This window comes from Pseudomonas sp. AP19 (assembly GCF_001728855.1).
Taxonomy (GTDB): Bacteria; Pseudomonadota; Gammaproteobacteria; order Pseudomonadales; family Pseudomonadaceae; genus Aquipseudomonas; species Aquipseudomonas fluorescens.
Genome location: NZ_LXJP01000005.1, coordinates 115,343 through 172,227, shown reverse-complemented (window position 1 = coordinate 172,227; position 56,885 = coordinate 115,343). Strand labels below are relative to the sequence as shown.

Here is a 56,885-nt window from a genome sequence, read left to right as displayed (position 1 = left end):
GGCCTCGTTCGACATGTCGAACCCAGACTACCGCGTGCGTTGGGACAATACGGTCCGTTACAACCTGGGTATGCGGACCGACAGTCAAGACCACCGCATCATGAATACGCCGAACTACGACGAGTCGGACGGGAAGTTCGATAAAGGCGATATTGTTACAAATCGTCTCGATCTGTTCAGTGAATTCGACTTTTCCTACCTGAACGACTGGGGTGCACGACTCAGTGCTGCCGCCTGGTTTGACCAGGCGTACCACGACGATACGGTGAGCAGTAACATCCCGGGTTACGCCACCAGCTATCACAACAACAAGTACAGCAGTGAAGTCGATCGCTACATGAACGGGCCTTCGGGCGAGATTCTCGATGCGTTCGTCTGGCGCAACTTCAACATCGGCGACACGCCGGTCAACGTGAAAGTCGGTCGCCATACCAACTACTGGGGTGAAGGCCTGCTCTTTGGCGCGCACGCCGTGTCTTACTCTCAAGCTCCGAGCGATGGCGTTAAAGCCTCCACCAGCCCGGGTATCGAAACCAAGGAAGTGTTCCTGCCTGTCGGGCAAGTGTCGGCCAAGGCGCAAGTTACCGACCGACTCTCGGTAGCTGCTCAATACTTCTATGAGTGGGAGCCAACCCGTATCCCTTTTGGTGGCACCTATTTCGGCGGCGCCGACCCACTGTTCGAAGGTCCGGACCAGCTGCCGCTGGCCGCCAACGGCGCCACCCTGCAGCGTCAGGATTCGCGCTTCGGTCGTGACGGCAAGAACTGGGGTGTGATGGGCAAACTCAACGTCGAAGAAATCGAATCGACCTTCGGCGCCTACTACCGTCAGTTCGACGACTACCAGCCTTGGCTGGCTCCGCAGGTCAAAGCGGCATTGGGTTCCTATCGCGTGGTTTACCCACGTGGCGTGAAGCTCGCGGGCCTCAGCTTCGCCCGGGTCTTCAATACCGTGGCGGTGGGTTCCGAGCTGTCCTACCGCATGGGCGGCGCGTTGAACGCCACCGGTGTCAGCGCTCTGGATGATGAAGGTCCTCGCGGTGACACGATCCACTTTATTGCCAACGCCGTTTACGGCGTGCCACGTAACTTCATTTCGGATAACGCCACGCTGGTCGGTGAATTCGCCTACAGCCATTTGCAACGCGTGACGGAACATGAAGAACTGTACAAGGGCGTCGGTACGGCGGCCTGCACCAATGGCAGAACCCCGGGCATTCCAGATTCGGGCAGCGAGTCCGATGGCTGTTCGTCGAAGAACTACTACGCCGTTGCCGTGAACTACACGCCACAGTACATTTCGATCTTTCCGTCCTGGGACCTGGATGTTCCGTTGACCGTTAACTACGGTCTGCATGGCAACGCGCCCACGGCGGGTGGCGGGAACGAAGGCGCGCTGTCTTACTCGATCGGGCTGAAAGCTACCTACGCTCAACTCTATGAGTTCGGGCTGCGTTACGCCGACACCAAGGCACAACCCAAGAATCTGGCGAACGGCACCGTGGCCGGTAACGGCCCAGTGGGTGGTACCGACCGCGGGTGGCTGGCGTTTACCTTCAAGACCTCCTTCTGACAAATACAACAAGAATCGGAGAATGTGTTCATGAAACGACAACTTGCCCTATCCATTGCCCTGATGAGCATGGCCACCTACACCCTGGCAGCCGGTGACGCTTCGGAGCTGGGTAAAACGCTTACCCCGTTCGGGGCGATCAAGGCGGGGAACGCCGAGGGCACCATTCCGGCCTATGACGGCGGACTGACCAAGGCACCGGCCGGCTTCGTACCGGACAGCGGGTTCTGGGTCGACCCGTTCAAGGATGAAAAACCACTGTTTCGCATTGATGCGAAAAACGTCGACCAGTACGCGGACAAACTCAGTGAAGGGCAAAAGACCCTGATCAAGAAGTACCCGACCTATTACATCGACATTTACCCGAGCCACCGTACGACGGCCTATCCCCAGGCCGTACTCGATGCCACCGTGCGTAATGGCAGCAGCTGCCAGATCCAGAAAGACGGCCTGGCGGTCGATCCGTCCTGCCGTGGCGGCTTGCCGTTCCCGATCCCGAAGACCGGCAACGAAGTGATGTGGAACCAACAGGTGCGCTACAAGATAGGCACCGGCTACTCGACCACGTCTTCGTCCAATAGCTGGGTAGTCGACGCCAACGGCTCGATCACCAAGACCGCCGAACAGGCGACGTTCGAAGAAACTCCGTACTACCAGGTGACTCAAACGGATCGCGATCCGCTGATGTATGCACGGGTGTTCTCACGCAATGACTATCCGGCCCGGCGCTCCGGTGAAGTGGTGGTGCTCACTGACTTCCTCGATCCGTTGGCAAAGGCCCGTCGTTCGTTCAGTTATTCCCCAGGCCAGCGCCGGGTAAAACTGGCACCGGAATTTGCATTCGATACACCCGTGGCCAGCCAGGGCGGTGTGACGTTGTTCGACGAACTGCAAATGTTCTCCGGCAGCCAGGACCGCTTTGACTACAAGCTGGTTGGTCGCAAGGAAATGTACATCCCCTACAACGCTTACAAATTCTACTTTGGCGTCGGTAAGCAGGAAGATCAGTTCATGCCGCACCACGCCAACCCGGCGAACGAGCGTTGGGAGCTGCACCGGGTGTGGGTCGTGGAAGCGACGTTGAAGCCGGGCATGCGCCACGTCTACAGCAAACGCACTTACTACCTGGATGAAGATACTTTCGGCATCGGCCTGTATGACGCCTGGGACAAGAGCGGCGCGCTGTATCGCTCGATCTTCCTCAGCGGCGTCCAGCTCTACGACAAAAACATTCCCTACAACGTGAAAAACGTCGTGTATGACTTCAACAAAGGCATGTACGCGCTGCTCAACGATGGTTTGAAAGGCGGCTACAAGTTCATCGACAAACCACTCTCCGAGCGTGACATGAATCCTGAAGCCATTGTGGCTCGGGTCACCCAGCGCTGATGTGATTTCACCTGTCCTGCCTGCCGGTTTGCGCATCAAGCCGGGCAGGCAGAACAGGTGGGTTTGCCACGCGGGATGGTTAAGGAATAAAAATAATGACTAGCCCTTGCCCTGCTTCTTTTCTTCTTTCTACTTCGCGCCTGCTCCTGGCTGTCGCGTTGACGGTCGGCGCGAGCTCATTGCTGACGACGCCTGCCTACAGCGCCGTCGCGTTGTCGGCCGATTCGCTCGACGTGCCGGCGCAGCGGGTCGATGAACACCTGCCCGCACCTTTGCTGTCGGTCGCCACGGCAGGCAACACGATGATCGGCGTCGGCCTGCACGGGTTGATCCAGCGCTCCACCGATGAAGGCCGCACCTGGCAACAGGTCGCTAGCCCGGTGTCTAGCGATCTGGTGCAAGTACGGTTTCGCGGCGAGCGTGATGGCTGGATCGTCGGTCACGATGCGGTGGTCATGCACACCACCGATGGCGGTGACAGCTGGCAAGTGCAACTCGACGGGCGCCGCCTGTTGACCTTGCTTAACGCTTACTACGGCCCTCGCGCTGAACAAGGCGATGAAGTCGCCGCCCAGATGCTCAAGGAAGTAGCGATGGCCGCCAGTACCTCGGCGACGCCGGACGTATTGGCCGCACCCTTTCTCGATGTGATGTTCGATGAGCACGGCAACGGATTTGCAGTGGGTGCCTTCGGCATGTTGTTGCACAGCACGGATGACGGCCAGAACTGGCAGCCGTGGACCGAGCGCAGTGACAACGATCGGCGCATGCACCTGTATGGCCTGGCGGAACATGCGGGCATTTTTTACATCGGCGGTGAGCAGGGTCTGCTGCTGCGGCTGGATGGTCAGCAACAACGTTTCGTGAAAATCGATACGCCCTACACCGGCACTTACTTTGGCGTCCGCGCCTTCGACGGTCTGCTGCTGGCGTACGGACTGCGCGGCAACCTGTTTGCCAGCCGTGATGACGGCCAGCAATGGCAGCCTGTGGCAACCAATCTCAATAGCAGCCTGGTCAGCATTGTCGAGCAGGGTGATGCCTTGATCGTCGTGAGCCAGGGTGGGCAACTGGTCAGTGTTGACCGGCAGAGTTTGCAGGTCACCCCGCTGGCAGATGCGCGGGTAGGCGAGGTGTATGCAGCCAGTGCCACCAAACAGGCTGGGAGCCTGCTTGTCACGCGCTTCAGCGGCGCCAAGGTCATCGATATCGCCCAGGCCAACTAAAGCCCTCGGCACGATTCCCCTACGAGAAAGAAAAAATGGTCGAGCAAAAATTCAACAGCGGGATGCCAGTGATTGCCAACCTGGAGGACTTTGACAAAAACTCCGGTGGCTGGTTTGAACGGGTCATATTCCGTCATCGCATGGTGGTTGTCGTTGCCTGCTTGCTCGCCACCGTGGTGTTGGGCTTCTTTGCTACAAGGCTTCAGGTGAATGCCAGCTTCGAGAAAATGATTCCCAGCTCCAGCCCGTACATCAAGAATTACCTGGCCTATAAAAACCAGTTGCCAGGCCTGGGTAACAGCATTCGCGTCGTGGTGGAAAACAAATCCGGTGATATCTACGACGCCGACTATCTGCTGGCGCTGCAAAAGGTCAACGACACCCTGTACCTGATTCCGGGAATCGACCGTTCCTGGATGAAATCGCTGTGGATGCCCATCGTTCGCTGGAAAGAAGTGACGGAGGAGGGCATTGATGGCGGTGCGGTCATGCCATCGGATTACGACGGCAGCGACAAGTCGATCAAGGCCTTGCGCCGCAACATCATGCGCTCCGGGATCATTGGCAACCTGGTGGCTAACGACGGCCAGTCGAGCATGATCGTCGCGCCGCTGCTCGATACCAATCCGCAGACCGGACAACCCCTGGATTACGGTGATTTTTCCAAGCAACTGGAAGCGCAGATTCGCTCGCTGGAAAGTGACAAGGTTGGCATCCACATTGTCGGTTTCAGCAAGCTGGTGGGCGACCTGATCGACGGCCTGTATTCGGTCATGCTGTTCTTTGGCGCATCGGTGCTGATCGCCGGATTGTTCGTCTATTTCTATACCCGCTGCCTGCGCAGCACGTTGCTGCTGGTGAGCGTGGCGGTGGCGGGGGTGGTGTGGCTGCTGGGTTTGATGCAAATCCTCGGCTACGAGCTGGACCCTTACTCGATCCTGGTGCCGTTCCTGATTTTTGCCATCGGGATTTCCCATGGCACGCAAAAAATGAACGGCATTCTTCAGGACATTGGCCGTGGCACCCATAAATACATCGCTGCACGCTATACCTTCCGCCGTTTGTTTCTCACAGGCCTGACTGCGCTCCTGACCAATATCGTTGGTTTTGCCGTGCTGGTGATCATTGATATTCCGGTGATTCGCGACCTGGCCCTGACCACCAGCATCGGTGTCGCCGTGCTGATTTTCACCAAACTGCTGCTGATTCCGGTGGCGCTGTCGTACCTGGGCGTCAGTAAGAAAGCCGCGCGTATCGCCATCGCCAAAGATCAGGCCGGCGCAGAAAACCGGGGTTTTCTCGGGCGTCTGTGGAGCGGCCTGGATCGCTTCACGGAACGGCCGATGGCCACGGCGGTGATTGCCGTATCGCTGGTGGTGACGCTGATTGGCAGCGTGGTGATGATGCATCTCAAGGTGGGCGACCTCGATCCCGGTGCGCCGGAGTTGCGTGCGGATTCGCGCTATAACCGCGATAACGCCTACATCACTAGTCACTACGGACTTTCCAGTGACCAGTTCGTGGTCATCATGAAGACCAATGAAGACAGTTGCCGTCTATACCAGTCGTTGCAAAGCATGGACAAACTGGCCTGGCGGCTGCGCCAGACGCCCGGTGTACAGACGACCCAGTCGCTGGCCGAAACCGTGCGGATGATCAGCTCCGGCATGGCGGAAGGCAGCCCGAAATGGCTGAGCATAAGCCGTGACCAGGCGATCACCAACTCGGCGGTGGACGCGGCGATGATTTCTGCTCCGGGGATCACCAACCAGCAGTGCTCGGTCACTCCATTGATCGCCTATCTGGCCGATCACAAAGCCGACACCCTGAGCCGGGTATTGAAGGTCTCTGAAGAATTCGCCAAGGAAAACAACACGGTCGCTGGCGCTGAACAGCCTGTGGAGTTCCTCCTGGCTGCGGGTAACGCCGGGATCGAAGCTGCCACTAACATTGAGGTAGAGAAGGGCATCATCACCATGTACCTGGCCGTGTATGGCGCTACGGCCTTGCTCTGCCTGCTGACCTTCCGCAGTTGGCGCGCAACCCTGGTGGCGCTGATTCCTTTGCTGATGACCACGATCATCTGCAAGGCGCTGATGGTCTGGTTGGGGATCGGCCTGAAAGTAGCCACCTTGCCAGTGATCGCCGTGGGTGTCGGTGTCGGCGTGGACTACGCGCTGTATCTACTCAGTGTGCAACTGGCGGTGCAGGAACGTGGCGGTAGCCTGGCGGTTGCGTATCGCCGCTCGCTGGACTTCACCGGTCGTGTCGTTGCCCTCGTTGGCCTGACCATGGCCGCCGGGGTGATTACCTGGGCCTGGTCGCCGATCAAGTTCCAGGCGGACATGGGCATTCTGCTGACCTTCATGTTCCTGTGGAACATGCTCGGTGCGCTGGTGCTGATCCCGGCACTCTCGCATTACCTGCTCAACCCGAAAGGCAACTCCAAGGCCGGCGTGACCCTCGATCTGGAGGACGCGCGCGCGCAACAGGAACCGCGCAAACCCGCGGCCAGCGCACCTACACCCCTATTGACCGAGCTCGCCTTACCCCGGCGTGTCCGCTGACTAATAGCCGGGCACAGACCTGGCTGGCAACTGCAAGGAGAGAACAATGTTCGAGTTATTGATGAGTGCCGACATGATGGTTCCGGACCCGGACGGCATGACGGAAATGTTGGTCGACAAGCTCGGCATCTACAAACACGAACGCTGGCGCCAGGCGTTCGATAATCACCCGTACATTGCGCATTTCCTGCGGGTACACAAATCCCTCGCGGTGTCGCCTACGCGCATCGAACCGCAGTGGCACCTGGATCGGCCGAACCCCGGTGATCCGTTGTTCCATGACTTTCTGGAAAGCCTGAAAGATTTCCAGGGGCATCATCGGCCGATGATCACGCACTCCATCGTGCTGGCCCTGCACGGGGACAAGTTCGACGCGCTGGTAGACAAACTGATGCGTCGTCGCTTGCCGTTCCGCATGGCGCAGCGCACCCCGGAAATGCCGTTCGACCGTTTGTGGCTGGGTGCTACTCCCGAGCAACCGTATTACCAACCCACTGTGGATGGCGGTTTGTGCATTGAGATCATGCCCACCGAGCCTTTGCAGATGCCGCCGGAAACCTATCAGTTGCCACCGATGCAGCCGCGTGATCTCAAGCCCGGCGACATGGTCCGCGTCACCGCCCGTGGCTTCCTGGTACGCGACCTCGATGAAACCCTGCGTAAGGTCTCGACCAACCTCGACTGGGAACCGAGCGGGCCGGTCGAGAGCATCGGCAGCGAAGGTTACCGCCGTGCGCGTATGGGTTTCACCGTGCCGAACAGTGCCACCCTCGATGTGCTCGAGGCGACCTACTGGAACACCGACGCCGGCCACTACGTCAATAACTGGGGGCCGGGTCCGTACTACATCCGCATCGGTGTCAACGATCTGGCTGCCAAGGCCGAGGATCTGCGGTCACGCGGCACGCGGTTCCAGTGGATCGAATCCTCAGAGGCCGTCGGCGGCCGTGCGTTGATCAAGATCGACCCACAAGAACTCAATGGCCAGGTCTTCGAGTTCGAGGAGTGCCCTGTATGAGCACAGCGCAAAAACCGCAGTCTCCCGTGCTGATCAACGATGCGGTGCGCCTTGAGCGTGATGCCATGGTGGGTTGGGTGGTACTGACCCGGCCCCGGCAGATCAACGCCATCAACGACGATATTCGTCAGGGCGTGCCGCAAGCACTGGCGCTGTTGCAGCAAGACCCGGACATTCGCGTGATCGTGATTCGCGGGGAAGGTGAGCGAGGCTTTTGTGCGGGTGCTGATATCAAGGAGCGCCGTGGCCCGGAATCGAGCCTGCAAGTGCGGCAGCGCATGGAACAGGTGCGCTGGATCGAAGCGCTGGATGGCATCAGCAAACCGGTGATCGCTGCCATTCATGGTTATTGCATGGGCGGTGGGTTGGAACTGGTGCTGGCGTGTGACATCCGCTTCGCCGCGCCCGATGCCGTGTTCGCCCTGCCGGAAACCGGCCTGGGGCTGATTCCCGGCGGCGGTGGTACGCAACGGCTTTCCCGAGTGGTTGCACCGGGCCAGGCGTTGGACATGTTGCTCACTGGAGACCGGGTGGGCGCCGAACAAGCGCAGCGCATTGGCCTGGTCAGTCGCTTGGCCAGTGACAATGCCAGCCTGGTGGACGAAGTGCGAGCCTTTGCTCAGCGCATCGCCAGCAAACCACCCACCGCGTCGGCTTTTGTCAAACAAGCGGCTCGGGCGGCACTGGACATGGACCTCAAGCGTGGCCTGGATCTGGAGCTTGATCTGTTCGCCTTGCTGGCCCCGACCAAGGATGCCCGAGAGGCAGCCCAGGCGTTCAGCGAGCGGCGCGAACCGCGGTTTACCGGCGAGTAAAGCGCCACCCAAAACAATAAGGAATAGAACATGAGCACAGGAAAACTGGCAGGGCGAGTGGCCATTATTACCGGCTCCGGTGGCGGCCTGGGCGCTGAGTGCGCACGGGTGCTGGCGTCGCATGGTGCAAGTATTGCGGTGGTCGATATCAATTTCGAGGGGGCCACAGCCGTGGCCCAATCACTCCTCGCCGAGGGTCATCAAGCCTTGGCAATCGCCACTGACGTGTCCTCGGAAGACGCCGTGCGGGCGATGGTTGCTCAGGTTAAACAGCATTTTGGCCGTATCGACATTCTGCACAACAACGCGGCGATCCTGAACGCCGAGCAACGTCAGCTGGACCGCGATTTTGTCAACCTCGACATGCAGGCCTGGGACCGGGCCATCGCCGTCAACCTGCGCGGCGCAGTGCTGTGCACCAAACATGTGATTCCGGTCATGCTGGAGAGCGGCAAGGGCTCGATTATCTTCGCCACTTCGGGTCTGGGCATGCAGGGCGATATGTCCCTGACCGGCTACGCCACCTCCAAGGCGGGGCTGATGATGCTGCCGCGCATGGTCGCCTCGCAATACGGCAAACAAGGCATTCGCGGCAACGCCGTGCAGATCGGCCTGGCGCCTTCGGAACACGCCATGCCTGAACCCTTGCTCGACATCCTGCGCGACAACCACTGCACTGCCGAGCTGGGCACGCCTCGGCAGATTGCCGATGTGGTGGCGTTCCTGGCCAGTGACGAATCCTCCTTCGTCACCGGCACCACGCTGGTCGCCGACGGCGGTTTCAGCAGCCACACCCCCTCCCTGGTGGCGATGCGCGCGCTGTTTGCGCAGATGGGTCGCACCGGCATGTAACCCTTGCCCGGCGCACCCTGTGCGGTGCGCCGCGGTTGATCTTTGCCGCCATAGCCGCCGCGTGCCGCTGTGGTTGAACTTCGACTTGGAATTAATTGATGAACCAGAACCAAAATGCGAGCACTACGGATTTTGATGTGATCATCGTCGGCGGTGGCACCAATGGCCTTTCGGCTGGCTGCTACCTGGGCCTGGAAGGCAAGAAGGTGCTGGTTCTGGAGGCATTGGACAAGGTCGGCGGGATGGCCTCCTCGGGTTACCTGATACCCGAAGCGCCGCAGCATCTGGTTCATCCCTGTGCCCTGGACATGATGTCGATGCGCGTGCATTCCCATGTACCAGCGGAACTGGGACTTGATCGACACGGTTTCAAATCGATAGAGCTTGCGCCGGGGTATGTGTACTTGCACCCGGATGGGCAATCGCTGATCTTCTGGCGCGATCGCGAGAAAACCGCCGCCGAGATCCGCCGGTTCAGCAGCAAGGATGCCGAGGCGTTTCTGCAGTTCATGAAAGTCATCGACATGTTCCTCGATATCGCGCTGCCGATGATGCGTGTCGACCCGGCCAAAACGAACCTCGGCGTGAAGCTGAAAATGCTTGGCACCGCGATCAAACACAAAGCCTTGAAACCCGAATTGATGGCGCTGATGACGGGCTCTGCATTGCAGGCGGCGCGTGAGCGCTTCGAACACCCGCTGACCATTTCCGCAATGTGCGCACTCACTGGCCTGGCGGGGGACATCAGCGCCGATGGCGGTGGCATCTATTACGCCTTGCTTGGTTTCCTCCATCGTTTTGGCGTGGGCCGGGTATTGGGTGGCATGCAGCAGTTGAGCAATGCCATGCAGGCTCGACTGGAAGAGCTGGGCGGGCAAGTGCTGGTGTCGGCCAGCGTCAGTGAAATCGTTGCCAGGGACGGTCTGATCAAAGGCGTGAAACTGGCGGATGGTCGTCAGTTCACCGCACGGGCAGTCATTGCTGGCTGCCACCCCAAGCCGGCGCTGGATATGGTTACCCCCGGCGAGATTCCCAAACACCTGTTGACCCGCATCGCCATGGCGCCGGCCAACGGCAAAGGCTCGGGGCCACTAAAGATAGATGTTGCCTTGCGTGGGCAGATTTCTGTGCCACGTTTCGCTGCCATTCGCGGCGATGGCGTGGATTTGCGTAAAACCGTCATGCTGATCGGCACCGAAGAAGCCGTGCTGGAAAACTTCGCCGCCTGCGCCCGTGGCGAAGTACCGAAATTGCCCTATATCACCGTCGCCGCTCCGAGTTCGGCTGACCCTTCACAAGCGCCAGCCGGGCAGGATGTGTTGTACATCTATCCGCCGGTGATGCCGGTAAATCCCAATGAAGGTTGGGACGCGCTGCGTGAGCGGGTGGCTGATCAGGTACAGGAACAGCTGTATGACTACATCGATGGGATCGAGGGGCAGGTGATTGGCCGACACATCGAGGCGGCTCCGGATTTTACTGCGCGCTTGAACACGGTGAATGGCTGCGTGGTGCATATCGACACCACCTCGATGCGCTCGAGCACCATGCGCCCGGCGTACGGTTTGGGCGGCGATACCTTGCCTGTGGCGGGGTTGTATCTGGGCAGTGCCGGTATTCATCCGGGCGGCGGGGTCAATGGCATGGCCGGGCGCTTGGCGGCCAAGCGGGTGAGCAAGTATTTGCGTAAAAAGGCTGACTGAAGCGGGTCGCTGATTCCAAGCCCAACAGAGAACCCACTGTGGGAGCGAGCAGGCTCGCTCCCACAGGGAAAGCTTATTGGGCGAGAGTGTGTGAACGGTGCTTAAACGCCGTCGACGTTTTTTTCTGCCCCCAGCGAAATACTCGCCAGCACAAAATCCGCCGAGTACTGCCGCCACGTGGCCATGCCTTGCTCCGAGTCCGTATCCAGCCCGGCAAGCGCCGACATCGAATAGCGGTTGGTAAACCAGCCAGTAGTCACCAGCGAAGCGCTGGCCAACAACAGGCGCGGGTTGATGTCTGCGCGAAAATCACCACTGGCCGCCCCCCGCAACAGAATCGCATCGAGCTTGGCAATCAGCTTCGGTGCCATTTCCAGAAAGTGGTTACGCGGCGTTTCGTGGGTGTCATGGTAGCGAATGCCTTCCAGCGCCAGGCTGCCGAGGAAGGGGTCCAGACGGTACTGGTCGAAAAAATGGTTGAGCACGGCGCGCATCGCCACTGGCGGTGAAAGCTCTTCGACATTGAGATTGACCAGCTCGGACATGATGTTGTCCGAGGATTCATCCAGTACCGCTACAAACAGGCCTTCCTTGGAGTTGTAGTAGTGGTAGACCAGCTGCTTGGTGACGCCGGCTTCCCGGGCAATTTCTTCCACTCGCGCACCAGCCAGGCCTTTTCTGGCGAACTCCACGCGCGCTGCCGCGAGCAGGCGATTCATCGTATTGCGTTTGCCCTGTTCGCCACCTTCTCCTGCCTTTACCGCCACCTCGTCCTCCTCATGCCAGTTTTGGCCAGGTTATTCACACCTTGAAGCATTTCCCCGGGGGCCTTCGTTTGACCCCGAGTCAAACGAAGCGGACTACCGGGGCAGACACAACCACATACCATGGGTTGGCAGCCGGGTAATCTTGGTGTGCAAGAAGAATAAAAACAAGACAGGAGCTCCTGATGAGCAACGAAAGCGCAGCACTGGACCTGGCAACCGCATACTCCGCTGTGTCGGAAATGTATCGCGGCACCGACCTGGATATTCACGCGGTGTGCCGCGAGCAACGGTTGAAATCGCCCATCTATGAAGGCGACTTCATCACCCAGTTTGGCGTGCCGACCAATGCCGGCACCCAGCAGGGCACTCGCCCGACCTTCGCCTTGTTCAAATACCAGGATGTAATGACTGTTCTGCGCGACGGTGCGACCTATACCAGCGGTTTTATTGCCGAAGGTCTTGGAGCGTTTTTCGATGGTTTGATCATTCTTGCCATGGACGGTGACGAGCACCGCAAGGTGCGCGCCTTGCTGCAACCGGCCTTTATGCCGGAGACCGTGAACAAGTGGCGCCCCCAGATCGATCAAGTGATTCGCGAGGAGTACATCCAGCCGATGTTGCCGGCGAAGAAGGCCGACTTGATGAAGTTTGGCCTCGAGCTGCCGATTCGCGTCATGTACGCTTTGATGGGCTTCCCCTCGGATGAGCCCTCCAAGTACAAGCAATACGCTGCGTGGGCCTTGGCCATTGTCGGCGGCAACCAGATTGACCCGAGCAAAATGGTTGAAGCGCGACGTCAGGCCGGCATCGCCGTCAAAGGTCTGTACGACGCGCTTGCCGAGGTGGTGGTGCAACGTCGTGCAGAGGGCAGCCAAGGCGATGATGTAGTCGGGCGTTTGCTGCGCGCGGAGTACGAAGGGCGCACGCTGGATGACCACGAGGTGATCACCTTCACTCGCTCGCTGTTGCCAGCCGCGGGCGAAACCACCACGCGCATGTTCGGCTCGGTGATGACCTTGCTGCTCACCACGCCCGGGTTACTGGACCGAGTCAAGGCCGACCGCTCGCTGATCGGCAAGCTGATGGACGAAACCACGCGCTTTGAACCAGTGGCCACCTTCAAGGTGCGCGAAACCGCCAGGGAAGTGGAATTTCACGGCGTGAAAATCCCCAAGGGTTCGTTCGTCCAATGCATGGTGGTGTCCGCCAACCGCGACGAAGACTCCTTTGAAAACCCCGATGTATTCGACATTGATCGCAAGCCAAAACCCTCCTTTGGTTTCGGCTTCGGCCCGCACATGTGCATCGGTCAGTTCGTTGCCAAGGTGGAGATCAGCTGCGCGGTCAACGCGATCCTCGATCTGTTCCCAAACTTGCGCCTCGACCCGAGCGAGCCTGTGCCGCTGATAGGCGGTGCGCAACTGCGCGGCGTGTCCAAGCTCCCGGTGATCTGGGACTGAACCAGGCTGAAAATCCGTTTCCAGGCCTCAACAAAAACAACAGAGGGCATTATGAGAACGTTTAAAACCATTCCAGAACGCGGTGATTTCGGCTTCCAACAATTGGTTGGGCCGCACCAGGTCACAGGCGCGTCGATGTCATCGGAACGCGGCTTCTTCGGCCTGCACCTGAGCAAGAGTTCGCCGTTCGGATCTGTGCGCGATGAGCAAGGCAATATCTATTCCTTCGTCCGCTCGCTGATGGCGCCCAACGGCACACCGAACCCGACCAAGTTCTTTTACCTGAACAATCACGTCGATAACGTCAACCTGCGCATGGACCACGAAAAAATGGCCCGCCAGGCGCTGACACCGCTGCCGGTGCACAGCCTGGAAGGCGATGTCGCGCGCTGGGCCAGCCAACCGGGTGAAGCCGGCAACGGCTGGGAAATCACTGCTAGCAGCGAACGGCTGACCTGGAAAGAAGAAGGCCTGTTTCACCTCGAAGGGCGTCTGCTCGGTCCGGGACTGCAGTGGTATTTACCCGGCGTGGAATGGGGCACCTTCTACGTTTCGCAGTTGTGGGACATCGCCGGTGTCTGTGAGGGGCGTCCGGTCAAGGGCGCCATGGCACTGGACCAGTTCTACATGGCCGAAGGCGGCGCCATTCACTTCAAGAAAGACCTGGTGGTGAACAACAACAAGCATGTGATCTGGTGGTCCTTTGTCACCGTTTATAAAGACGGCACCTGGGATACCGGCTCTTTCATGGTCGGTCACGACCATTTGGGCTACGCCATTTTCAACAATGAGAAAGGCGAGGTTCGGGTCACCACCGATATCGAAGGACAAACCGAACACAAGGACGGCAGCTACTTCCTGAAGTCCGCGAAAATCGTGCTGGAAGGCAAGGAAGAGTGGGAGTTTTTGCCTGATGAGAAGGGCGAGATGATCGACTTCGTCGGCGGCTTCCCGATCACGGCGCAGCAGGAAGGGCGCTGGCGTCGGGTTGGCGATACCCGCGAGCCTTCGCACTGGCTGGGCTGGGGCGAATCGGACCGGCGTAACGGCTCGGCCCGCAACGTTCCAGGCAAGGACCTGTAATCAGCCGGGTGCGCCGGGTTGCGATCATTATCCGGCGCATACGCTGCATCAGTAGCCTCTCTAATAACAACAATGAGGAATCACGATGAAATTCCGTGACAAAGTCGTGCTGGTCACTGGTGCCGGCCGAGGCATGGGCCGCGCCATTGCCCTGGCCTATGCCCGAGAAGGCGCCAAGGTGGTGGTGTCGGCACGCACCGCTCGATACGGTGAAGAAACGATCGCACAGATCAAGGCCCTGGGTGCGCAAGCCTGCCTGGTCGGTGGCGACATCGCCGACCGCGAGGCGATCAAGTCAATGGTGCAAGGTGGTGTAGAGCACTTTGGTGGCCTGGACATCGTGGTGCATTGCGCCGCCGATACTAGTCACGGGCTGATCGCCGAAATGGCCGATGACACTTTTGATCACATCGTTCGCAGCAATATTCAATCGTTGTTCTGGTTGGCCAAGGACTGCGCACCTTATCTGTCGAAAGCCGCCGACAAAGGCCGGCTGATTTTCATCTCGTCCGGCGAAGCCAACCGCAAATACACCCCTCGACTGATTGCCTATGGTTCCAGCAAAGCCTTCATGAATGCCTTCGCCCGTGGCCTGGCGGTGGAATTCGGCGCCATGAATATTCTGGTCAACGTCGTCGAGCCCGGACTGATCGGCACTGACCACATGCTCGAAACCCTTGGCAATGAACTGCCGCATAAACTCGCTGCACATTTCCCGGTAGGGCGTCTGGGCGAGTCCGCCGACATTGCCAACGCCGTACTGTTTCTGACCTCCAACGAGGCTTCCTATATCACTGGCACCTCGTTGCTGGTGGATGGCGGCGCCACCATGATCGCGTTGCCCAAGGTCGAAGAAATCCTCAAGGGCCATTAATCAAGTCGCACGTCCGCGATGGGAGTCAGGTCATGACATCGGATACACGCAGTAGCAACACCACGGCCCACGCTGGCAATGATTTTACCGAGTTCAAGCGCGGCTGGCGCGTGGTTGTGTTAGGCCTGTTTGGCATCTGCACCAGCATTACCGCTGCGTTGCTGTACGCCTTCGGCACCCTGGTGATTCCGCTGGAACAGGCGTTCGGCTGGAGCCGGGGCGACTTGCAAGCCTCCATCACCTTTCTCTTCGCCGGGGTGGCGATTTCCACGCAACTGGTCGGCTGGCTGTACCGTCGCTTCGGCCTGCGCCGGGTGGCGATTGTTTCGATCGTGCTGCAGATCGTCGGTTACTTTGCGATCACGCGGATTCAGGGTTCGATCGGCTGGTTGTACCTGGCGTTTTTCAGCATGCCGATCATCTGTGCCGGCACCATTGCGATCACCTGGACGCAATTGGTCAACCTTTGGTTCGAGCGTAACCGTGGACTGGCGCTGGCCGTGATTTTGTGTGGCACCGGGCTGATGGCAATGATTCTGCCACCCCTGTTGTCGCGGCTGATTGCCGCCTACGGTTGGCAAGCCGGGTTTATTGCATTGGGCGCAATGCCTTTGCTGTTTACGCTGCCCTTGTCATTGATGTGGCTGCGCATGCCGGCGCTGCTCGCCAGTCCTGACGCGACAACGCAGAAGGAACTTCCGGAGCTGTCCGGCATGTCCTTCAAACAAGCATTGCGCTCAGGCATGTACTGGGGCTTTAACGTCGCGTTGATATTGTCGGTGTCGTTGACCGTCGGCATGGTCACCAACATGGTGCCGATGCTGCAAAGCAAGGGCCTGAGTGCGCAGCAAGCCAGCCAGATCTTCAGCACCTTTGGTATTTCCATCATCGGCGGGCGTTTGTTGGTGGGTTATCTGCTGGACCGCTATTCACCTTCGGTGGTGGCCGCCGTGAGCCTGGCGCTACCCGCATTGGGCTGCGCGATCTTTCTCTTTGGCGGGGCGCAGAACACACCGTTGCTGGTGCTGGCGACCCTGTGCATCGGCGCCAGTGCCGGAGCTGAGTTCGATCTGGCGGCATTCCTGATGGCGCGCTATTTCGGCTTGAAGGACTACGCGCGGATATTTGGTCTGCACCTGTGCCTGATCACCATTGTTTCCGGTCTGGTGCCCATGCTGTTCGGCCATCTTTATGACCTGTACGGCAGCTATTCCGCCGTGCTGGTGTGCTGTTTCTGCTGCGCCATTATCGGCCCGACCATTCTGCTGTGGTTGAGGATGGAGCTAAGTTTCCTCGCCCGTCAGCAAAACCTCCAGCTACGACCACATGCCTGAACCCACTTGAGGATGAACGTGAAATGAGCATGGACAAACACACCATCGAGCACTTTCTGCACGGGCAGATCGACTGCTGGAACCGAGGCGATAAAGAGGGCTTTTTCGCTCACTATCGCAGCGTCTCGCCCAACGGCTTGAGTATCGAATACGTCGGCAAGCCGCAGGCTGATGCATGGCAGGTGCTGGAAGGCATGTGGGCGCAGCAGCAAACCAGGGTTCGCGTCGAGGTGCGCCAGTGCATCGTCAATGGCAATGAAGCGGCGTGCCATCACCTGAACGCCTTTCGTGAGCAGGAAGGTGGCATCGAAACGATCGAGTTGTATCGGTTCGAAGATGGAAAGTTGTCCGTACGTTACTTCATCAACCAGTAATCGTTGCGCACAGCCTCGTCAGAAAGGCTGTGCGCGTCGGCGCCTAGACGCCATCGGTGGAATGGGACAACTGCTGCCATTGCTCGATTTCCGCGAGCATCCTGTTGAGCTTGTCGCTGACCTGCTGATAAGCGTCGGAGCCCGCCAGATAACGCAACGGTGGATGTTCGCTGTTGGCCAGGTGCACCAGCGCATCGCCCAGTTTCGCCGGGTTGCCGGTTTGCTGATGGTTGTAGGCGGCCGAAGCGCTTTTGACCTTGGCGGTGAATGCAGCGTAATCCTCCAGCCCGCGGGTACCGAAGACCGCGGAGCTGGGGTCGAGAAAGTCCGTACGGAAAACCCCGGGCTCCACCAGCGTGACCTTGATGCCGAACTGCGTCACTTCCTGGGCCAGGGATTCGGAAAAACCTTCCACGGCAAACTTGGATGCGCAGTACAACGCCGCACCGCCCATCCCGACCATGCCCCCCATTGAAGACACGTTGAACACCCGGCCGCTGCGTTGCTGACGCATGACAGGCAGCACGGCGCGGCAGACGTTGAACACACCAAACACATTGGTCGCGAATTGCTGGGCGGCGTCGCTGGCGAAATTGTCTTCAAACGGCGCCAGTTGGCCATAACCGGCGTTGTTGACCAGCACATCGATTCGTCCAAAACGCGCGACGGCAGTCTCTACGGCGGCAAGCGCCTGGGCTTCGTCGGTCACATCCAGGGCCACTGCCATAACGCGCTCACCGTACTCGGCGAAGACGTTTTCAAGCGGTTCGATACGCCGGCCGCTGACCACCACACGGTCACCGTCGGCCAACGCGGCTTTGGCGATCGCAGCACCCAAGCCTCGGGCCGCACCGGTAATAAACCAGACTTTGTTCATTGCATCGCTCCAGTCGTTGTGCAAAAAAAATGCCGCGTCAGCTTTGAGGCGGGCGCGGCAGCGGGCGTGAAAGATCAGTGCGACGCTCAGTCGCGGTTGGCCGCTTCCCAAGCTTTCAGATCGAACCCGTCAGTGGCGGCTTCGACTGCCGTCAGCTTGGGCGCGCGAGCGAGAATCTTGCGCGCCGCCATGTGATCGCCCATGCGATTACAGGACTCCACGGCCACCAGACGGTCATTGCGGAAGCACAGCACGGACGCTTGATGTTCTTCGACTGAACCGAGCACGACGGTACTGTCATAGCCATGGGAGAGTCCGGCGATCTGCAGTTTCAAGTTGCCTTGGTCGGTCCAGAACCAGGGGAGGGCGCTATAAGGCGCTGGTTTGCCCATCAAGCGTGCAGCCACTGCGCGGCCCTGGTCGATGGCGTTCTGCACCGACTCGAGGCGGGTGTGTAACTCATTGTTTTGCAGGCATGGGAAGCTGGCGACATCCCCCACTGCGGAAATTTGCGGGTCAGAGGTCAGCAGACTGGCGTCCACCTTGATGCCGTTCTCGATGTCCAGACCGGCTTCAGTCGCCAGTTGTGCATTGGGGATCACACCGATACCAAACACCACCAGGTCAGCTGGGAGCGCACGTCCATCACCGGTTTGCACCGCGCACACATTGCCGTTGTCGCCGTCGATGCGGCTCAAGCCTTGGCGAAAGTCAAAATGCACACCCCAGGCTTCATGTGCCTGGCCAAACAGCTCGGACATCTCCCGCGAAACGGCGCGGGCCATGGGACGCTCGCCCAGCTCCAGTACGTGCACGTTAGCCCCTAGGGCAGCGGCCACTGCCGCGAACTCGAGGCCGATAAACCCGGCACCAATCACCACCACGTTGCGCGCTTCTTTAGCCAGCGGCGCCAGCGAGTCGGCATCGGCTTTGGTTTTGATACCGAACACTTGCGGCAGCTCTGCGCCAGGAACCGGCAGGGGGCGGTTGTGCGCGCCGGTCGCCAGCACCAAATGGTCGTAACTGACGGCAGCACCCGAGGCCAATATCACGCGTCGGTTCAGGCGGTCGATCGCGGTTGCCTGGTCATGCAGCAGTTCAATGCGCTGGGTGGTGTAGAAATCCGCAGGACGAAACAGCAGATTGGTCGCCTGAATCTTGCCGAGCAGATAGGCCTTGGACAATGGCGGGCGCTGGTAGGGCAGGCCTGGCTCATCGCCGATCAGGGTGATGCGCCCGTCAAAGCCTTCCTGACGCAGGGAGGCAGCGACCTGAAATCCGGCCTGGCCAGCACCGACGATAACGACTGAGGCGAGGGTCATGGGAGCTCCTTCAAGCGCATTCAGAATTGCGACGACGGCAGGTGCAGAACCATGCCGTCCATGTCTTCGCTGATGATCATTTGACAGCTCAAGCGGCTGCTGTCACGGCGCTCGAAAGCGTACTCGAGCATGTCGTTCTCCATGCCTTCCGCCGCTTGCACTTTGCCCAGCCAGGCATCGTCAATGTAGGTGTGGCAGGTGGCACAACTGCATGCACCACCGCAGTCCGCAGAAATACCCGGCACCGAGGCGAAGGTCGCGGCTTGCATCACTGATTGGCCGATGTCGCCTTTGACCTGATGGGCGGTGCCGTTGTGTTCAATAAACGTCAATGTGGGCATGTTCTGCTCCGATCTTGTTGGGTGGGGCTCAGGATTGTCTGGGAATGGTTTGCGCATTGAAGCGCGGCACACGCCCCAGGGTCAGTAGCAACAGCGGACCGATCAGGCAGCAAGCGGCGCTGTACACCAGCATCGCGCTATACGAACCGGTGCGCGCCAGCATGTACGCGAAGAGCAGCGGGGCCAGCGCCGAGGCCACGGTATTCAGGCCCTGATGCACGCCGAACAGGCGGCCGTATTCGCGCAGGCCGAAGTAGCGGGCAATCAGGAATGCGGCAATATCGAACTCCGCCCCGGCGCCGAAACCAACCAGCACCGCCGCCAGCATGAGCGGGGCAAATTCGGTGGTTGGGCTCAGGTAGATGAAACAACCGACGGCGGGTAGCACCAGGCTTAGTGCAGACACGGCTGGCGGCCACAGGCGATCGAGCAAATAACCAATCAGCATTCGGCCGAAGATCAGCGAAATACCGAAACAGCTGAAGATGGTGGCCGCGTCCCCAGCGGACAGACCTCGGGATTGCAGCATGGGCACGGTGCTGGTGACCATGCCGACAATCGAAGAAATCACCAGGCTGAGCGCCAGGTTGCAGGTCCAGAATTTCAGCGAGCCCATACCTTCACGAAAAGACATGCCGGGCAATTGCTCCAGCACATGGCCGTCGTCACGGTGACCTGCAACAGTGGGTAGCTTGAACCACAGCAGAATCAGCGGCAGCAGAACCAAAAGGTTGAGCAGCGCGAGAATCACGAAGGCCGCACGCCAGTCCCATTGCTCTATGCCCCAAGCCATCAGGCGGGGGATGGTGGCGGCGGTGACGCCGGTCCCGGACAGACCAATGGCTAGCGCCAGGCCGCGATTGCTGTCGAACCAAAGGCTGATCAGTTGGGTCCAGGTCACCGCCAGCGCGCCCATGCCGACGATGGGCAGTAGCGCAAAGGCGATGTACATCGACCATATCGATTGGGTCAGTTGCGTGGTCGCCAGGTAGCCGAGTGATAACAGCAGCAGGGAAATAACCGTAACGCGCTTCATGCCGTAGCGCAGGTTGAACCAACCCACCAACTGCAATGACACCACCGCGCCGCCAAACAGAAAGGTGATGCAGGCTTGCAGTTCACTTTTGCTCCAGCCAAAGGCATCGCCGAGCGGCACGACCAGTGTGCCGAAGCCATAGAGCAGGGCGGCGTTGATGCTGATGGCCACTCCGGCGACCGACAAAATCAGGATTTTCCAGCTTTGGCGGAACTCGCGCAGATCGATTGCCGCTTCGTTTCTAGACGGGTGCATGAAGTTGGCTTCCTTATAGGTTTTGTTGAGCCAAGCACTGCTACAAGTGGTGATGTGGACCACCGCCAGCAGATTCTTTGAACAGAATCTGGTTTTTTAATCAGAATAAAATCAGAAATTCGGATTTGTCCAGCGCAGCTATCTGACTAACGGACAAACGAATTTCATGCGTTGCACCCACTGTTGAATCACTCTGAAGCCAGCCGTGTTCAACATCCTGCTGCGATTCACCCGTTTTGATGCCAAGGCAGTGATTAGCGACAGCGGATGAGTCTCAGCATATCCGCGTTAAAAATTAATTGCACATAAAATAAATAAGTGTTCATAATTTGCAGAGGCTGAACCTGATAAAGGAGAAAAAAATGAGTTCAGAAAAAGCGCAATTCAAAGCGGTGGCCGACCGAAGCCGCTGCTGTGGTTATGGTTTGTGTGCTGCGATTTGTCCCAGCCTGTACAAGCTTGATGCCGATGGCATGGTGTACCTCGACGATGCCCGTGTGCCGCCGGAGTTGGAGGAGGAGGCTCGTGAGGGTGCAGCCGCCTGCCCTGCGGAGGCCATCTGGCTTGAGCCCATCACCCCGGATGACGAAGCTGTTTGATGGCGTGAGCGTCAGCCGCAACGTGATAACCACTGAGGTGAGGATGTGCTTATGGGACGATTACCAAACAAGGTCGCGCTGATTACCGGTACTGGCGGCGGCCAGGGCAGGGCGGCGGCGCTGCGTTTTGCCCGCGAAGGGGCGATTGTGGTCGGTTGCGATTTCAATGCCGAAGGCCACGAGGAGACGGCAGCCTTGATGCGAGCCGAGGGGTTTACCCTGTATGGCTCGGCACCCGTGGACCTGGGCGATCACAAACAGGCCAAGGCCTGGATCGATGCCTCCGTGGCTGAACACGGGCGCATCGACATTCTCTACAACAACGCTTCCGCCGCACGATTCGGGCTGGTCAGCGAGCTGTCGATCGAAGATTGGCAGTACACCATGCGCAACGAAATCGACCTGCTGTTCTATACCACCAAATATGCCTGGCACCACTTGGCCGAACAGCGCGGAGTGATCATCAACGTATCGTCCACCGCCGCGTGGGGTGGCTCGAAAGTCGCCGGCATTTCCGCGCATTCCGCTGCCAAGGGCGCTGTGGTGTCCTTCACTCGCCAGTTGGCGGTAGAAGGCGCGCCGTTCGGTATCCGTGCGGTCAGTTTGAGCCCGGGATTTGTCGCGACGCCGGGCACCCGGCCGTTTCTGGAAGACCCAAAAATGCGCGCGATGCTGCTGGATGGGGTATTGATGGATCGCCCCGGCGAACCCGAGGAAGTGGTGGCGATGGCGGTCTTTGTCGCCTCGGATGAAGCTTCATTCATTACCGGTTCGGACTTCGTCATCGACGGCGGGTTACTCGCGATCTAGCACGCGCGGCGCCCTGGCAAGGGCTACCGGCACCCTTTCATCTCGAACAATAACAAGGTGAATAACGTGGACATCATCGGTATCGGTTACATGGGCTTTGAGTCCCCCAATCTCGACGCGTGGCGCGAGTACGGCCCGCAGGTGATGGGTTTTGGCATCGGCAAGAACCCCGAGAGTGACCCCGATTCGCTGTACTTCAAAATCGATGATCGCCGCCATCGCTTCGCTTTCCATCCAGGCAAGGTTGACCGAATTGTCTACATCGGTTGGGAAGCGGTGGGGCGCATGGCGTTCGAGGACGGTATCAAGAAGCTGGCGGCCGCCAATATCGACTTCACCCGCGGTGACGCTGAACTGTGCGAAAAGCGTGGCGTGCGTGAATTAGTGCGTTTTCGTGACCCGGTGGGGTATCAGCACGAATTGTTTTACGGGCAAAAATGGATGCCGCGCTCGTTCCAGCCGGGCCGTCCGCACAGTGGTTTCCTTGCCGACGAACGAGGTGCGGGTCATGTGGTGCTGATCACTCCGGACTACACGCCAGAACTGGAGGACTTCCTGCTTAACGTCATGGGTTTCAGTTGGTATGGCGCCGGTGCGGGCAAAGGACGAACCGGATTCTTCCGCTCCAAACTCAACCATCACACCAGTCATGACATCGCGTATGGCCACGGGCCGGGTCGCATGGGCGTGCAGCATGTCGGGTTGTTTGTACGCAACGTGCGTGATGTCGGTGAGACCTACGACATCGTGCGTCAGCGTGAACTGCCGATGATGATGACCCTCGGCCAACATGCTCAGGACCCCCATCTGTCGTTTTACCATTTCAATCCGTCCGGGTTTGCCTTCGAGACCATTGCTGAAATCGAGCCATGGCAAGGCGATCCCTACGAGCTGAATCCGGAAAAACTCAGCCTGTGGGGCCACGAAATGGTCGGGCCAATTCTCGGCGCCAGCGTCAAGACACCGGAAGAAGTGCTCGACGCCGAGTACCTGCCGACGTACCTGGCCAAGCGCTGACATGCGTCTGGCGCGGGTCGAAGTTGCAGGGCAATCGTTCTGGGCGTTGCTGGATGCGCAAACTGACCGCCTGCGGCGTATTGATGCGCCGTTCACCCACTGGGCCGGGCTAGGGGCGGATCTTGCGTCAGACGCCCTGGACCTGAGTGGCGATTGGTTGCCGTTGTCGGCTGCGCGCCTGCTTGCGCCGCTGGAACCGGGCAGTCGGGTGTTTGGTGTGGGTCTCAATTACCTCAGCCACCTCAAGCGCCTCGGCAGTGATGCGCCGGCACACCCTCTGGCCTACATGAAACCTGAGTCAGCGCTGGTCGGCGCCAATGACGAGATCGAATATTCGCCGCTGACAACCCAGCTTGACTATGAGGTCGAATTGGTCGCAGTGGTGGGCCGACCGTTGCTGGATGAACCCCATGCCAGCGACTGCCTGCTGGGGTACACGGTGGGCAATGACATCAGTGCTCGAGATGCCGGTAAACAGATCGGCCGCCTGGACTTGTTGACCCAGAAAGCCATGGACCGCACTACTCCGGTAGGTCCCTGGATTGTGACGGCAGACGAATTGGGCGTAATGGGGCAACCGGCGCTGGATATACGCCTCAGCGTCAACTACGAACTGCGCCAGCAGGACAATACGCGGCAGATGATTTTTCCTCTGGATGAGTTGCTCAATTATCTGGATGCACGCATCAGTCTGCGTCCTGGCGACCTGGTGTTTACCGGTTCTACCCACGGTGTGGGCCTGGAAAGCGGGCGCTTTTTGCGGCCGGGTGATCGGGTCGAGGCTGAAATCCAAGGCGTCGGCCGACTGCGCAATACCGTCGCTCTGCCACGCCAGCTCTGCCCCGCACGTGCGGCTGGGCGACTGGGTCAGCCGCTGGGTAACTAACCCGCTGATTTTGACAGGAATAGACGCTGAGGAGTGATGATGAGCGAGGGTTCGGCGTGGGCGCCGTTTCGCAACAAAGCGTTCCGCGGCTTATGGCTGGCAGCCGCAGTGGTCAACATGGCTATCTGGATGCAGACGGTCGCCGCGGCGTGGATCATGACCACATTGACGACGTCGGCAGCCATGGTCTCTCTGGTGCAAACCGCCGTGACCCTGCCGGTATTCCTGTTTGCCTTTCCCGGTGGGGTGATTGCCGATCGGGTGGACCGTCGCAGTTGGCTGATCATTACCCAGTGCATGATGCTGTTCGCCGCACTGGTGTTGTGTGTGCTGGCGTACAGCGCGCACCTGGAAACCTGGGGCTTGTTGGCGTTTACCTTTGTGCTCGGTACTGGCAGTGCGCTGGGCATGTCGGCGTGGATGGTGACCATGGTAGGTGTACTGCCCCGCGACCAGGTGCCGGCCGCAGTGTCCTTGAACGGAATTTCCATCAACGCCACCCGCGCTTTGGGCCCCGCGTTGGCGGGTGCACTGATTGCATACTGGAACACGACCTCGGTATTTCTGGTGATCGCGCTGTGTATGTTCGCGGTGCTGCTATTCCTCTTTCGTATCGCTCCCAACCCGCCTGCCGTGGGCTTGCCACCGGAAACCCTGACCGGTGGCATGCGCAGTGGCCTGCGCTATATCCGGCATTCAGCGGTCCTGTTCAGCGCCATGAAGCAGGTTCTGGTGTTCACCACGAGTGCCAGCGCTTTGTGGGCCTTGATGCCGCTGGTGGCCAAGCAGGAATTGGGTATGGACGCCGGTGGTTATGGCTTGCTCATGGCGTTTCTTGGCGCCGGTGCAGTGTTGGCTGCGCTCAGCTTGCCGCGGCTGTATCGCGTATTGGGCATGCGTCATCTGCTGGTTTGCGGCGCCATCTCCTTTGCCCTCGCCACCCTCACTGCCGCGCTATCCAACAACCGCTATGCGGTCTGCGCGATGATGCTGCTGGCGGGGTTCGGCTGGATGGCGGTCAACGCGACCATTTCCACGGTGGTGCAAACCTATGCCGCCAATTGGGTGCGCGCACGGGTCGCATCGGTCTATGTGTTGATCCTGATGGGCGCGATGGCGGCCGGCGGTGCGATATGGGGGGCATTGGCCGAGTATCTGGGGTTGAGCCAGAGCTTGTTGCTCTCGACACTGTTGTTGCTGGTCGGCATCGCGCTGACCCGAAATGGCCATGTGGAACTGGGCCAGGAAGCAGACTTTGCCGAGGTGCAGTTGACCGACACACTCCAGCTGGCCAGTCCGGTGTCCCATTCCGATGGACCGGTATCGGTGGAGATTTTGTACCGGGTGGCTGCGCCGGACCGCGATGACTTTCTGGCCGCTGTGTACACGGTAGGCAAGGCGCGACGGCGCAACGGCGCGCAAAACTGGCGTTTGTACCGCGACATGGCGGACCCGCAACTCTACAGCGAGCGCTTTATTGTCGAGTCCTGGCTGGAATACTTGCGCCAACAGGTTCGGGTGACCCAGGCCGACCATGCCCAAGAGCGTCTCATCGAGCGTTTTCGTCGCGAAGATCTGCAAACCCGTCGTTTGATCTATCAGCCGCCAGTGAAACTAACCGATTGAAGTGATCGAATAATTCCCAGATAAAACTTTTACAACGCCAATCATTCTCAGGTTAGAATGGCGCCACTCTAAAGTTACTGGATCGGGCATGGAACTCACTGACGTCAACGACAGCAGCAAATCGGCCGGCGCAACCCTCGTCAAACCCGTTTCCAACGCCATACGCATCTTGCGTTACCTCAGTCAGGTGGGTACGCCGGAACGTTCAGTGGACATCGCCCGGCAACTGAAAATCAATCCAAGCACCTGCTTCAACATCCTGCGTACCCTGGTGCAAGAGGAGGTGGTCGATTTCAGTGCTCTTTCCAAGCGTTACACCGTGGGCCTGGGCCTGGCGCGTCTGGTCGAACAATTGGTTACCCAGGGTCATCGCGTTCAGATGGCCAAACCGCTGTTGCAGAACCTGGCTGCACGCCAGCGGGTGACCATCACCCTGTGGCGAAAAATGAGCCCTGACCGCATCGTCATTGTCAGTTCCGCTGCAAGCCCGACCGATGTGCGTATCGACATGGCCGAAGGTCAGCGTCTGCCGATTCTGATGGGCGCCAGCGGCCGGTTGTTCGCTACGCAGATCGACCTCGACGATCCGGAAGTACAGAGCAGTTTCGAGACGATTCGTTGGGCTCAACCTCTTTCGCTGGAGGTTTACCGTGAGGAAGTGAGACAGGCTGCCGAGCGTGGTTGGGCAATGGACGACGGGCATTTCTCGGGGGGGATTCTTGCGATTGCGGCGCCGGTCTTTTCACCGACCAACAGCATCGATTTCACCGTGTCAGCAGTGATGTTCCGTGGCCAACGGGACGAAGAGGGCCTTGCCGAACTGGGCAAGGCGTTGATCGAGTTCTGTAGCGAAGTGGCCGGCGTACTCTACTGAGGCGCGCCGTTACTCGCGAACCAGTAGCAGGCTGCCCCCCAGCGGGCCGCCTCCGGCTGCCACCGTACTGACGCGGTGTTCGCGGGTTTGCCGGCCTTCGGCACGGCCCCACAGTTGCAGGCAGGCTTCATGCACGTAACCCAGGCCGTGGGTGCGTCCGCCAGACAGCTGCCCGCCATTGGTATTGATGGGCAAGCTGCCCTCCAGTGCGATGCGCGTGCCACCCTCGACGAACGCACCACTTTCCCCGGTGGGGCACAGGCCCAGGGCTTCAAGCCAGATCAGGGTCAAGATCGAAAATCCGTCATACAACTGCGCAGATTCAACATCCTGCGGGGTGTAGTCGGTGCGTGCCCACATCATCTCTCCGACATCGAAGGCGGCCATTTTGGTCAGGGAGATCTGATCCCACGACCATGGCTGGTTCAACGCTGCGCCCATGGCCTCGATGCGGATCGGTTTGTTCGGCTGGTCCTGGGCGATATCGCGACGGGACAGGATGATGGCGGTGGACGCATCGCAATGCACGTCGCAGTCGAACATGCGCAGAGGCGTTGAAATCATCCGCGATGCCATGTAGTCGTCCATGCTCATCGGCGTGCGATACAGCGCCTTAGGGTTGCGCATGGCGTTCTGGCGACACGTCAGGGCTATCTGCGCCAGCTGCTCCGGTCGGGTGCCGTATTCATGGAAGTGACGCTGGGCATACAACGCCATCAGGTTGATGCCCGATTGCACATTGAACGGGGTAAACCACTGCCAGGCGTAGCTGCTGTCGCGACCCTGGGTTTTATTGGTCAGTGCGCCGGCCTGTTTGTTGACCATGCGCGCCGACGCTTCGGTGATGGTGCGAAACACCAGTACGTGCTTGCACAGGCCCGCCGCAATCGCCATGGCGCCGTTGATCACCCCGGTGAGCGGGCCGGGCCCTTCATAACCGCCACCGAACCAGTTGACGTTGAGCCCGAGGGCACTCTTCAGCGCACTGGGACCGACCGGTGAAAACGGGTCGCCATTGTTGTTGTCGCCCGGCCAGCAGGCCACGCCGTCGATGTCGCTGCGTTGCAGGCCGGCGTCCGCAATGGCTTCCAGGCAGGCATCCAGGGTCAGGCGCATCGCTGACTTGCTCGACGGTCGCCCGATCTCTGATTGACCGATACCGGTAATGGCTACGTCTTTTTCATAACGATGATCGAACATCACTGATCCTTCTCGAACAGAGGTAACCATACATCCTCGACATTGAGGAAGCTGACCCGTACCGGCATGTCGATCTGCACATCCGTGACCGGCATGCCCACCACGTTGCTCACGAACTGCAAGCCGGGTTGCTCAACCAACTCGATGATCGCCACCACATAGGGCACCTCCAGGTCGGGGGTCCAGGGCTGATAGTTGATGGTGAAGCTGAGCACTTTGCCCTTGCCGGACACCGCTTGCGGCGCCACGTCAAAGCTTGCGCAATGCGGGCAGAGCGGGGCGGGCGGGTGGAAATACCGGCTACAGGCCGCGCAGCGATGAACGAGCAGTTCGCCCTGTTGACCGCCTTGCCAGAAGGCGCGGTTGTCGGCGTTGAGTGCAGGCAGTTTTCTAGGCATCAGCGGTCCGCAGGTGAGTGTTTGACTTGAAGTCATACAGTATCATTTGTACATATTTTCTAAAAGTGTCATATATTTATCTGGACAAAGGCGCGAATCGACCGTTCGCGCCGTAAAACAACAACAAGAGGATTTCGCGATGTTCCAATCATTATTGGACAAGAGGGTAGTCGTCACCGGCGGGTTTGGTGCCCTCGGCAGCGCACTTGGCACATTTCTGCTGGCGCGAGGCGCGCGGGTTGCGTTGCTGGATCGCAACGAGGCCCCAGCTGCCTTGCTGGATACGGAAAACCTGCTGTGCCTGGGCGGTGTCGACCTGACCTCGAGCGAGTCGGCCAGCGCTGCGTTCGAGCAGGTCGCGGCGCATTTGGGTGGCATCGACGGTTTGGTCAATGTCGCGGGCGGTTTTGCCTGGGAGACCGTCGAAGGCGGCAGCCTGCTGACCTGGGATCGGCTTTACCAGATGAACGTGCGTACCGCCGTGGTCAGTTCCCAGTCTGCGTTGGCGCACCTGCTGGATTCCAAGGCCGGGCGCATCGTCAACATTGGCGCGCTGGCCTCGGTCAAAGCCGCAACCGGTATGGGGGCTTATGCCGCCTCCAAGGCCGGTGTAGCCCGGTTGACCGAGGCGTTGGCCGAGGAGCTGAAGGATCGTGGTGTAACGGTCAACGCTGTGCTGCCGAGCATCATTGACACCCCCGCCAACCGCGCCGACATGCCTGATGCCGACAGCGGCCGCTGGGTCACTCCGCAGGCGTTGGCGGCGGTAGTGGCGTTTCTGTTATCCGACGAAGCCGCAGCGGTAACCGGTGCACTGCTGCCTGTGAGTGGCCGCGTATGAGGCTGGTGACGTATACCGATGCCGAAGGTTTTGATCGCGCGGGGGCATTGCTCAATCGGGACCAGCAGGTGCTCGATCTGCAAAATGCTTACCGCCTGCGAGAAGGTCGTGACAGTGTGGCATTGAGCAGCATTCTGGCCTTGGTGGAGGCCGGTGAGCCGGCGTTGAACCTGGCCCGTGCGCTGGTCACCAAGGCACCCTCGGCGGCGGTGCTGGAGCGTGCCAGCGTGAAGCTGCGCGCACCGATCCAGCCACCTCCACAAATGCGCGACTGTTCCTGCTTCGAATTGCATCTGCGCCAGAGCTTCGCGGCGGCCCGTCGCGCGCGTGCGCTACGTACCGAAGACCCGGAAGCCACGCTGAAAGCGATGAACACTCGTGCTGACGATCGGGTCATCGAGACTTTCAACAAGCAGCCCATCTACTACAAGGGCAACCGTTTCGCGGTGATTGGCATCGACGATGAATTTCAATGGCCGAGCTACAGCCGGGCGATGGATTTCGAACTCGAGTTCGGTTGCTACATCGGTAAGCGCGGCAAGGACATCAGCCGTGAGGCCGCCCGGGCGCATATCGTCGGCTACACCATCTTCAACGACATGAGTGCCCGCGACGCCCAGGCCCTGGAAATGCCCGGCATGCTCGGCCCGGCCAAGAGCAAGGATTTTGATACGGCCAACATTATGGGGCCCTGCCTGGTGACAGCCGATGAACTGGGTGATCCCTATGACCTGAATATGGTTGCCCGGGTCAATGGCGAGGAGTGGGGGCGCGGTAATACCCGTGATATGCGCTGGAGTTTCGAAGACGTGATTGCCCACGTGTCCCGCTCGGAAACCCTGTACCCCGGTGAGTTTCTGGGCTCCGGCACGGTCGGCAACGGCTGCGGCCTGGAGCAATTACGTTATTTGAAGCCTGGCGATGTGGTTGAACTGGAGATCGACGGCATTGGTGTGCTGCGTACTCAAGCGGGCAAGCCATCGAGCAAGGATTGACGCATACGTGAATGACGGAAGAATTCACTTACAAGTAGAAAGTGAATTCTATGTACATAAATAGAGAAAGTGTCTTATATTTCGTTGCGACCACTGTCGTGACGCTCTGATCAGGAGGCAATCATGCTAACAAAAACAAGCCCCGTATTGTCTGATGGAACCAAGGTCTCGGACCTTATCTATCCATCCAGCCGTGAAGTACAAATGCGCGTGTTGTCTGACCGCGAAATCTACGAGCTGGAGATGGAAAAAATCTTCGGCAAGATCTGGGTACTCCTGGGTCACGAGTCGGAGATCCCCAATTCCGGGGACTTCATGGTCCGCGACCTGGGCTCCGACTCGGTCATTGTTGCCCGTGGCAAAGAGGGCGAGGTGTTTGTAAACCTCAATGTGTGCCCGCACCGCGGCATGCGCATCAGTACCGCTGATTGCGGCAATACACAAATTCATAAATGCATCTACCACGGCTGGGCCTTCCGCCCGAATGGCGACTTTGTCGGCTCACCCGTCGAGCGTGAATGCATGCACGGCAAAATGCTGCCCAAAGAAGAACTGGGCCTGAAAAAGGCTCGGGTCACGCTGTATGGCGGTCTGGTCTTTGCGACCTGGAATATCGATGGACCATCGTTCGACGAATTCCTGGGCGATGCCAAGTGGTATTACGACATGCTCTTCTGCCGCTCCGACAAAGGCATGGAAGTACTCGGTCCACCGCAGCGCTTTATCGTTAACGCCAACTGGAAGACGGCTGGCGAGCAATCGGCGGCCGACGGTTTCCACACACTGACCTTGCACCGCTGGTTAGGCGAAGTGGGTAACTACGCCAAGAAAGGCGAGGGCGAAACAGCCGACCTCAGCCCGGAAATGATCGGCGTCGAAATCAGCTCGCCGCACGGCCATGCGCTGCGTTGCATCGACCTGGCGCGCAAGATCAAGCGCCTCACCGGACTCGATCCGGCAGAGTTGAGTGTGCAGCAAAAGCTCGAAGCATTGCCGCCTGCCGGCATGACCGCCGACATGGTCGAACAGCTGGCACGCAACTTGACCGAAGATCAGTTGAAAGTGCTCACCAGCATGCCGCCGCAAGTCGGTGGGATGTTCCCGAATATTCTTTTCGGTTTTGTCTACATTCCGCAGCCGGATGGCACTGTCGTCGGCTCGATGACCCTGCACGCCTACGTGCCGCAAGGTCCGGACAAGCTCGAGTTCGTCAACTGGGTGTTTGCCGAGAAAGACGCTTCCCCGGAACTGCGCGACAAGATGCTCAAGCAAACCATCCAGCTGTTCGGCACGTCCGGCATGGTCGAGCAGGATGACTCCGATACCTGGCCGCACATGACGCTGGCTGCCAAGGGGGCGATGGGCCGCAAGAGCACGATGAAATACCAGGCAGTCTTTGAAACCGGAGCACCGGAAGGGTGGCCTGGCCCCGGCATCGTCAACGAAGGTTTCACCAAGGACGATACCCAGTGGCACTGGTGGTTGTACTGGCATGAGCTGATGACCGCATCGGACGAGAAATAAGCGTTCGCCAGTCCTGGTTCGACAGCGGTCCTAGCGGGCCGCAGTCGCCGGTAACAGCATTCACGAGTACAAGAATAAAAGTTAAGGAGTTACTCATGGCTCAGGTTCAACAACGCGGTGTGGAGGATATCCAGCCGGGTTCCCCAGTCGGTACCAAGCGAGTACCGGTGGGTTCGCCGATTTACAACGATGTGGTGACCTTTCTCTACGAGGAAGCCACGCTGCTCGACCAGATTCGCCTGCAGGAGTGGGCCGAACGCCTGGACACCGACCTGGTGTACACCGTGCCGCTGCGCCAGACGCGCTTGGCCGCCGAGTTGAAAACCACCATCGTGCGCAGCGTTCAGCATTACCACGATGACTACCGCTCGATCATGGGCCGAATCCTGCGCCTGTCCGGCAAAAGTGCCTGGGCGGAAGATCCTCCTTCGCGTACCCGACGTCTGGTGACTAACGTGTTTGTCGAAGAAACCGACAAGAGCGATGAGTTTGTGGTGACCAGTTACCTGCTGCTGACCCGTAGCCGTTTCAAAGATCACCATGTCGACATCATCAGTGGCGAACGGCGTGATGTGCTGCGTCTGAGTGAGGCGGGATTCAAGCTGGCGCGGCGCGAAGTCATCATCGACCAAGCGGTGCTTGGAACGCCAAATCTGGCCGTCTTCCTCTAGGCATTATCGGCGGTCTGGTTCGAATCCGGATCGCCGGGCCTTGCGGATGATGGTCGCGCGGCTTTTGATATGGGAGCCGTGTGACTATTGGTGCTGCCTAAGCCACTCCTGGTCCTGGGCGCACAATTTGAACTGTTCATTGCTGAAGTCCAGCGTCGAACCCTTCATGCGCAGTGCCTGTTCCGCGCGTTCGGGTTGTTGGCTGTAGCAGCGGCCGGTGTTCAGGGCATGAATCTGCTCGTCGAGGTTGTACGCGCGCCCCATCGAAATCAGGGTGCAGCGGCGAAGTAAAAGAGCCGCTTCGGCGGCTTCTTCATTGAGGGCATTCAGTGCCCAGCGTGCCATGCCTTCGCGAAGATTGATGCCGCAATAGGGTGAGGGTCCTTCGATCATGGTGCCGTCTACTTCCCAGGTCAGGTCTTCATTGCCATCGCGTACCAACGTAGAGCGGGTGCGGTTGTCGATGCGCTGGCCCACGCTAATGTCATAGCGGCGCTGGCGGGAGCCACGTGCGGCAGCAGCAATGGCGAGCCCCGCGAGATCGAGCAAGTGGGTGCATTGATGACTGGCGTCGGTCTGCCGGGTGACTGAATGGGCTATCCGGTCCAGCTTCATCCCCCGCAATTGCTGTAATTGATTGCAAGCCTGCGGGCACAGGGAATAGGGATAGCGCAGCGCTTCACCGCCAATGGCGATGACTTCACCTGCGCGGTAGCTGACCCACACCCGGAAGTGGTGGAAGTCGTCTTCCAGAGCGGCGCGAACTTCGCCCGTGCCATTGGCATGCTGAGCAATGATGTCTACGCGGCGACGAAATGCAGTCATCCTCAATATCCTTGTTTCAATGCTGTTCAGGCTGACGAAATAAGCTATATTTGAACACTATAACCAAAAATGTTCACTAAAAAACAAGAAGTGGAGTGACTATGGCACTGCTAAATGAACAGGTTGCGCTGATTACTGGCGCAGGTGGCGGAATCGGCCGCGGCATTGCGCTGAACTTTGCCAAAGAGGGCGCTGCCGTGGTGGTCGCCGAGCTGGATGTCACCAGTGGCGAGGCCGTAGTCGCCGAACTCAAAGCGCTGGGTGCCCAAGCGGTGTTCATCAAGACTGACGTGTGCAGCAAGGCCGATATCGAAGCCGCCGTGCAATTAGCCGTTGATCAATTTGGTGGCCTGGACATCCTGGTTAACAATGCCTTTGCACCCACCCCTAATGTCCTTCTGGAAGAAAAAACCGACGCGATGCTGGAGCAAACCCTCGGCTCTACAGTGTGGGCGGCCTGGTGGGCGATGAAAGCCGCACTGCCGCATATGAAAGCGCGGGGCGGTGGCAAGATCATCAACTTCTATTCAATCGATATCGAGATCGGCGCCTGGCTGCACGGCGATTACAACACGGCCAAGGCAGCGATCGTCGGGCTGACTCGCAGCGCCGCCTCTGAATGGGGGCGGTTCAACATTCGAACCAATGCCATCGCACCTACCGCGATGGGCGCCACCTTCCACAAACTTGCCGCAGAAAACCCGGGCTTTGCCGAAATGTCCGCTTCAATGCGTCCGCTGGGCCGCTGTGGCGAGCCTGAAGCCGACATTGGCCCGGTGGTGGTATTCCTCGCGTCGGAGATGTCGCGCTTTATCACCGGCGAGACCATTCACGTCGACGGTGGCCTGCACCTACCCGGTTACAACTCCCGCCCCAAAGGCATTCCCGTGCGCGAGTATTGATTTCACACGATTAATGCAGGAGCGAGCTTGCTCGCGATGGACGTTAACGATAACGCGCACGTTCTTGTAAAACGCGTTGTCCTTGAGTTCATCGCAAGCAAGCTCACTCATACAAAGGCGACACCAGGCCCAAGAGAAGCGAAAGCTCGCTTCAAAGCGGGCTTTCGGCGTTGGATGGCCGACACATGCCAGGTAGTACTGTTACTTTTTGGACACCACGATCGATGTGGTTTCCAGATCCCAGGTGGCGTCGGTTTTACCTTCATCGCGCAGCAGATACTTCAACACCCGGCCCTGCGGGTTTTTCGGCAAGCTGCTGCGAAACTCGATGTAGCGCGGCAAGGCATAGTAGGGCACCGAGTCGGTGGCCCAATGGAACAGTTGCTCCGGCTCAAGCGTCACGCCTTCATGCAGCACGGCAGTCACCTTCACATCATCCTCGCCTTTATCTGAAGGCACGGCATGCACCGCCACTTCGGCCAGTGCCGGGTGAGAAGCAAAGGCTGCTTCCATTTCAAAGCTGGAAATGTTCTCCCCCCTGCGACGCATGTAGTCCTTCTTGCGGTCGACAAAGTAGAAGAAGCCAACATCATCGAATTTGCCAACGTCGCCGGTGTGGAACCACATATTGCGCATCAGCTTCTGGGTATCCTCCGGACGACGCCAGTAGCCCTGGAACATGATGTCGGGACGGAGCGGGCGCACCACGATTTCGCCAGGGGAGTTGGGCGGCACTTCCTGATCGAGGTCGTCGACGATCCTTACGTCAAAATCTGCAATACGTTTACCCGACGAGCCGGGCGCGGCGTATTCCCCGGCAGCCAACGAAGTGATAACGCAGGCTTCGGTCAGGCCATAGCCGTTGCCGCCTACCAGCTTGGTGCCGAAGCGCTCGCGCCAGATCTTTTTGGTTTCTTCGGTATAAGGGTTGCCACGGGCGGTATGGATCTGCCCGACGCAGCGCAGCATCGCTTCGTTGTCTGGCGCCTGGGCGAGGAGGCCGCCCATGCCACCCAGGATCGAGGCAATGGTCGCGCCCGAGCGCTCCACTTCCGGCCAGAAATTCGAGACCGAGAATCGCGCAAGAATGGCGGCGCGCGCGCCCACCAGAATGCTGGCAATGATCGATACACACAGCGCATTCATGTGAAACAGCGGCAGCGGCGTGATGGTGACGTCGTCGGCACTGGCCGGACCGGCACGTAGTTGCAGGCGCGCCAGATTGCACATGAAGTTGTAGCTGATCATGCAGCCCTTGGAAGGGCCCGTGGTGCCCGAGGTGTAAATCAGGCAGGCAAGGTCTGAAGGTCGCGGTTTATTGGCGAGTGGGGTGGCGTCATGGCCACGCCATTCATCCAGTGGCGCAATACGAATCGGGCAATCAGGAACTGCCTCGAGGGTGCCACGGTGAAGAATGTGGTGTACGTCCTGCAGTTGTTCGGCGAGTGGTGTGATGCGCAGCAGGTAGGCCGCTTCGCAGATCACCACCGAGGTGCCGGTATCGGCGATCTGATGGCGGAGGAACTCGCCCTTGAGCGCGGTGTTGATCGGCACACTCACGGCGCAGAGCTTGTTGATGGCCAGCCAGGTGGTTACGGCATCGATGTTGTTATCCAGCATCGTCAGCACGGTTTCACCGGCCTTGACGCCCAGGGTGGCAAGTGCGTTGGCCATCTTGGTGGAAAGTGAGTCAACCTGAGCATATGTGTATAACTCACCGCTGAAATCCAGCAATATTTTGTCTGGATGCCTTGCTACCGCACGATCTAACGCATCAATGACAGTGTCTCGTTCTCCCACTGTCCAGGTGTCTGGATTTCCACTGCTACCCATCAGTTTTCTCCTTTTAGGCACCCATAACCGGTCGGGCTGCCTGATTTTATTTTGAAGAGAGAATCCAATTCTAAATACAAACTCATCAAATGTCTTTAGCAATAAGTTGAACATATAGTGTTATTTATGCACAGATCCTGTGGTAACGTTGCACAATCTTTACTCTTCATGAGCCCGTCACGCCATGCCAAAAGTCGCATCCAAGAAAGCAGAGGCGCCTGCGCCGGCTCCCAAATCCAAAAAAAATGCGCCATCTGAAGCAGGGGCAAGCCCGGCTAAACCCGTAGAGCGACGTGCTGCTGCCAACTCAGTGGCAGGCACCAAGGTCAAGCCGAATCGCCGTTCGGAAGAAACCATTGCCAACATCCTTAAAGCCACTGAAGAAGTCGTGCTGATGTCTGGCGCGGATCGTATTTCGATTCTGGATGTGTGCCAGGTAGCGGGCGTTTCCCGTGGCACCTTTTATCGCTATTTCGCCTCGCAGGAGGACTTGTTGGACACCTTTTCGCGCCACAAGCGCGAAAGCTTTCACAGCTTGCTGTCCCAGGAACTCGGTCACATCAGTGATCCGGAAGCGCGCTTGAATGCGCTATTTGCCTATCTTGATAACTATCTAGAGCAAAGTCGGGCTCGTCGTCTTCTTGTGGTTGCGCCCGACTACGCGCTGGGCTTCTTCCGACGGATTTTCCACGATTCGATCGTGCGCTTTCAGGATGGCCTGGGCATCGTTTTCGACGACTGGGACGAACGCCTCGGGGTGCGTCTTGACCGTGAGCTGATCTGCGAAATGATCATTCGTTACGTGTTGAGCGAAATCCTCGTGCCAGAAGCCGCAGGGCGTCGATTGTTCCCGGTCCGGGTGAAAAAACTCCTGGGCGCGCTGATCATGGGTTCTACCTCGCGCACCCGCCGCTGACCTTAAAGAACTACCCATCGCGCTAACCAAAGCCCCCGTTTATCGGGGGCTTTGCGTTTTCGTACGCGAATTTTCTGCCACCTGCATTCCATTCTTTTTCAAGGCTGACTCGTAGTTTTTAACCTCGCAAAGCATTTTTCGACTCGGGTCGAGGGCTCTGGGTCAGGCCTCTCCGCGCGCCAATAAAATAAATTGAACAGTATTTTGATTTATGATCAATTTAATCTTAAGCTCTGGTCTTAGCAGTGAGCCGTCGGCTTCCCCTTTTCGCGGCAATTTGATCCAGGCCGCGTGAAGGCACCGCGCAAATAACCAACAAAAAGTGCCAACTTCGAGGTACCTAAACATGCTTATCGATCTTCACGCCCACGCACCGCACCCTGGCTATTACAACCAGCACCCTCACTGGGGGCCGTTCTTCGAGCAGCACGCCGATGGCGATATCAAGCTGCGTGTAGGTGACTGGATTCTCGGTCTTGGGTCGCCAGAGCGTAAGGCTGCCGTGCGCTCCGGCAAGGGTCCCAAGCTTGAAGAGTATTTTGCGCGCTGGGCTGATCCGAAAGTACGCTTGGCTGGCATGGACGCAGCGGGACAGAATTTGCAGGTCGTTTCCGTCCCATCCCACTGCTACATGTACTGGACCGAAGCCGAATTCGCCGTACCTTTCGCCCGCACCGTCAACGAGACACTCGCGGAATACTGCTCCGCGGCCCCTGATCGCTTGATGTTCTGGGCTCACGTGCCTTTGAATGCGCCAGAAGCGGCGGCGGCTGAATTGCGTTACGCCTGCACCGTACTGGGCGCTAAAGGTCTGGTTGCTGGCGGCGCCAACTTCGGCGGCCTGGAGTTCGATTCGCCGGAACTCGACGTGGTGTGGAAAACCCTCTGTGACCTGGATCTGCCGATGTTTATTCACGGCTACAACCAGTCGGTCACCTGGGGCAAGAACGCCAACGACGACCGCTACGAAACTACCGCGATCGTGGGTATGCAGTACGACGAAAGCCGTTGTTTCTGGAACCTGATTTGCGGCGGCGTGCTGGATCGCTTCCCCGACCTTAAGGTGTACATCACCCATGGCGGCGGCTATGTCCCGTACCAACTCGGTCGTCTGGCCAAGACCAACGAGAACCTCGACGTCAAATACAACAAAAAGCCGCTGCTCGAGTACATGAAAAACTTCTACTTCGACGTTGAGCTGCATGAAGTACCGATGCGCCAAGCCTTGGTCGATATCATCGGTGCAGACCATGTGCTGTACGGCAGCAACTTCGGCGGTAGCGATGCCGTGCGTCACGACCTGACCCATGGCCTGAAGTTGTCCGACGCCGACTTGCGCAAGATTCGCTATGAAAACGCATGCCGCTTGCTGCACATCGATCCTGCCAAGTTGGGCAAGGTAGGTGCCTGATGAAACTGGCGCGATGTGAGTATTTTGAAACGGGCGTTTTTTGGGCGGTGGTCGATGTCGCCCAAGATCAGGTGACACCGATTTCCGGCAATTTCAAGGATTGGGCGCCCGGCGTGGCTGCCGGACGCGGCATCAGTTCGTTGCGTTTCGCCGGGCCTGCGCTGCCACTCTCCAAAGTGCGCCTGCTGCCACCGATAGAACCCGTCAACCGGGTGGTCGTGGCAGGCGCCAATTACGCCAAGCATTTGGTGGAGTTTGGATTGAGTGCGCCGTCCCAGCCAGTCGCCTTTCTCAAGGCTTATGGCGCGCTGATTGGCGCCAATGACCCGATCCGCTTTCCACCGTTGACTGAGGAGCTCGATCACGAAGTTGAATTGGTGGCGGTCATCGGTACTGACGAGATTGACCTGGAAAACCCGCTCGCTTGCGTGCTCGGTTACACCGTTGGCAATGACGTCAGCGCGCGAGACCTGCAGCGTAGCGGGCCGGCGGGTATTGGCATGGATCTGTTCGCGGCCAAAAGCCAGGATCAGACCACCGGGCTGGGTCCCTGGATCGTCACGAAGGATGAATTTCCGCAAGGGTCACCAACGCTGCGCCTGACCTTGAAAGTAAATGGTGAAACGCGCCAGGACGGCTCCACCGGCGAAATGACCTGGGGTGTTGATCATCTGATCCGCTTTGTCCAGCAGCGCTCGAGTTTTGCCTGTGGCGATGTGTTGTTCACGGGTTCGCCGGCGGGAGTGGGGATGGGCACCGGTCTGTTCCTCAAGGAAGGCGATGTGGTCGAAGCCAGCGTCGAAGGCATTGGCACGTTGCGCAATGTGGTCAGTAAAAAGAACCGCGCCTAATCGAGAGCCAAACATGAACGCCAATAAAGAAAAAGTAGTCGTCGTCGGTGCGGGTCTGATGGGCACCGGTATTGCGCATGCGTTCGCCAGCTCTGGTTTCAGTACGCTGTTGGTCGATACCAATGCCACCTCCCTGACAAACGCCAGGACGAGCATCGAAAAAATCCTTGCCGATGGCGTGCGCCTGGGCAAAGTCAGCGAAGAAAAAGCCCAGCAATCGTTGGCCAATCTACTGACCTGCAGCGACTTGACTGAAGCAGCGAGTGGCGCCAATTGGCTGGTTGAGACGGTCTCCGAGCAGTTGGCAGTGAAGAAAGCGGTGCTCACGCAAGCGGCGCCACTGCTGGCACCGGACGCGATTATCGCGACCAATACGTCGGCCCTCAGCGTGACCGAAATTGCGGCGTCAGTGGAGTGTGCAGATCGCGTGATCGGCATGCACTTCTTCAACCCTGTGCACAAAATGAAACTGGTGGAGCTCGTGCGGGGGTTGGCTACCAGTGATGAAGTGGTGAATCGCACTCGCAACCTGTGCGATCAGATCGGCAAAACCTCCATCATCGTCAATGAATCGCCCGGACTGACCACCAGCCGCATGTCCGCACTATTGGGCAACGAGGCGATGTGGATGCTGCAGGAAGGCACCGCGACCGCCGAAGACATCGACACGGCACTACGTCTGGGTTTCAACCATCCGATGGGCCCGTTGGAACTGGGTGACCTGACCGGTTGGGATACGCGGCTGTCTGTTCTGCGTTATCTGCACCAGACCTTGGGCGAAAAATTTCGGCCCTGCCCACTGATCATCAAAATGGTCGCTGCCGGACGATTTGGGCGCAAGTCGGGGCAGGGGGTTTACCGCTACGAAGACGGTAAACAAGTACCGGGTTCAGGGCTCAAGGCGAGTGCGTTATGAAAGACATCGTCATAGTTGATGCGGTACGCACGCCAATCGGCAAGTTCCGTGGCAGCCTGGCCGGCGTGCGCGCCGATCACCTCGGGTCGCTGGTGCTCAGTCACTTGCTGGAACGGGTCGATGTGTCGCCGACGTTGGTCGACGATGTGATATTTGGCAATGTCACGCAAATTGGCGAACAGTCCGCCAACATTGCCCGCACGGCCTTGCTCGGCGCCGGTTGGCCGGTCAGCGTGCCGGGGCTGACCATCGACCGTAAATGTGGTTCGGGCGAAGTGGCCGTGCATTTGGCCGTTGGTGCTATCGCGGCGGGTTCCGCTGATATCGTGGTGGCGGGTGGCGCGGAAAACATGAGCCGCGTGCCCATGGGCAGTAACCGTGAAATCCACGGCGAGGCGTTTGGCTGGATGGCAGCGCAACGCTATGAACTGACCAGTCAGGGCGAGGCTGCTGAGCGTATCGCCGACAAGTGGGCGCTCAGTCGCGATGCGCTAGATGATTTCGCTTTTGCCAGCCATCAGCGCGCTGCCGCGGCGTCCGATGCCGGTTATTTCGATAATGAAATAGTGCCGGTTGCGGTCGAGGAGCTACGTGAGCAGGTGCTGACGGAGCCAGCTGTTGTGTTGCGCCACGATGAAACCATTCGTCGTGATACTTCGCGGGAAAAGCTGTCGACGCTTAAAACCAGTTTTCGTCCGGATACCGGCCGCATCACTGCTGGTAACTCGTCACAGATCTCCGACGGAGCAGCGGCATTGCTGTTGATGAGTGCCGAAACCGCGAAAAAACTCGGGCTCAGGGCTCGAGCGCGGATTGTGGCGTTCACAACCGTCGGTTCCGATCCGACATTAATGCTCACCGGCCCGATTGCTGCCACTCAAAAGGTGTTGAGCCAGGCTGGGCTGAACATCAACGACATCGACTTGTTCGAGGTCAATGAAGCGTTTGCCTCGGTGCCGCTAGCCTGGATGCAGGAGACAGGTGTGCCGCACGACAAGTTGAACGTCAATGGTGGCGCCATTGCCCTCGGTCATCCATTGGGCGCCAGTGGTGCACGATTGATGACCACGTTGTTGAACGAGCTTGAACGCCGAGGCGGGCGTTTTGGCTTGCAAGCCATTTGCTGCGCCGGCGGTATGGGCACGGCGACCATCATCGAACGGCTCGATTGAGATGGCACGCCTACCGCTGATCCCGCTGGATGCCATGCCGTCTGCGTTGCAAGACGCGGTAGAGCGGGGCCAGCGCAGTCGCATGCTCAGTTCAACGACGCCGGTGCAGGTCTGGGCTCACCGACCCAAGGTAGCCCTGGCCTGGCTGGGTTTGATGGAGAGCCTGCACAGCGACAGCCTGCTTGATGAGCGTTTGCGCGAGTTGGTGCGGCTGAAAATCGCCAGCATCACCACTTGCCAGGCCTGCCAACTGGCGCGCAAGTCCGACGCAGTGACGGAAGAGGATATTGCGTGCATGGCCACAGACAGTGAGTCCTTCACGCCAGTCGAACGTGCCGCGTTGCGTTATGCCGAATTGTTTGCCAGCGATTACCTGGAGATCGACGACACGCATTTCTTGCGACTCGGGGAGTTTTTCTCTGACGCCCAGGTGGCAGAGCTGGGGCTGTACTGCGCCCTGATGTTGGCGGGTGGCCGCATGACACTGGTGCAGCAGGCCTACTGACACGTCTCGCAGCACAAATAGTTGATCGAAATATTAATAAGTGTCCAATACATATCTAGTCAGGCCTATTATCAGTCGGAAGGTATGGCCTTCAGCAGCTGCCTGACAAAAAATAATGACAAAAATAGCGGAGACGATCATGTCCACACCGGCACAGAACGACCTGACGAAGGCTTTCACCGATGTAGCCAGTAATTATCGCGGTACCAGCGATATCGACCTGCACGCGACCTACCGCGATATGCGCGCCAATTCGCCTGTGCTGCAAGGCAACTTCATGGCGAGTCTGGGCGTGCCGTCGATTGCCGGCCTGGATGCCAGCCGGCCGACCTTCACACTGTTCAAATACGACGATGTCATGGCGGTCATGCGTGACGCCGGCACCTTTACCAGCGGTTTTATCGCCGAGGGGCTGGGGGCGTTTTTCGATGGTTTGATCCTTACCGCAATGGACGGGGATGCTCACAAGAACATCCGTAACCTGCTGCAACCGGTATTCATGCCCGAGACGGTGAATCGCTGGAAGGAAACCAAGATCGATCGGGTGATTCGCGAGGAGTATCTCAAGCCGATGGTGCCGGCCAAGGGCGCCGACCTGATGGACTTTGCCCTGTATTTTCCGATCCGGGTGATTTACTCGTTGATCGGCTTTCCCGAGGATCGTCCCGAGCAGATCGAGCAGTACGCGGCCTGGGCGCTGGCCATCCTGGCGGGCCCGCAAGTCGATCCGGAAAAAGCCGCCGCGGCCCGCGGCGCCGCCATGCAGGCCGCTCAGGCTCTATACGATGTGGTGAAAGTGGTGGTGTCCGAGCGTCGCGCTGAGGGCGCATCGGGCGATGACCTGATCAGCCGGCTGATCAACGCGGAGTATCAAGGACGGTCGCTGGACGATCATGAAATCGCCACTTTTGTACGCTCACTGCTCCCGGCTGCCAGCGAAACCACGACTCGCACCTTCGGTACCTTGATGTCGTTGCTGCTGCAAAATCCGGATGTGCTGGAGCGGGTGCGTAATGACCGAAGCCTTGTAAACAAGGCCATCGACGAAGCGGTGCGCTTCGAGCCTGTGGCCACTTTCAAGGTGCGTCAGGCCGCCAAGGACCTGGAGATTCGCGGTGTAGCCATCCCCAAAGGGGCAATGGTGCAATGCATCGTGACCTCAGCCAATCGCGACGAAGATGCATTCGAAAACGCCGATAAATTCGACATCGACCGCAAGCCCAAACCTTCGTTTGGTTTTGGCTTTGGCCCACACATGTGTATCGGTCAATTCGTGGCCAAAACCGAGATCAACTGCGCACTGAATGCGATCCTCGATCTGATGCCCAACATCCGTCTCGACCCTGACAAACCCGGGCCGCAGATCGTCGGCGCACAGCTGCGCGGTCCGCACTATCTGCACGTGCTGTGGGAGTGATGGGGGGATGCATTTGATTTGATATGAACACATTCAAAAAATGTGTTTAATTAAGTCGAGATGTGCACTATGATTCAGGCACAACAACAAGCCCGAATGCGAAGGGGAAAACAATGAAAGTTGAAGATCTGATTCTTGTCAGTGTCGATGACCACGCGATCGAGCCGCCGAATGCTTTTGCTCGCCACATGCCTGCCCGCTTCAAGGGTCGTGAGCCGCATGTGGTCAAAAAGGGTGATCGTGATGTGTGGGTCTTCGAGGAACAGGCCACTGGCTACATGGGCCTCAATTCCGTGGTCGGTCGACCAAAAGAGGAATACGGCATGGAGCCGCTGGGCTACGAGCAAATGCGCCGTGGCACCTGGAACATCAAGGACCGCGTCGACGACATGAACGCCAACGGCGTGCTCGGTTCATTGTGCTTCCCCACCTTCCCGGGCTTTGCCGGGCAACGTTTCCAGGTACACGCTGATCGCGACGTGTCGATGGCGGCCATCCAGGCCTACAACGACTGGCATTTGCACGACTGGTGCAACGCTGCGCCAGGCCGCTTCATTCCGCTGATGATCGTGCCGTGGTGGGACATGAAAGCCGCTGCTGCCGAAGTCGAGCGTCTGGCCAAACAGGGCGTGCACGCGCTTTCGCTGTCGGACAACCCGGCCATTCATGGCTACCCGTCGATCCACAGTGATTACTGGGACCCGCTGTGGAAAGCCTGCAGCGATAACAAGGTGGTGATCTGCTGTCATATCGGTACCGGCGTGAAAGCTCAACACGCTTCGGATTTGTCGCCTATCGACGCCTGGATCACCTCCATGCCGATTTCCATCGCCAACTCCGCCGCTGACTGGATCTGGGCGCCGATGTGGAAGAAATTCCCGGATCTGCGCATGGCGCTTTCCGAAGGCGGCATCGGCTGGATTCCTTATTTGCTGGAGCGTGCTGACTTCACCCACCGTCACCATAACGCGTGGACCAATTCCAACTTCGACGGGAAGATGCCTAGCGACATCTTCAACAAGCACTTCATCACCTGCTTCATCGAAGATAATTTTGGCCTGAAGAACCTCGATTACTTGAACGCCGAGATGGTCACGTGGGAAAGCGATTACCCGCACTCCGACTGCACCTGGCCGAACTCGCCGGAGACCGCTTGGGAAGGGTTGCAGCACCTGCCCAAGGAGATGATCGACAAGGTCACTCACCTGAACGCCATGCGTGAGTTTTCCTTTGATCCGTTCTCCATCCATGGTCGGGAAAACTGCACGGTCGGCGCGCTACGGGCTCAGGCCACGCACGTCAGCATCGAGCCAGCCCTGGGCTTGGGTGGTGCCGATCACGGTCGCCACGACAACAAGCCGGTGACCTCCGGCGACATCAATGCGATGTTCGCCGAGGCTGACGCGCAAACCGCGTTGTAAGTTGCCGCTGTTCCTACAGTCGCCGGCCAACGGCGACTGTGGAGCGGTTGCCGTTCTGTGGTCGCTTCGTTCGAAGCGATTGCGCCTGTGTTCAGCGTTAGAGAGCGCATATGGCCATCAGTCAATTTTCCTACAGCAATATTCCTCCCGAGGCGGAAGCGCTTCGCACCGAAGTGCGGGCGTTCATTCTCGACACACTGGCCGATTACCCACCTACCTTGAGTGCGCAGTCCTGGATGGGCTTCGACGCGGAATTCAGCAAGAAACTCGGCGCGCGAGGCTGGGTCGGCATGGCCTTGCCCACAGCCTACGGCGGTGGCGAGGCGGGTCCTTTTGCACGCTACGTGATCATTGAAGAATTGCTGGCCTCCGGTGCGCCGGTATCGGCCCACTGGATCGCCGACCGGCAAAGCGGGCCGCTGATCAATCGCTTCGGTACCGAGCAACAAAAACAGCACTACCTGCCAGCCATTTGCCGGGGTGAAAGTTACTTCTGCATCGGCATGAGCGAGCCCAATTCCGGCTCGGACCTGGCTTCGATCAAAAGCACTGCTGTGCGTGATGGCGATAGCTGGCTAGTCAATGGCCAGAAGGTCTGGACCACCAACGCGCACCATTCGCAGTACATGATTGCCCTGGTGCGTACCAGTGAGAAACAAGCGGCCCGGCATGAGGGCATGTCGCAATTCATCGTCGACCTTAGCCTGCCCGGCATCACCATCCGCCCGATTCGCGACCTGGCCGGTGGCGAGCACTTCAACGAAGTGTTTTTCGACAATGTGCGGCTGCCCGCCGATGCCTTGATTGGCACTGAGGGCAAGGGTTGGGATCAGGTGACCGCTGAACTGGCCTTCGAACGCAGCGGCCCTGAACGTTTCCTCAGTTGCATGGCGTTGTTGAAAACACTGATCGACGCAGTGGGCAAGACCCCTGACGCACTACAAGCGCGGGAGATCGGACGGCTGTCGGCCAAGCTGCTGACGCTGCGCAATATGTCGTTGTCGGTCACGGCACAGTTGGCGGCGGGTGAACATCCAGCCTGGGCGGCCTCCTGTGTGAAAGACCTTGGCAATGCTTTTGAGCAGGAAATCCCCGAGGTAGCCCAGCTGTTGCTGGAAACCGAGCCACGGCAGGACGGCGGCAGCGAGCATGCACGCGTGCTGGCCTACCTGACACAGATGGCGCCCTCATTCTCACTGCGCGGGGGCACTCGCGAAATTCTGCGCGGCATCATTGCCCGCGGCCTGGGGTTGCGATAATGCGCGAGATATTCGAAGCGACGATTGAACGCCTGTTTGCCGATCTGGCGACGCCGGCTTACGTGATGGGCTGTGAAGGCGGCGAATGGCCGGCCGAGTTGTGGGCCGCGCTGGACGAGTCGGGCTTCACCCTGGCGGGTGTATCCGAAGCGCTGGGCGGCGCTGAAGCCAGTTGGGCCGATATGTATGTGTTGGTCCGTGCCGCCGGGCGCTTTTCAGTGCCCGCGCCACTGGGTGAGGCCTTGCTCGGCAACTGGCTGCTGAGCAAGGCCGGCCTGGAGGGAAGGGCGGGTGCAATCAGCGTGGCCGCCAATTCCGATCTGGTGCTTGATGGCGAGCGCGTTTATGGCACCGCCTGCTCGGTCCCTTGGGGGCGCAACGTTGAAGCGGTCGTCGCCATCGCCAATAGCCCAGCCGGTGTTGCGCATGTGGTGCTGCTGCCGCGTAGCGCTGCAAGCGAACTGACGTTGAGTCTGAATGTGGCGGGCGAACCGCGCGATGATTTGGGTTTCACTAGTGCCAAGGTATTGGCGCAAGCACCGTTGCCCAGCGGGCTCGACGCCAATGTCCTGGAATTGGGCGGCGCGATGCTGCGCGCGGCGCAGTCCGCCGGGGCGTTGCACGCGCTACTGGACATGACCGCCAACTATGCCAGTGAACGCAAGCAGTTCGGCAAGGCAATCGGTTCTTTTCAAGCCATTCAACAACAGCTCGCAGTATTCGCTGAGCAGGCTGCCGCCGCCGGCATCGCGGCCGAGGCGGCCTTCACGGAATCCAGTGCGGGGCTCGCCGCGCTGACCATTGCCGCGGCAAAAATCAGCACCGCAGAAGCCGCAAGCGTCGGCGCCAGCATCGCCCATTCAGTGCATGGTGCCATTGGCTTTACCGAGGAATATCCGCTGCATCTGCTCACCCGTCGGTTGTGGGCGTGGCGCAGTGAATTCGGCTCGGCCTCCCTTTGGAGTCAGCGTCTAGGCACTCAGATATGCCTGGGCGGCAGTGATGGATACTGGCCGTTGCTCACCAGCCATGGCCAACAACCCTTAACCCGTCTCGCGAGTAATCCGGTATGAGCCCGTTTCTTCAGATTGAGCGTGAGGGCGGCATCGTCACCGTGCGCATGAACCATCCCGATACCCGCAATGCCCTGACGACGCGTGAGCAGATTCAGGAGTTTGTCGATCTCTGCGCCGAGCTGCGCCGTGATATGTCGGTGCGGGTCATGGTGCTCACTGGCAATGGCAGCGCTTTTTGTGCCGGTGGCAACGTCAAGGACATGCACGAGCGCGGCGGCATTTTCGCCGGCTCGCCGTATGAACTGCGCAATACCTACCGTGATGGTATTCAGCGTATTCCCCTGGCGATTTATGAGCTTGATATCCCAGTGATCGCCGCAGTTAACGGCCCGGCAATGGGTGCCGGCCTCGATCTTGCCTGTATGTGCGATATCCGGCTGGCGGCGCCCAAGGCGATCTTCGCCGAGAGTTTCGTGCGCCTGGGCATTGTTCCTGGTGACGGCGGCGCCTGGCTGTTGCCGCGCATCATTGGTATCCCGAAAGCCAGTTTGATGGCGTTTACCGGTGACGCTATCGATGCAGCCAAGGCGCTGGAATGGGGCCTGGTCGAGCAAGTCTGCACCCACGAAACGCTGCAATCGGAAGCGCAGGCGCTCGCGCGGCGAATCGCCAGTAATCCCGGTCATGCGTTGCGCCTGTGCAAGCGTCTGCTGCGCGAAGGCCAACATATGCGCCTCGATTCGCTGCTGGAATTGTCGGCGGCGTATCAGGCGCTGGCACATCACACCGAAGACCATCAGGAAGCGGTAGCGGCTTTTGTCGACAAGCGTGATCCCAATTACCAGGACCGCTGATTACCCATCGCCCAATACAAGAATCGATCTGGAGTAAGCAAAATGCGTGGCGTATTTCGAGAAGACCACAACATGTTCCGTGATCAGGCCCGCCGTTTCGTCGACCGCGAAATTGTGCCCTACCTGCATGAGTGGGAAAAGAACGGCATCGTTCCCAAGGAAGTCTGGCTCAAGGCCGGTGAGAACGGCTTGTTATGCTCCACGGTGCCCGAAGAATACGGTGGCCCCGGAGGCGACTTCGGTCACTCGGCGGTGATGATCGAAGAGCTGGCGCGAGCCAACGCCACCGCCGTAGGTTTCACCACTCACTCGGAAATCGTCACCCCTTACATCGTTGCCTATGGCAGCGAAGAGCAAAAGCAGCAATGGCTGCCGCGCATGGTCAGCGGTGAATTGATTGGCGTGATTGCCATGAGCGAACCAGGCATTGGTAGCGACCTGCGAGCCATGCGTACTTCGGCGCGGCGTGATGGTGACGACTACATCGTCAACGGTCAGAAGACTTTCATCACTAACGGCGGTAATGCTGGCCTTGTGGTCACTGCCACCAAGATTGACCCTTCGGCCAAAGAACTGACCCTGATCTGCGTTGAGGAAGACCGAGCCGGCTTCGCCAAGGGGCGTCTGCTGGAAAAGATTGGCCTGAAAGGGCAAGACACCGCCGAATTGTTTTTTGATGAAGTCCGGGTGCCCGTCGGCAATCGATTGGGTGAGGAGGGCATGGGATTCAAATACCTGACTCATCAATTGGCTTGGGAACGCCTGATCATCGCGATTCGTGCCGCGCAATCCATCGACACGCTGCTGGAAGAAACCATCGGCTACACCCGGGAGCGCAAGGTCTTCGGAAAACCGGTACTCGACTTCCAGAACACCCGCTTCAAACTCGCTGAAGCCAAGGCCCAGGCCACCATGTTGCGGGTGTTCGTCGACGACTGCCTGGCCAAAGTGATGCGCGGTGAACTGACGCCGGAAATCGCGGCAATGGCCAAACTGCTGGGATCGGAAATGCAGGGCAAGCTGCTTGACGAATTCCTGCAATTACATGGCGGCTACGGCTTCATGAGTGAATACAAGATCAGCCGCGCCTGGGTCGACGCCCGGGTCGCGCGCATCTATGGCGGCACCTCGGAAATCATGAAAGAAATCATCGGCCGTACTCTTTGAAGCACACCTGCATGAGGCAAACTGATGAGTAACTCCCTTTACGACATTTCGCTGAAGCAGATCGATGGAAGCGTCCGCACCCTTGGCGACTATCGGGGCAAAGTTCTGCTGGTGGTCAACGTCGCTTCAAAATGCGGGCTTACCCCGCAATACGAGGGTTTGGAAAAACTGTACCAAGACAAAAAATCCCAAGGCCTGGAAATACTGGGTTTCCCCGCCAACAACTTCAAGGAACAAGAACCGGGTAGCGATGTGGAAATCGTTGAGTTCTGTTCAGTGAACTATGACATTCACTTTCCGTTGTTCTCGAAAATATCGGTTGTCGGCGCGGACCAGCATCCTCTCTACGCCGAGCTGACTGCCGCACAACTCGAAACGACGGGTGAGGGCCCTTTTCGGGAGCGTCTGCAGGGTTATGGAATCGAGTCAGACAACACAACGGACGTACTCTGGAACTTCGAAAAGTTTCTGATTGATCGGCAGGGCACGGTCGTTGCTCGTTTTGCTCCGGACATTGCGGCTGATGATCCTCGTTTGCTTGAAGCAATCGAAGCTCAATTAGTCCAAGAGGCGTGAAGTGGTGCTGACAGTCGATACGGTTAGCGCGCTTCGTGCGCTCGTGGCGCGTGCACGAGGTGAAAACAAGAAAGTCGCGCTGGTGCCGACAATGGGCAACTTGCATGACGGTCATATCGCCCTGATTCATTGCGCAAAGCAGCGAGCCGACTTTGTGGTCGCCAGCATCTTCGTCAATCCACTCCAGTTCGGGGCGAATGAGGATCTCGCCAACTATCCTCGGACCCCCGACGCCGATCGCGAAAGACTGGTCAACGCCGGGTGTGATGCGCTGTTTGCCCCTGCTGTCGAACAGATCTATCCAGATGGAATGCTCAATCAGGCCATCGTCAGTGTGCCGAACGTGTCTGATGGTCTTTGCGGTGCAGCACGCCCTGGTCACTTTGACGGGATGGCCACTGTCGTTGCCAAGTTGCTGAACATCGTTCAGCCAGACGTGGCGGTTTTCGGGGAAAAGGACTATCAGCAGCTGGCAGTCATCCGCTCGATGGTCAGGGATCTCAATATGGTGACTGACGTTGTCGGTGCACCGACGATCCGGGCCGCGGACGGCTTGGCATTATCGTCGCGCAACGGCTATCTGAGTGACCATGAGCGTTCGGTAGCCCCCGTCCTTTACGCTTGTTTGAAGCAAATGGCGGCGAGTATCCAGATTGAGAGGCGGGTGGATGAGCGCCAGTTGATTGAATGTCATCAACGTATAAGCGACGCCGGTTTTCAGCTGGAATACTTTGAAGTCAGGAATGCCCAGGATTTAAAACCTCTGACAAGCACCGATACTCACTTTGTGATTCTGGTGGCGGCGCGCATCGGCAAAACGCGGCTCATTGACAATCTGACAGTGGAATTTCGGACATCAAAAAGATCACCAGAGGAACAACACCAATGAGCCTTTATCGAGCGTTCACTGTTCTTGGCCTGTGCCTTGTCTCTCTTGTCGGCATGGCTCAACAAGCGCCAGTGGATGCCTATGGTGCCGACACCCAGCGTGCCAACGCCTTGCTGGTAAAAGCTGTCGCCGAATACAAAGCCAAGGGCGACACCGCTATGGCCGAGTTCAGCCGGCAGGGAGCCTATGTCGATGGTGAGCTGTACATCTACGTGGTCGATACCTCCGGTGTGATGCTTGCCAGCGGTGGGCCTTCGGTTTCACTGGTCGGAAAACCGGTGGTCAGTGTGCTGGACGACGACCTCAAGGCTGCATTACAACAAGCCATTTCGCAGCCAGAAGACGGCATCGTGCGTAGCGCCGAATACCGCTGGTGGAACTGGCAACACGGCAAGGTCGAGCGTAAGCGCGTGTTCTATCAACGAGTGAAAGATCGGGTGATCTCCGTGGGTTACTACATGCCACGGTCCAGCCCCGAGCAGGCACAACAGCTGCTGCGCCAGATTTCCGAGCAAGTTGCCAGCAACGCGAAAACCACCGTCGAGCTCATTAATCAGCACGATAAGCAGCTTACCCAGGATGATCTTTACGCCTTTGTGGTGGACCTGAAAACCAAGCGGTTCGTCGCTCACGGCTTTTCGCCCCGGCTGATCGGCACCGACTTCAAGTCATTGCGCTCAACCGACGGCAAGCCGATTGGCGAGGACATACTCAAGCAGATGAACGCGCATGAAGCAGGCGAGATCACCTATCAATGGCGCAACCCTATGACCGGGCAGAACGAATACAAGAGGACTTTTCTGCAGCGGGTTAATGGATACGTCGTGGCCGTGGGCTGCTATGCAATCAAATGATCAAGGCAGGAACAACAGGAACCCACTGTCAGGAGCGTACGCATGACTGATTTGGTATTGCTGCATGGCGGAAACCATGGGTCCTGGTGTTGGGAACACTTTGTGGAAGCGTTAAACCAGCAACCCGGATGCTTCGACCGCGTGATCACTCTGGATATGCCAGGGTGCGGCAAGAAGCGCGGTCGGGATGTTGCGTCCCTGCGGCTAGACGACGTGGTCAACGAACTTAATGAAGACCTGCATGCACTCGGCGTGAACCAGGCCGTGTTGCTTGGGCATTCCATCGCGGGGGGCGTGCTGCCAATGATGGTGGTGGCCGCTCCGCAACTATATTCGCAGCTGGTTTACCTGGCCTGCGCATTGCCCAGTGAAGGCCAGTCGATTCTGGAGTTGCTTGGCACTACGCTGCATGGCGAAAGCCCGGAACATGTCGGTTGGCCGCTGGACCCAGTGCAAACAACTCCTCAAGCGCTGGCCGTGGCCATGTTCGGTCAGGACTTGAGTGAGCAAACCCTGAGTTGGTTGTTAAGCGAAGTGAGTCAGGACACGACGCCACTCTGTGTGGCGACAGACTCCATCAGTCGTGAGGGGTATCAAGGATCGATCCCGGCGACTTACATCATCACCCTGCGCGACAACATTTTGCCCATCGACTGGCAGCGCCGTTTTGCGCAACGTGCCGGTGCTGGCGTGGTGATCGAAATCGATACGGCGCACGAGCCGTTCGTATCACACCCCCAGCTGCTGGCGGATGTCGTACGGGGTATAGAGCGGCATGAGTGATGGGCAATATCGGTGTTTTAAGCCGGAGCGACGGCACGGCAAATCAACGCAACGGGTTGATCCTGTCCATCATCGTATTCAACTTTGTCTCGTACGTGTGCAGTGGCTTGCCGCTCGCGGTGTTGCCGGGCTACGTCCTCAATGACCTGGGCCTGACCTCGGTTTTCGCGGGTGTGGTGATCAGCTCGCAGTACCTGGCGACGCTCCTGGCCCGCCCCTTGGCCGGTGGCGTGGCTGATCGCCTGGGTGCCAAATACGCGGTTGTGTGCGGGTTCAGTGGCTTGATGTTGAGCGGCGCCCTGACGGCGCTCGCCATTATCCTGCCCACCCAACCCTGGTTGACCCTGACGCTATTACTGCTGGGGAGGCTGGTGTTGGGGGCGTCCACGGCCATGATCTCCACGCCCTGCTGCACCTGGGCCATCGGGTTATGTGGTGCCCCTCGGGCGGCACAGGTCATGTCGTGGAACGGAATAGCGGCTTACGGCGGCACGGCTGTTGGCGCGCCACTGGGTGTGCTGCTGCGCAATTCGATGGGTATCGCCAGTGTGGGACTGTGCACCGTGTTGCTTGGCTTGGCGTTCCTGCTTTTGGCTCTGGGCAAGCGCCCAGCGCCATTGGTTGCAGGCGCCCGGCTGGCTTTTTATCGAGTCCTGTTCGCGGTCATGCCCAACGGCCTGGTCCTGGTTTGCAGCTCGGTAGGATTTGGCGGGCTTACGGCCTTCGTCGCACTGTATTTCGATAGTCTCGGCTGGGACCACGCCGCTTATTGCTTAAGTGGTTTCGGCGCAGGCTTCATCGTTGCCCGATTGTCGTCGCCGGGAATACTGCAGCGATTCAGAGGGTACAAAGTGGTGGGCGGCTGCCTGCTTGTGCAGACGTTGGGCATGCTGCTGATATGGCTCGCGCCTTCGCCTGCGCTGGCAATTGCCGGCGGCGCGCTGACCGGCATAGGGGTGTCATGGGTCTACCCGGGGCTTGGGGTGGAGACATTGGCCAGCACTCCGGCCGTGAACCGTAACTCGGCGCTCAGTGCCCTTTCATTATTCTTCGATATTGCAGTGGGGATGGCCGGTCCGGTGATGGGCCTGGTTGCGTCAGGTTTTGGTTTTGCTGCGATATTTCTCTGTGCAGCACTGATGTCGATGGGCGGGTTTCTGGTAGTGCTCTGCCTATGGCGGAAGGGCCGTATACGCGATTAGTGTTAGTTGTTTAATAGCATACCTCTGTTTCACATAACTGACGTGCAAGTAAGCTCTCCGACGATCTGTCAGCGGGAAAATAACAGAACCAGCTATACCGCTATTGGCCGATTGCTGCGTGTCATGTCGGGTCGGAATCGACCCGAACCGAGCTCTCAGCGATATATACATAACTACAAGGAGTTCAGCGTTATAAGAATTCGACTTATGAGGACGGCAGAGTCTCTGCGGCTGCGTAGTCTGGAAAGGACATCATCGACTCGATCGCTGGGTGCTCGTAGGTTGAGGACAATACGGCGCTGAGTCGATCGCCCAACAGATTCCAGGCGCGTTTCTTCTCTTCGGCATAGTCGTGATGCAGGTAGTGGCGTCTCACCCGAGAGCCGGCCAGCACATGGTTTTGACAGCGATCGATGACGTCCAGGCTGACACTCAAGGCCTGCATCATGGTCGCTCCCGTTCGGCGCAGGTCATGCGGTGTCCAGTCACCGTTCTGGCCGTTGGCAAGGACCAGCGTATCGTCATGACGCCGCCTGGAGAGGGCCTTGCGGTTTTTGAACCGCGCCTGGCGATCGCCGACCTGTTTACTCACCACTTTTACGTCCACATGCCCATCATCCAGCTTGTTCGGGAAGCACCATTGGGAATGTCCCGTTAGGGTCTTCAGTTCCTGAAAGAAATGCAGGGCGAAGGGGGAGAGGAATACATGGTGGTCCTGTTTCTTGCCGCGAGTGCCTTTGACGTTTTCACTGGGGAGGAACCACGTCTGCTGGTCCAGATCGACATTTTTCCATTCGGCCTGGAGCAACTCGCCAATCCGGCACAGGGTGCCCAGGCTGATCCAAAGCGCGAGTTGGGTTTCCTTCTTCAGTGGTCGAATGCCTTCATATTTTTGCCCGGCGGGGAGGCCGTTGTAATCGGTGGTCATTTGCTGGAAGCGGTTGTGCAGTTCCAACAGCTCAGCCGGCGAAAGGATCCGGCTTCGTTCGGCCTCGTAATCGGCAGGGATCAGGGGGGTGATGTCGACCAGCTCCGTTGGATCGCCCTCGACCAGCAACGCCCGCCAAGGTTGGCGCTTTCTGGCCCAGCTGAACATCTGGCTGAGGTCGGCGAAGAAGCTGATCGCTTGCCGGTGAGCGCCGCGGTTGACCACGGTGCGGATCAGCGCCCGAATATCGTGTTCGGAAACATTGTTCACCGCGGTCTTGCCGAGTGCCGGGAATAGGTCCTTGTTAAAGCGCCGTTGCAACTCGGCATTGCCGTCTTTACGCGCGACGCCATCCAACAGCCAGGCCTTGGCCAGATCCTGGACGGTCAGTGTCTGCACCTTCGTCGACTTTTCTTGTGCGGCTTTTGCGTTCGTCGCGGCATGAGCCTGTGCCTTGGCGGTTTTCTTTTGCTCGTTGGGATTGATCTGCTCATCGATGAGCGCTCGGGCCTGGTTGCGGGCCTTGCGGATGTCCGTCAGGGATTTGCGCGGCCAGGACCCGCAGGAGTACTCTTTGTTCTGGTCGCCCCAGCGATAACGATAGAAAAAGCTGACTGACACACCGTCTTTACGGACTGAGATTCGACCGGCGAGATTGCCATCCTCCCGGAGGATGCGGCCGGCATCATCGGCGGTCAGCGACTCGAGTTCTTTGATGGTGATTTTGGCCATAAAATGAGTTCCCCCTACTTTTCCCCCCACAAAAACGTCGGCTCTTGATGGACGTTACTGGACTCTCGTAGAGCAGAACACCGCTGGAGCTCAAGTAAATACTAGATTAGAAAAATCCAGAGTAAAATTTTGGAAGCTTTCAAGAAGTATGAAAAAGGAGATGGGGTGCTAGGGGTCGAGTGTTCGAATCACTCCGTCCCGACCATATAAATCAAAGGGTTGCGAGATTTTATTTCGCGACCCTTTTTATTTGTGAACGATTTTACCCCCACAAAATCGCTGGCTCTGGGTGGAATTCTCACGGCTTTCACGTGGGTAGACGCAGGCGTTAGCGCTCACGCGTGGTCTCTTTATTGAATCGGCTGAAATCTTGTTCTCGACGATTAGGAAAAAGTCGTGGCCGCGTCCGATAAGTTCTGTATGTGTGAGCTAAATCCATAAATGGACATGTCAAATCTATACAAATCAGTAGCTTATTTTTTTGTCCATTGTCAATTTTTCTAAAATTGATGAACATGTCGGCTACATCCACCCCTCACACAAAGCCCGCAATTCCATAACCCTCAGTCCCCAAGCGCCCCGCACGACTCCTCCAGTTAGCCCTCCAGGCACCCCGTCGGGTTCCCCAGCACGGCGTATTAAAGATAGTATTGTGCCATTACCTATGGATACTTAGATGCCAGCCACCCCCGCCTAAGGGGAGAGTAGGGCGGTAGGAATTCGGCATGGATCAGCTACGCCACAGAAACGCAGACAGACGACCATCATATCCCGAGGCGGCTACTTGGGAGTCTTAGTCGCGCATGCGATTAGAAGAGCACCCGCTTGAAAGCCTGAAAGCCCAATAACTCAAGAACCCAGACGAATCCCCCAGACGAACAATATGCCGACAACTAAGGAACTCATGCATGAGTGAGCAGGAGCAGGAAAAGGGCCAGGAACAGAAGCAGGAATATGCTTTTCATCCTGCCGATCTAGTCGAATACGCGATGGACAAACCCATCGGCGCAGCCCGCGCGGCGCTGGCAATTGGACTGGAAGAAGCTGACGTTGACCCTGAAATTATTATTGCCGAACTGATGGGGAATATGGAGTTGAATCAGCGTTTCCTGAAGAAGCTCACGGGCGCCTTGCGGAAGAATCCAAATAAAATCCTTGGTGAGATGCCAGATCGTATCCAGACTCTACAGGTGGAGCGCGACCTCGGATTATGATATGGGCTAATTACAACTCAGCAAGCAAAGCAACTTGTCGCAGAGGAGTAGCTAATGTCTTTTGGTGAAAATGCCATTAAGCTCCCTCCACCCCCGGAATTCGAGCTCACAGCACTTGATGTAGAAAAAGGTGAAACAGTTCATCCCCTGGATCGCCTGCAGATCATGTCTCCGGATACTTGGGAAATCTTTACGCTGGAGTTCGTCTCTTACTTAGGTAAAGACTACGAATCGGTCACTCGCTGTGCTGGTGCGGGAGACAAGGGGCGCGATGTCATCGCGCGGCATGCGACGGGGTGGGACAATTACCAATGCAAGCACTACAAAGATAAACTGAGCGTAGCAAACGTAGTTGGGGAGCTGGGTAAGCTGGTTTACTACACGTGGAGGGAGGATTACACCCTGCCGCGTGAGTACCGCTTTGTTTCCCCGAAAGGCTGCAGCTCTGATTGCATCGATATGCTGTCCAAGAAGTCTCGCATCAAGGCTGAGATCATTAAGCGTTGGGATAAGGTATGTAAGGATAAGATTACGAAGACGGAGTCCATTCCTCTTGAGGGTGGTCTGTTGGATTATATAAATACCCTTGATTTTTCATTTGTTGATGAAATGTCTTCACAGGAGTTAATTGATAGGCACGCCCTGACGCCATATCACACGACGCGGTTTGGAAGCTATCACCTTAATCGACCGCAGGTTCGGAAGCCTGAGCCCAGCGCTGTTGGTGATAATGAGAAAATTTATATTGATGCGCTTTTAGATGCGTTCTCTGATGCCGATGGTGCAGAGTATTCATTCAGTAACGTCATGGACTCTGAGTATAAGGAAGATCTTGAGCGAGCGCGGATTAACTTTTTCAGCGCTGAGTCACTGGAGATATTTTCGCGCGATGCTTTTCCTACAGGATGCTATGAAAGCCTCAAAGGTGAGTGCCA

At 58.3% G+C, this 56,885-nt stretch carries 53 protein-coding genes (2 of these 53 running past the window's edge); 43 read left to right on the top strand and 10 right to left on the bottom strand.

Annotated features, from left to right (window positions below):
* The 8 genes from A7D21_RS06835 to A7D21_RS06800 form a co-directional block, all read left to right on the top strand.
* Positions 1 to 1,573, top strand: partial view of a DUF1302 domain-containing protein gene (locus A7D21_RS06835; protein ID WP_047531036.1) — the 3' portion only. Its footprint begins 89 nt before the window's first position; 1,573 of the gene's 1,662 nt are visible here — the last part of the coding sequence; its start codon lies off the left edge, out of view; the stop codon is at positions 1,571 to 1,573.
* 30 nt (positions 1,574 to 1,603) lie between these two features.
* Positions 1,604 to 2,962: a DUF1329 domain-containing protein gene (locus tag A7D21_RS06830; RefSeq protein WP_047531033.1), complete on the top strand. Its 1,359-nt coding sequence runs from the start codon at positions 1,604 to 1,606 to the stop codon at positions 2,960 to 2,962.
* A gap of 95 nt (positions 2,963 to 3,057) precedes the next feature.
* The gene (locus tag A7D21_RS06825) at positions 3,058 to 4,188 is read left to right on the top strand and encodes a YCF48-related protein (protein WP_047531031.1); all 1,131 of its coding nucleotides are present in this window, start codon (positions 3,058 to 3,060) and stop codon (positions 4,186 to 4,188) included.
* Positions 4,189 to 4,223: 35 nt separating this feature from the next.
* Positions 4,224 to 6,755 carry an RND family transporter gene (locus A7D21_RS06820; protein WP_047531029.1) on the top strand — a complete coding sequence of 844 codons (2,532 nt, stop codon included), beginning with the start codon at positions 4,224 to 4,226 and terminating at the stop codon, positions 6,753 to 6,755.
* Between the two features lie 46 nt (positions 6,756 to 6,801).
* Positions 6,802 to 7,773 (top strand): hypothetical protein, encoded by a 972-nt coding sequence (locus A7D21_RS06815; RefSeq protein ID WP_020300811.1) that lies wholly within the window; start codon positions 6,802 to 6,804, stop codon positions 7,771 to 7,773.
* Positions 7,770 to 8,588, top strand: coding sequence for an enoyl-CoA hydratase/isomerase family protein (locus A7D21_RS06810; protein ID WP_047531027.1), 819 nt, complete (start codon positions 7,770 to 7,772; stop codon positions 8,586 to 8,588). Before A7D21_RS06815 ends, A7D21_RS06810 begins: the two co-directional genes overlap by 4 nt.
* 30 nt (positions 8,589 to 8,618) lie before the next feature.
* Positions 8,619 to 9,440 carry an SDR family NAD(P)-dependent oxidoreductase gene (locus tag A7D21_RS06805; protein WP_047531025.1) on the top strand — a complete coding sequence of 274 codons (822 nt, stop codon included), beginning with the start codon at positions 8,619 to 8,621 and terminating at the stop codon, positions 9,438 to 9,440.
* Between the two features lie 98 nt (positions 9,441 to 9,538).
* Positions 9,539 to 11,143: an NAD(P)/FAD-dependent oxidoreductase gene (locus A7D21_RS06800; RefSeq protein ID WP_047531023.1), complete on the top strand. Its 1,605-nt coding sequence runs from the start codon at positions 9,539 to 9,541 to the stop codon at positions 11,141 to 11,143.
* A gap of 101 nt (positions 11,144 to 11,244) precedes the next feature.
* Here A7D21_RS06800 and A7D21_RS06795 read toward each other — a convergent pair whose 3' ends face one another.
* Positions 11,245 to 11,910, bottom strand: a complete 666-nt coding sequence (locus A7D21_RS06795; protein ID WP_020300807.1) for a TetR/AcrR family transcriptional regulator — start codon at positions 11,908 to 11,910, stop codon at positions 11,245 to 11,247.
* 182 nt (positions 11,911 to 12,092) lie between these two features.
* Between A7D21_RS06795 and A7D21_RS06790 the strand changes: the two genes are divergently transcribed.
* From A7D21_RS06790 to A7D21_RS06770, 5 genes are all read left to right on the top strand, one after another.
* Complete coding sequence (locus A7D21_RS06790; RefSeq protein WP_171902596.1) at positions 12,093 to 13,370, top strand: cytochrome P450; 1,278 nt, start codon at positions 12,093 to 12,095, stop codon at positions 13,368 to 13,370.
* Positions 13,371 to 13,421: 51 nt separating this feature from the next.
* A complete protein-coding gene (locus tag A7D21_RS06785; RefSeq protein ID WP_047531019.1) occupies positions 13,422 to 14,453 on the top strand; it encodes a hypothetical protein in 1,032 nt (343 codons plus the stop codon).
* Between the two features lie 85 nt (positions 14,454 to 14,538).
* On the top strand, positions 14,539 to 15,327 hold the full coding sequence (locus A7D21_RS06780; protein WP_047531017.1) for an SDR family NAD(P)-dependent oxidoreductase: 789 nt from the start codon (positions 14,539 to 14,541) through the stop codon (positions 15,325 to 15,327).
* A 32-nt stretch (positions 15,328 to 15,359) separates the two neighbouring features.
* Positions 15,360 to 16,661 (top strand): MFS transporter, encoded by a 1,302-nt coding sequence (locus A7D21_RS06775; RefSeq protein ID WP_047531015.1) that lies wholly within the window; start codon positions 15,360 to 15,362, stop codon positions 16,659 to 16,661.
* Positions 16,662 to 16,684: 23 nt separating this feature from the next.
* A complete protein-coding gene (locus tag A7D21_RS06770) occupies positions 16,685 to 17,035 on the top strand; it encodes a nuclear transport factor 2 family protein (RefSeq protein ID WP_047531013.1) in 351 nt (116 codons plus the stop codon).
* A gap of 43 nt (positions 17,036 to 17,078) precedes the next feature.
* On the opposite strand, the gene A7D21_RS06765 is transcribed toward A7D21_RS06770, so the two are convergent.
* The 4 genes from A7D21_RS06765 to A7D21_RS06750 all read right to left on the bottom strand — a co-directional run bounded on the left by A7D21_RS06765 (position 17,079) and on the right by A7D21_RS06750 (position 20,866).
* Entirely contained in the window at positions 17,079 to 17,912 is an 834-nt protein-coding gene (locus tag A7D21_RS06765) for an oxidoreductase (RefSeq protein ID WP_047531012.1), read from the bottom strand.
* A gap of 86 nt (positions 17,913 to 17,998) precedes the next feature.
* Positions 17,999 to 19,234, bottom strand: a complete 1,236-nt coding sequence (locus A7D21_RS06760) for an NAD(P)/FAD-dependent oxidoreductase (protein ID WP_047531010.1) — start codon at positions 19,232 to 19,234, stop codon at positions 17,999 to 18,001.
* 20 nt (positions 19,235 to 19,254) lie between these two features.
* A complete protein-coding gene (locus tag A7D21_RS06755; RefSeq protein WP_047531008.1) occupies positions 19,255 to 19,575 on the bottom strand; it encodes a 2Fe-2S iron-sulfur cluster-binding protein in 321 nt (106 codons plus the stop codon).
* A 28-nt stretch (positions 19,576 to 19,603) separates the two neighbouring features.
* The gene (locus A7D21_RS06750) at positions 19,604 to 20,866 is read right to left on the bottom strand and encodes an MFS transporter (protein ID WP_047538900.1); all 1,263 of its coding nucleotides are present in this window, start codon (positions 20,864 to 20,866) and stop codon (positions 19,604 to 19,606) included.
* Between the two features lie 362 nt (positions 20,867 to 21,228).
* Here A7D21_RS06750 and A7D21_RS06745 point away from each other — a divergent pair, with 362 nt between their 5' ends.
* The 6 genes from A7D21_RS06745 (at position 21,229) to A7D21_RS06720 (ending at position 26,678) form a co-directional block, all read left to right on the top strand.
* Positions 21,229 to 21,465 (top strand): ferredoxin, encoded by a 237-nt coding sequence (locus tag A7D21_RS06745; protein ID WP_020300797.1) that lies wholly within the window; start codon positions 21,229 to 21,231, stop codon positions 21,463 to 21,465.
* Positions 21,466 to 21,516: 51 nt separating this feature from the next.
* Entirely contained in the window at positions 21,517 to 22,275 is a 759-nt protein-coding gene (locus tag A7D21_RS06740; protein WP_047531006.1) for an SDR family NAD(P)-dependent oxidoreductase, read from the top strand.
* A gap of 66 nt (positions 22,276 to 22,341) precedes the next feature.
* Entirely contained in the window at positions 22,342 to 23,292 is a 951-nt protein-coding gene (locus tag A7D21_RS06735; protein ID WP_047531004.1) for a VOC family protein, read from the top strand.
* Position 23,293: 1 nt separating this feature from the next.
* Positions 23,294 to 24,178 carry a fumarylacetoacetate hydrolase family protein gene (locus A7D21_RS06730; RefSeq protein WP_069551311.1) on the top strand — a complete coding sequence of 295 codons (885 nt, stop codon included), beginning with the start codon at positions 23,294 to 23,296 and terminating at the stop codon, positions 24,176 to 24,178.
* Positions 24,179 to 24,217: 39 nt separating this feature from the next.
* A complete protein-coding gene (locus tag A7D21_RS06725; protein ID WP_047531000.1) occupies positions 24,218 to 25,804 on the top strand; it encodes an MFS transporter in 1,587 nt (528 codons plus the stop codon).
* Between the two features lie 88 nt (positions 25,805 to 25,892).
* Complete coding sequence (locus tag A7D21_RS06720; protein ID WP_047530998.1) at positions 25,893 to 26,678, top strand: IclR family transcriptional regulator; 786 nt, start codon at positions 25,893 to 25,895, stop codon at positions 26,676 to 26,678.
* A 9-nt stretch (positions 26,679 to 26,687) separates the two neighbouring features.
* Here the strand turns inward: A7D21_RS06720 and A7D21_RS06715 are convergent, their stop codons facing one another.
* On the bottom strand, positions 26,688 to 27,878 hold the full coding sequence (locus A7D21_RS06715; protein ID WP_047530996.1) for a thiolase family protein: 1,191 nt from the start codon (positions 27,876 to 27,878) through the stop codon (positions 26,688 to 26,690).
* Positions 27,878 to 28,276, bottom strand: a complete 399-nt coding sequence (locus A7D21_RS06710; RefSeq protein WP_047538897.1) for a Zn-ribbon domain-containing OB-fold protein — start codon at positions 28,274 to 28,276, stop codon at positions 27,878 to 27,880. The genes A7D21_RS06715 and A7D21_RS06710 overlap by 1 nt, the downstream gene beginning before the upstream one ends.
* A gap of 139 nt (positions 28,277 to 28,415) precedes the next feature.
* On the opposite strand from A7D21_RS06710, the gene A7D21_RS06705 reads away from it, so the two are divergent.
* The 4 genes from A7D21_RS06705 (at position 28,416) to A7D21_RS06690 (ending at position 32,307) form a co-directional block, all read left to right on the top strand.
* The gene (locus A7D21_RS06705) at positions 28,416 to 29,117 is read left to right on the top strand and encodes an SDR family NAD(P)-dependent oxidoreductase (RefSeq protein WP_047530994.1); all 702 of its coding nucleotides are present in this window, start codon (positions 28,416 to 28,418) and stop codon (positions 29,115 to 29,117) included.
* Positions 29,114 to 30,112 carry a fumarylacetoacetate hydrolase family protein gene (locus A7D21_RS06700; protein ID WP_047530992.1) on the top strand — a complete coding sequence of 333 codons (999 nt, stop codon included), beginning with the start codon at positions 29,114 to 29,116 and terminating at the stop codon, positions 30,110 to 30,112. Before A7D21_RS06705 ends, A7D21_RS06700 begins: the two co-directional genes overlap by 4 nt.
* A gap of 123 nt (positions 30,113 to 30,235) precedes the next feature.
* A complete protein-coding gene (locus tag A7D21_RS06695) occupies positions 30,236 to 31,636 on the top strand; it encodes an aromatic ring-hydroxylating dioxygenase subunit alpha (RefSeq protein ID WP_047530990.1) in 1,401 nt (466 codons plus the stop codon).
* Positions 31,637 to 31,731: 95 nt separating this feature from the next.
* A complete protein-coding gene (locus A7D21_RS06690; RefSeq protein ID WP_020300786.1) occupies positions 31,732 to 32,307 on the top strand; it encodes an aromatic-ring-hydroxylating dioxygenase subunit beta in 576 nt (191 codons plus the stop codon).
* 84 nt (positions 32,308 to 32,391) lie between these two features.
* On the opposite strand, the gene A7D21_RS06685 is transcribed toward A7D21_RS06690, so the two are convergent.
* Positions 32,392 to 33,132 (bottom strand): DUF2889 domain-containing protein, encoded by a 741-nt coding sequence (locus A7D21_RS06685; protein WP_047530986.1) that lies wholly within the window; start codon positions 33,130 to 33,132, stop codon positions 32,392 to 32,394.
* A 101-nt stretch (positions 33,133 to 33,233) separates the two neighbouring features.
* On the opposite strand from A7D21_RS06685, the gene A7D21_RS06680 reads away from it, so the two are divergent.
* The gene (locus A7D21_RS06680) at positions 33,234 to 34,034 is read left to right on the top strand and encodes an SDR family NAD(P)-dependent oxidoreductase (RefSeq protein ID WP_020300784.1); all 801 of its coding nucleotides are present in this window, start codon (positions 33,234 to 33,236) and stop codon (positions 34,032 to 34,034) included.
* Positions 34,035 to 34,235: 201 nt separating this feature from the next.
* Here A7D21_RS06680 and A7D21_RS06675 read toward each other — a convergent pair whose 3' ends face one another.
* Positions 34,236 to 35,867 carry an ATP-dependent acyl-CoA ligase gene (locus A7D21_RS06675; RefSeq protein WP_032904478.1) on the bottom strand — a complete coding sequence of 544 codons (1,632 nt, stop codon included), beginning with the start codon at positions 35,865 to 35,867 and terminating at the stop codon, positions 34,236 to 34,238.
* A 184-nt stretch (positions 35,868 to 36,051) separates the two neighbouring features.
* Between A7D21_RS06675 and A7D21_RS06670 the strand changes: the two genes are divergently transcribed.
* The 17 genes from A7D21_RS06670 (at position 36,052) to A7D21_RS06590 (ending at position 53,076) form a co-directional block, all read left to right on the top strand.
* Positions 36,052 to 36,783: a TetR/AcrR family transcriptional regulator gene (locus A7D21_RS06670; protein ID WP_047530982.1), complete on the top strand. Its 732-nt coding sequence runs from the start codon at positions 36,052 to 36,054 to the stop codon at positions 36,781 to 36,783.
* Between the two features lie 346 nt (positions 36,784 to 37,129).
* The gene (locus A7D21_RS06665; protein WP_020300781.1) at positions 37,130 to 38,194 is read left to right on the top strand and encodes an amidohydrolase family protein; all 1,065 of its coding nucleotides are present in this window, start codon (positions 37,130 to 37,132) and stop codon (positions 38,192 to 38,194) included.
* Positions 38,194 to 39,045, top strand: coding sequence for a fumarylacetoacetate hydrolase family protein (locus A7D21_RS06660; RefSeq protein WP_020300780.1), 852 nt, complete (start codon positions 38,194 to 38,196; stop codon positions 39,043 to 39,045). The genes A7D21_RS06665 and A7D21_RS06660 overlap by 1 nt, the downstream gene beginning before the upstream one ends.
* 13 nt (positions 39,046 to 39,058) lie before the next feature.
* Entirely contained in the window at positions 39,059 to 39,961 is a 903-nt protein-coding gene (locus A7D21_RS06655; protein ID WP_020300779.1) for a 3-hydroxyacyl-CoA dehydrogenase, read from the top strand.
* A complete protein-coding gene (locus A7D21_RS06650; RefSeq protein WP_020300778.1) occupies positions 39,958 to 41,133 on the top strand; it encodes a thiolase family protein in 1,176 nt (391 codons plus the stop codon). The genes A7D21_RS06655 and A7D21_RS06650 overlap by 4 nt, the downstream gene beginning before the upstream one ends.
* A 1-nt stretch (position 41,134) precedes the next feature.
* Positions 41,135 to 41,638, top strand: a complete 504-nt coding sequence (locus A7D21_RS06645; RefSeq protein ID WP_020300777.1) for a carboxymuconolactone decarboxylase family protein — start codon at positions 41,135 to 41,137, stop codon at positions 41,636 to 41,638.
* Positions 41,639 to 41,777: 139 nt separating this feature from the next.
* Positions 41,778 to 43,055 carry a cytochrome P450 gene (locus A7D21_RS06640; RefSeq protein ID WP_020300776.1) on the top strand — a complete coding sequence of 426 codons (1,278 nt, stop codon included), beginning with the start codon at positions 41,778 to 41,780 and terminating at the stop codon, positions 43,053 to 43,055.
* A 113-nt stretch (positions 43,056 to 43,168) separates the two neighbouring features.
* The gene (locus A7D21_RS06635; RefSeq protein WP_020300775.1) at positions 43,169 to 44,476 is read left to right on the top strand and encodes an amidohydrolase family protein; all 1,308 of its coding nucleotides are present in this window, start codon (positions 43,169 to 43,171) and stop codon (positions 44,474 to 44,476) included.
* A gap of 110 nt (positions 44,477 to 44,586) precedes the next feature.
* On the top strand, positions 44,587 to 45,735 hold the full coding sequence (locus A7D21_RS06630; protein WP_020300774.1) for an acyl-CoA dehydrogenase family protein: 1,149 nt from the start codon (positions 44,587 to 44,589) through the stop codon (positions 45,733 to 45,735).
* Positions 45,735 to 46,808: an acyl-CoA dehydrogenase family protein gene (locus A7D21_RS06625; RefSeq protein WP_020300773.1), complete on the top strand. Its 1,074-nt coding sequence runs from the start codon at positions 45,735 to 45,737 to the stop codon at positions 46,806 to 46,808. The genes A7D21_RS06630 and A7D21_RS06625 overlap by 1 nt, the downstream gene beginning before the upstream one ends.
* Positions 46,805 to 47,605, top strand: coding sequence for a crotonase/enoyl-CoA hydratase family protein (locus A7D21_RS06620; RefSeq protein ID WP_020300772.1), 801 nt, complete (start codon positions 46,805 to 46,807; stop codon positions 47,603 to 47,605). The genes A7D21_RS06625 and A7D21_RS06620 overlap by 4 nt, the downstream gene beginning before the upstream one ends.
* 42 nt (positions 47,606 to 47,647) lie before the next feature.
* Positions 47,648 to 48,772, top strand: coding sequence for an acyl-CoA dehydrogenase family protein (locus A7D21_RS06615; RefSeq protein WP_020300771.1), 1,125 nt, complete (start codon positions 47,648 to 47,650; stop codon positions 48,770 to 48,772).
* A gap of 24 nt (positions 48,773 to 48,796) precedes the next feature.
* Positions 48,797 to 49,348, top strand: coding sequence for a glutathione peroxidase (locus A7D21_RS06610; protein ID WP_020300770.1), 552 nt, complete (start codon positions 48,797 to 48,799; stop codon positions 49,346 to 49,348).
* 4 nt (positions 49,349 to 49,352) lie between these two features.
* Positions 49,353 to 50,237 carry a pantoate--beta-alanine ligase gene (gene panC / locus A7D21_RS06605; protein WP_032904506.1) on the top strand — a complete coding sequence of 295 codons (885 nt, stop codon included), beginning with the start codon at positions 49,353 to 49,355 and terminating at the stop codon, positions 50,235 to 50,237.
* Complete coding sequence (locus tag A7D21_RS06600) at positions 50,234 to 51,091, top strand: cache domain-containing protein (RefSeq protein WP_020300768.1); 858 nt, start codon at positions 50,234 to 50,236, stop codon at positions 51,089 to 51,091. The genes panC and A7D21_RS06600 overlap by 4 nt, the downstream gene beginning before the upstream one ends.
* Positions 51,092 to 51,133: 42 nt before the next feature.
* Positions 51,134 to 51,874 (top strand): alpha/beta fold hydrolase, encoded by a 741-nt coding sequence (locus tag A7D21_RS06595; protein WP_047530979.1) that lies wholly within the window; start codon positions 51,134 to 51,136, stop codon positions 51,872 to 51,874.
* Positions 51,874 to 53,076, top strand: a complete 1,203-nt coding sequence (locus A7D21_RS06590) for an MFS transporter (RefSeq protein ID WP_020300766.1) — start codon at positions 51,874 to 51,876, stop codon at positions 53,074 to 53,076. Before A7D21_RS06595 ends, A7D21_RS06590 begins: the two co-directional genes overlap by 1 nt.
* A gap of 205 nt (positions 53,077 to 53,281) precedes the next feature.
* Here A7D21_RS06590 and A7D21_RS06585 read toward each other — a convergent pair whose 3' ends face one another.
* Positions 53,282 to 54,736 carry a site-specific integrase gene (locus A7D21_RS06585; RefSeq protein WP_047530966.1) on the bottom strand — a complete coding sequence of 485 codons (1,455 nt, stop codon included), beginning with the start codon at positions 54,734 to 54,736 and terminating at the stop codon, positions 53,282 to 53,284.
* 908 nt (positions 54,737 to 55,644) lie between these two features.
* Between A7D21_RS06585 and A7D21_RS06580 the strand changes: the two genes are divergently transcribed.
* Both A7D21_RS06580 and A7D21_RS06575 read left to right on the top strand, forming a co-directional pair.
* Entirely contained in the window at positions 55,645 to 55,950 is a 306-nt protein-coding gene (locus tag A7D21_RS06580) for a hypothetical protein (protein WP_008037556.1), read from the top strand.
* 54 nt (positions 55,951 to 56,004) lie between these two features.
* A protein-coding gene (locus tag A7D21_RS06575; protein ID WP_069551310.1) for an ABC-three component system protein crosses the window boundary here: on the top strand, positions 56,005 to 56,885 show its 5' portion. It continues 190 nt past the right edge of the window; only the first 881 of its 1,071 coding nucleotides appear in the window; it begins with the start codon at positions 56,005 to 56,007; its stop codon lies off the right edge, out of view.

What these genes read in the sequence shown, in the direction of transcription:
- A7D21_RS06710 (WP_047538897.1), bottom strand. Translation starts at nt 28,276, where the DNA reads ATGCCTAGAAAACTGCCTGCACTCAACGCCGACAACCGCGCCTTCTGG.
- A7D21_RS06615 (WP_020300771.1), top strand. Translation starts at nt 47,648, where the DNA reads ATGCGTGGCGTATTTCGAGAAGACCACAACATGTTCCGTGATCAGGCC.
- A7D21_RS06620 (WP_020300772.1), top strand. Translation starts at nt 46,805, where the DNA reads ATGAGCCCGTTTCTTCAGATTGAGCGTGAGGGCGGCATCGTCACCGTG.
- A7D21_RS06830 (WP_047531033.1), top strand. Translation starts at nt 1,604, where the DNA reads ATGAAACGACAACTTGCCCTATCCATTGCCCTGATGAGCATGGCCACC.
- A7D21_RS06630 (WP_020300774.1), top strand. Translation starts at nt 44,587, where the DNA reads ATGGCCATCAGTCAATTTTCCTACAGCAATATTCCTCCCGAGGCGGAA.
- A7D21_RS06825 (WP_047531031.1), top strand. Translation starts at nt 3,058, where the DNA reads ATGACTAGCCCTTGCCCTGCTTCTTTTCTTCTTTCTACTTCGCGCCTG.
- A7D21_RS06665 (WP_020300781.1), top strand. Translation starts at nt 37,130, where the DNA reads ATGCTTATCGATCTTCACGCCCACGCACCGCACCCTGGCTATTACAAC.
- A7D21_RS06820 (WP_047531029.1), top strand. Translation starts at nt 4,224, where the DNA reads ATGGTCGAGCAAAAATTCAACAGCGGGATGCCAGTGATTGCCAACCTG.
- A7D21_RS06690 (WP_020300786.1), top strand. Translation starts at nt 31,732, where the DNA reads ATGGCTCAGGTTCAACAACGCGGTGTGGAGGATATCCAGCCGGGTTCC.
- A7D21_RS06680 (WP_020300784.1), top strand. Translation starts at nt 33,234, where the DNA reads ATGGCACTGCTAAATGAACAGGTTGCGCTGATTACTGGCGCAGGTGGC.
- A7D21_RS06585 (WP_047530966.1), bottom strand. Translation starts at nt 54,736, where the DNA reads ATGGCCAAAATCACCATCAAAGAACTCGAGTCGCTGACCGCCGATGAT.
- A7D21_RS06675 (WP_032904478.1), bottom strand. Translation starts at nt 35,867, where the DNA reads ATGGGTAGCAGTGGAAATCCAGACACCTGGACAGTGGGAGAACGAGAC.
- A7D21_RS06625 (WP_020300773.1), top strand. Translation starts at nt 45,735, where the DNA reads ATGCGCGAGATATTCGAAGCGACGATTGAACGCCTGTTTGCCGATCTG.
- A7D21_RS06780 (WP_047531017.1), top strand. Translation starts at nt 14,539, where the DNA reads ATGAAATTCCGTGACAAAGTCGTGCTGGTCACTGGTGCCGGCCGAGGC.
- A7D21_RS06640 (WP_020300776.1), top strand. Translation starts at nt 41,778, where the DNA reads ATGTCCACACCGGCACAGAACGACCTGACGAAGGCTTTCACCGATGTA.
- A7D21_RS06815 (WP_020300811.1), top strand. Translation starts at nt 6,802, where the DNA reads ATGTTCGAGTTATTGATGAGTGCCGACATGATGGTTCCGGACCCGGAC.
- A7D21_RS06800 (WP_047531023.1), top strand. Translation starts at nt 9,539, where the DNA reads ATGAACCAGAACCAAAATGCGAGCACTACGGATTTTGATGTGATCATC.
- A7D21_RS06685 (WP_047530986.1), bottom strand. Translation starts at nt 33,132, where the DNA reads ATGACTGCATTTCGTCGCCGCGTAGACATCATTGCTCAGCATGCCAAT.
- A7D21_RS06765 (WP_047531012.1), bottom strand. Translation starts at nt 17,912, where the DNA reads ATGAACAAAGTCTGGTTTATTACCGGTGCGGCCCGAGGCTTGGGTGCT.
- A7D21_RS06785 (WP_047531019.1), top strand. Translation starts at nt 13,422, where the DNA reads ATGAGAACGTTTAAAACCATTCCAGAACGCGGTGATTTCGGCTTCCAA.
- A7D21_RS06655 (WP_020300779.1), top strand. Translation starts at nt 39,059, where the DNA reads ATGAACGCCAATAAAGAAAAAGTAGTCGTCGTCGGTGCGGGTCTGATG.
- A7D21_RS06650 (WP_020300778.1), top strand. Translation starts at nt 39,958, where the DNA reads ATGAAAGACATCGTCATAGTTGATGCGGTACGCACGCCAATCGGCAAG.
- A7D21_RS06715 (WP_047530996.1), bottom strand. Translation starts at nt 27,878, where the DNA reads ATGTTCGATCATCGTTATGAAAAAGACGTAGCCATTACCGGTATCGGT.
- A7D21_RS06810 (WP_047531027.1), top strand. Translation starts at nt 7,770, where the DNA reads ATGAGCACAGCGCAAAAACCGCAGTCTCCCGTGCTGATCAACGATGCG.
- A7D21_RS06705 (WP_047530994.1), top strand. Translation starts at nt 28,416, where the DNA reads ATGTTCCAATCATTATTGGACAAGAGGGTAGTCGTCACCGGCGGGTTT.
- A7D21_RS06755 (WP_047531008.1), bottom strand. Translation starts at nt 19,575, where the DNA reads ATGCCCACATTGACGTTTATTGAACACAACGGCACCGCCCATCAGGTC.
- A7D21_RS06725 (WP_047531000.1), top strand. Translation starts at nt 24,218, where the DNA reads ATGAGCGAGGGTTCGGCGTGGGCGCCGTTTCGCAACAAAGCGTTCCGC.
- A7D21_RS06635 (WP_020300775.1), top strand. Translation starts at nt 43,169, where the DNA reads ATGAAAGTTGAAGATCTGATTCTTGTCAGTGTCGATGACCACGCGATC.
- A7D21_RS06740 (WP_047531006.1), top strand. Translation starts at nt 21,517, where the DNA reads ATGGGACGATTACCAAACAAGGTCGCGCTGATTACCGGTACTGGCGGC.
- A7D21_RS06590 (WP_020300766.1), top strand. Translation starts at nt 51,874, where the DNA reads ATGGGCAATATCGGTGTTTTAAGCCGGAGCGACGGCACGGCAAATCAA.
- A7D21_RS06695 (WP_047530990.1), top strand. Translation starts at nt 30,236, where the DNA reads ATGCTAACAAAAACAAGCCCCGTATTGTCTGATGGAACCAAGGTCTCG.
- A7D21_RS06790 (WP_171902596.1), top strand. Translation starts at nt 12,093, where the DNA reads ATGAGCAACGAAAGCGCAGCACTGGACCTGGCAACCGCATACTCCGCT.
- A7D21_RS06610 (WP_020300770.1), top strand. Translation starts at nt 48,797, where the DNA reads ATGAGTAACTCCCTTTACGACATTTCGCTGAAGCAGATCGATGGAAGC.
- A7D21_RS06700 (WP_047530992.1), top strand. Translation starts at nt 29,114, where the DNA reads ATGAGGCTGGTGACGTATACCGATGCCGAAGGTTTTGATCGCGCGGGG.
- A7D21_RS06745 (WP_020300797.1), top strand. Translation starts at nt 21,229, where the DNA reads ATGAGTTCAGAAAAAGCGCAATTCAAAGCGGTGGCCGACCGAAGCCGC.
- A7D21_RS06600 (WP_020300768.1), top strand. Translation starts at nt 50,234, where the DNA reads ATGAGCCTTTATCGAGCGTTCACTGTTCTTGGCCTGTGCCTTGTCTCT.
- A7D21_RS06775 (WP_047531015.1), top strand. Translation starts at nt 15,360, where the DNA reads ATGACATCGGATACACGCAGTAGCAACACCACGGCCCACGCTGGCAAT.
- A7D21_RS06595 (WP_047530979.1), top strand. Translation starts at nt 51,134, where the DNA reads ATGACTGATTTGGTATTGCTGCATGGCGGAAACCATGGGTCCTGGTGT.
- A7D21_RS06720 (WP_047530998.1), top strand. Translation starts at nt 25,893, where the DNA reads ATGGAACTCACTGACGTCAACGACAGCAGCAAATCGGCCGGCGCAACC.
- A7D21_RS06730 (WP_069551311.1), top strand. Translation starts at nt 23,294, where the DNA reads ATGCGTCTGGCGCGGGTCGAAGTTGCAGGGCAATCGTTCTGGGCGTTG.
- A7D21_RS06660 (WP_020300780.1), top strand. Translation starts at nt 38,194, where the DNA reads ATGAAACTGGCGCGATGTGAGTATTTTGAAACGGGCGTTTTTTGGGCG.
- A7D21_RS06805 (WP_047531025.1), top strand. Translation starts at nt 8,619, where the DNA reads ATGAGCACAGGAAAACTGGCAGGGCGAGTGGCCATTATTACCGGCTCC.
- A7D21_RS06770 (WP_047531013.1), top strand. Translation starts at nt 16,685, where the DNA reads ATGAGCATGGACAAACACACCATCGAGCACTTTCTGCACGGGCAGATC.
- A7D21_RS06645 (WP_020300777.1), top strand. Translation starts at nt 41,135, where the DNA reads ATGGCACGCCTACCGCTGATCCCGCTGGATGCCATGCCGTCTGCGTTG.
- A7D21_RS06580 (WP_008037556.1), top strand. Translation starts at nt 55,645, where the DNA reads ATGAGTGAGCAGGAGCAGGAAAAGGGCCAGGAACAGAAGCAGGAATAT.
- A7D21_RS06760 (WP_047531010.1), bottom strand. Translation starts at nt 19,234, where the DNA reads ATGACCCTCGCCTCAGTCGTTATCGTCGGTGCTGGCCAGGCCGGATTT.
- A7D21_RS06670 (WP_047530982.1), top strand. Translation starts at nt 36,052, where the DNA reads ATGCCAAAAGTCGCATCCAAGAAAGCAGAGGCGCCTGCGCCGGCTCCC.
- A7D21_RS06750 (WP_047538900.1), bottom strand. Translation starts at nt 20,866, where the DNA reads ATGCACCCGTCTAGAAACGAAGCGGCAATCGATCTGCGCGAGTTCCGC.